Origin of the sequence: Pseudogracilibacillus sp. ICA-222130, from assembly GCF_037892545.1 — a bacterium.
Taxonomy (GTDB): Bacteria; Bacillota; Bacilli; order Bacillales; family Amphibacillaceae; genus Pseudogracilibacillus.
Map to the genome: position 1 here is coordinate 1 of NZ_JBBKBG010000002.1, position 57,671 is coordinate 57,671.

General features: G+C 35.4%; 45 protein-coding genes, 13 tRNA genes, 1 other RNA gene, 2 pseudogenes and 1 other annotated feature (1 of these 62 running past the window's edge). Of the genes and pseudogenes, 46 read left to right on the forward strand and 15 right to left on the reverse strand.

The genetic code is table 11. The features are described from left to right. Positions 1-32: 32 nt before the first annotated feature. The 6 genes from WKT09_RS01375 to WKT09_RS01400 all read right to left on the reverse strand — a co-directional run bounded on the left by WKT09_RS01375 (position 33) and on the right by WKT09_RS01400 (position 5,861). A complete protein-coding gene (locus tag WKT09_RS01375) occupies positions 33-173 on the reverse strand; it encodes a hypothetical protein (RefSeq protein ID WP_340414316.1) in 141 nt (46 codons plus the stop codon). Positions 174-491: 318 nt separating this feature from the next. Beyond that, positions 492-1,175 (reverse strand): HAD family hydrolase, encoded by a 684-nt coding sequence (locus WKT09_RS01380; RefSeq protein ID WP_340414317.1) that lies wholly within the window; start codon positions 1,173-1,175, stop codon positions 492-494. Between the two features lie 298 nt (positions 1,176-1,473). Beyond that, positions 1,474-1,668: a twin-arginine translocase TatA/TatE family subunit gene (tatA, locus tag WKT09_RS01385; RefSeq protein ID WP_340414318.1), complete on the reverse strand. Its 195-nt coding sequence runs from the start codon at positions 1,666-1,668 to the stop codon at positions 1,474-1,476. Between the two features lie 24 nt (positions 1,669-1,692). Then, positions 1,693-3,414 carry a GMC family oxidoreductase gene (locus WKT09_RS01390; RefSeq protein ID WP_340414319.1) on the reverse strand — a complete coding sequence of 574 codons (1,722 nt, stop codon included), beginning with the start codon at positions 3,412-3,414 and terminating at the stop codon, positions 1,693-1,695. Between the two features lie 17 nt (positions 3,415-3,431). After that, positions 3,432-4,244, reverse strand: coding sequence for a gluconate 2-dehydrogenase subunit 3 family protein (locus WKT09_RS01395; RefSeq protein ID WP_340414320.1), 813 nt, complete (start codon positions 4,242-4,244; stop codon positions 3,432-3,434). A gap of 132 nt (positions 4,245-4,376) precedes the next feature. After that, positions 4,377-5,861 carry an MDR family MFS transporter gene (locus tag WKT09_RS01400; RefSeq protein ID WP_340414321.1) on the reverse strand — a complete coding sequence of 495 codons (1,485 nt, stop codon included), beginning with the start codon at positions 5,859-5,861 and terminating at the stop codon, positions 4,377-4,379. A 538-nt stretch (positions 5,862-6,399) separates the two neighbouring features. Here WKT09_RS01400 and WKT09_RS13745 point away from each other — a divergent pair. Then, a pseudogene (locus WKT09_RS13745) lies at positions 6,400-6,564 on the forward strand (iron chaperone); the annotation flags it as partial. Positions 6,565-6,747: 183 nt separating this feature from the next. Beyond that, a complete protein-coding gene (locus tag WKT09_RS01405; RefSeq protein ID WP_340414322.1) occupies positions 6,748-8,895 on the forward strand; it encodes a DNA topoisomerase III in 2,148 nt (715 codons plus the stop codon). Between the two features lie 45 nt (positions 8,896-8,940). On the opposite strand, the gene WKT09_RS01410 is transcribed toward WKT09_RS01405, so the two are convergent. Then, positions 8,941-9,300 carry a Lin0512 family protein gene (locus WKT09_RS01410; RefSeq protein ID WP_340414323.1) on the reverse strand — a complete coding sequence of 120 codons (360 nt, stop codon included), beginning with the start codon at positions 9,298-9,300 and terminating at the stop codon, positions 8,941-8,943. A 115-nt stretch (positions 9,301-9,415) separates the two neighbouring features. On the opposite strand from WKT09_RS01410, the gene WKT09_RS01415 reads away from it, so the two are divergent. Continuing rightward, positions 9,416-10,198 carry an ABC transporter ATP-binding protein gene (locus WKT09_RS01415; RefSeq protein ID WP_340414539.1) on the forward strand — a complete coding sequence of 261 codons (783 nt, stop codon included), beginning with the start codon at positions 9,416-9,418 and terminating at the stop codon, positions 10,196-10,198. 69 nt (positions 10,199-10,267) lie between these two features. Then, positions 10,268-10,777: a hypothetical protein gene (locus tag WKT09_RS01420; RefSeq protein WP_340414324.1), complete on the forward strand. Its 510-nt coding sequence runs from the start codon at positions 10,268-10,270 to the stop codon at positions 10,775-10,777. Positions 10,778-10,857: 80 nt separating this feature from the next. Here the strand turns inward: WKT09_RS01420 and WKT09_RS01425 are convergent, their stop codons facing one another. Continuing rightward, positions 10,858-11,829, reverse strand: a complete 972-nt coding sequence (locus WKT09_RS01425; RefSeq protein ID WP_340414325.1) for a nuclease-related domain-containing protein — start codon at positions 11,827-11,829, stop codon at positions 10,858-10,860. A gap of 276 nt (positions 11,830-12,105) precedes the next feature. Between WKT09_RS01425 and WKT09_RS01430 the strand changes: the two genes are divergently transcribed. Beyond that, positions 12,106-12,939 (forward strand): hypothetical protein, encoded by an 834-nt coding sequence (locus WKT09_RS01430; RefSeq protein WP_340414326.1) that lies wholly within the window; start codon positions 12,106-12,108, stop codon positions 12,937-12,939. 18 nt (positions 12,940-12,957) lie between these two features. On the opposite strand, the gene WKT09_RS01435 is transcribed toward WKT09_RS01430, so the two are convergent. Then, complete coding sequence (locus WKT09_RS01435) at positions 12,958-15,312, reverse strand: YheC/YheD family protein (protein ID WP_340414327.1); 2,355 nt, start codon at positions 15,310-15,312, stop codon at positions 12,958-12,960. A 216-nt stretch (positions 15,313-15,528) separates the two neighbouring features. On the opposite strand from WKT09_RS01435, the gene WKT09_RS01440 reads away from it, so the two are divergent. The 6 genes and pseudogenes from WKT09_RS01440 to WKT09_RS01465 all read left to right on the forward strand — a co-directional run bounded on the left by WKT09_RS01440 (position 15,529) and on the right by WKT09_RS01465 (position 25,070). After that, positions 15,529-16,302, forward strand: coding sequence for a flagellin N-terminal helical domain-containing protein (locus tag WKT09_RS01440; RefSeq protein WP_340414328.1), 774 nt, complete (start codon positions 15,529-15,531; stop codon positions 16,300-16,302). 344 nt (positions 16,303-16,646) lie between these two features. Then, positions 16,647-16,760, forward strand: a pseudogene (locus WKT09_RS01445) (flagellin); the annotation flags it as partial. Positions 16,761-17,037: 277 nt separating this feature from the next. Beyond that, a complete protein-coding gene (locus WKT09_RS01450; RefSeq protein WP_340414329.1) occupies positions 17,038-17,655 on the forward strand; it encodes an NEAT domain-containing protein in 618 nt (205 codons plus the stop codon). Positions 17,656-17,678: 23 nt separating this feature from the next. Then, a complete protein-coding gene (locus WKT09_RS01455; protein ID WP_340414330.1) occupies positions 17,679-22,472 on the forward strand; it encodes an NEAT domain-containing protein in 4,794 nt (1,597 codons plus the stop codon). A 73-nt stretch (positions 22,473-22,545) separates the two neighbouring features. Continuing rightward, on the forward strand, positions 22,546-23,463 hold the full coding sequence (isdE, locus tag WKT09_RS01460) for a heme ABC transporter substrate-binding protein IsdE (protein ID WP_340414331.1): 918 nt from the start codon (positions 22,546-22,548) through the stop codon (positions 23,461-23,463). A gap of 152 nt (positions 23,464-23,615) precedes the next feature. Beyond that, positions 23,616-25,070 carry a protein adenylyltransferase SelO gene (locus WKT09_RS01465; RefSeq protein WP_340414332.1) on the forward strand — a complete coding sequence of 485 codons (1,455 nt, stop codon included), beginning with the start codon at positions 23,616-23,618 and terminating at the stop codon, positions 25,068-25,070. 45 nt (positions 25,071-25,115) lie between these two features. Here WKT09_RS01465 and WKT09_RS01470 read toward each other — a convergent pair whose 3' ends face one another. After that, complete coding sequence (locus WKT09_RS01470; protein ID WP_340414540.1) at positions 25,116-26,315, reverse strand: multidrug effflux MFS transporter; 1,200 nt, start codon at positions 26,313-26,315, stop codon at positions 25,116-25,118. 171 nt (positions 26,316-26,486) lie between these two features. Between WKT09_RS01470 and WKT09_RS01475 the strand changes: the two genes are divergently transcribed. The 20 genes from WKT09_RS01475 to solA all read left to right on the forward strand — a co-directional run bounded on the left by WKT09_RS01475 (position 26,487) and on the right by solA (position 35,004). Further along, positions 26,487-26,783, forward strand: a complete 297-nt coding sequence (locus tag WKT09_RS01475; RefSeq protein WP_340414333.1) for a hypothetical protein — start codon at positions 26,487-26,489, stop codon at positions 26,781-26,783. 670 nt (positions 26,784-27,453) lie between these two features. Beyond that, positions 27,454-28,797 (forward strand): cyclic 2,3-diphosphoglycerate synthase, encoded by a 1,344-nt coding sequence (locus tag WKT09_RS01480; RefSeq protein ID WP_340414334.1) that lies wholly within the window; start codon positions 27,454-27,456, stop codon positions 28,795-28,797. A 409-nt stretch (positions 28,798-29,206) separates the two neighbouring features. Further along, positions 29,207-30,118 carry a chemotaxis protein gene (locus WKT09_RS01485; protein ID WP_340414335.1) on the forward strand — a complete coding sequence of 304 codons (912 nt, stop codon included), beginning with the start codon at positions 29,207-29,209 and terminating at the stop codon, positions 30,116-30,118. 400 nt (positions 30,119-30,518) lie between these two features. After that, positions 30,519-30,593 (forward strand) — tRNA-Asn (locus tag WKT09_RS01490). Positions 30,594-30,596: 3 nt separating this feature from the next. Then, positions 30,597-30,687, forward strand: a tRNA-Ser gene (locus WKT09_RS01495). Positions 30,688-30,706: 19 nt separating this feature from the next. Then, positions 30,707-30,781, forward strand: a tRNA-Glu gene (locus WKT09_RS01500). A 26-nt stretch (positions 30,782-30,807) separates the two neighbouring features. Continuing rightward, positions 30,808-30,883: transfer RNA gene (locus WKT09_RS01505), tRNA-Val, on the forward strand. 94 nt (positions 30,884-30,977) lie between these two features. Beyond that, positions 30,978-31,054 (forward strand) — tRNA-Met (locus WKT09_RS01510). 88 nt (positions 31,055-31,142) lie between these two features. Beyond that, positions 31,143-31,219: transfer RNA gene (locus WKT09_RS01515), tRNA-Asp, on the forward strand. A gap of 11 nt (positions 31,220-31,230) precedes the next feature. Further along, positions 31,231-31,306, forward strand: a tRNA-Phe gene (locus WKT09_RS01520). Positions 31,307-31,328: 22 nt separating this feature from the next. Next, a tRNA-Tyr gene (locus tag WKT09_RS01525) sits at positions 31,329-31,413 on the forward strand. A 12-nt stretch (positions 31,414-31,425) separates the two neighbouring features. After that, positions 31,426-31,499: transfer RNA gene (locus WKT09_RS01530), tRNA-Trp, on the forward strand. A 26-nt stretch (positions 31,500-31,525) separates the two neighbouring features. Then, a tRNA-His gene (locus tag WKT09_RS01535) sits at positions 31,526-31,598 on the forward strand. A gap of 14 nt (positions 31,599-31,612) precedes the next feature. Beyond that, positions 31,613-31,684: transfer RNA gene (locus WKT09_RS01540), tRNA-Gln, on the forward strand. 7 nt (positions 31,685-31,691) lie between these two features. Beyond that, positions 31,692-31,763 (forward strand) — tRNA-Gly (locus WKT09_RS01545). Positions 31,764-31,774: 11 nt separating this feature from the next. Continuing rightward, a tRNA-Cys gene (locus WKT09_RS01550) sits at positions 31,775-31,848 on the forward strand. A gap of 562 nt (positions 31,849-32,410) precedes the next feature. Next, a complete protein-coding gene (locus WKT09_RS01555; protein WP_340414336.1) occupies positions 32,411-32,737 on the forward strand; it encodes a hypothetical protein in 327 nt (108 codons plus the stop codon). Between the two features lie 10 nt (positions 32,738-32,747). Continuing rightward, complete coding sequence (locus tag WKT09_RS01560; protein ID WP_340414337.1) at positions 32,748-33,068, forward strand: ComEA family DNA-binding protein; 321 nt, start codon at positions 32,748-32,750, stop codon at positions 33,066-33,068. Between the two features lie 129 nt (positions 33,069-33,197). Continuing rightward, positions 33,198-33,842 (forward strand): YczE/YyaS/YitT family protein, encoded by a 645-nt coding sequence (locus tag WKT09_RS01565; RefSeq protein WP_340414338.1) that lies wholly within the window; start codon positions 33,198-33,200, stop codon positions 33,840-33,842. Between the two features lie 10 nt (positions 33,843-33,852). After that, positions 33,853-35,004: an N-methyl-L-tryptophan oxidase gene (gene solA, locus WKT09_RS01570; RefSeq protein WP_340414339.1), complete on the forward strand. Its 1,152-nt coding sequence runs from the start codon at positions 33,853-33,855 to the stop codon at positions 35,002-35,004. Positions 35,005-35,088: 84 nt separating this feature from the next. Here the strand turns inward: solA and WKT09_RS01575 are convergent, their stop codons facing one another. Then, entirely contained in the window at positions 35,089-36,210 is a 1,122-nt protein-coding gene (locus WKT09_RS01575) for an NAD(P)/FAD-dependent oxidoreductase (protein ID WP_340414340.1), read from the reverse strand. Positions 36,211-36,360: 150 nt separating this feature from the next. Here WKT09_RS01575 and WKT09_RS01580 point away from each other — a divergent pair, with 150 nt between their 5' ends. The 7 genes from WKT09_RS01580 to WKT09_RS01610 all read left to right on the forward strand — a co-directional run bounded on the left by WKT09_RS01580 (position 36,361) and on the right by WKT09_RS01610 (position 43,808). Beyond that, positions 36,361-37,284, forward strand: coding sequence for a manganese-dependent inorganic pyrophosphatase (locus tag WKT09_RS01580; RefSeq protein WP_340414341.1), 924 nt, complete (start codon positions 36,361-36,363; stop codon positions 37,282-37,284). A gap of 153 nt (positions 37,285-37,437) precedes the next feature. Next, positions 37,438-37,707: a DUF485 domain-containing protein gene (locus WKT09_RS01585; RefSeq protein ID WP_340414342.1), complete on the forward strand. Its 270-nt coding sequence runs from the start codon at positions 37,438-37,440 to the stop codon at positions 37,705-37,707. Next, positions 37,704-39,242 carry a solute symporter family protein gene (locus WKT09_RS01590; protein WP_340414343.1) on the forward strand — a complete coding sequence of 513 codons (1,539 nt, stop codon included), beginning with the start codon at positions 37,704-37,706 and terminating at the stop codon, positions 39,240-39,242. The genes WKT09_RS01585 and WKT09_RS01590 overlap by 4 nt, the downstream gene beginning before the upstream one ends. After that, on the forward strand, positions 39,239-41,041 hold the full coding sequence (locus WKT09_RS01595; RefSeq protein ID WP_340414344.1) for a LytS/YhcK type 5TM receptor domain-containing protein: 1,803 nt from the start codon (positions 39,239-39,241) through the stop codon (positions 41,039-41,041). Before WKT09_RS01590 ends, WKT09_RS01595 begins: the two co-directional genes overlap by 4 nt. Continuing rightward, complete coding sequence (locus WKT09_RS01600; RefSeq protein WP_340414345.1) at positions 41,010-41,759, forward strand: LytR/AlgR family response regulator transcription factor; 750 nt, start codon at positions 41,010-41,012, stop codon at positions 41,757-41,759. The genes WKT09_RS01595 and WKT09_RS01600 overlap by 32 nt, the downstream gene beginning before the upstream one ends. 147 nt (positions 41,760-41,906) lie before the next feature. Next, entirely contained in the window at positions 41,907-42,239 is a 333-nt protein-coding gene (locus WKT09_RS01605; protein WP_340414346.1) for a DUF485 domain-containing protein, read from the forward strand. A 3-nt stretch (positions 42,240-42,242) separates the two neighbouring features. Next, entirely contained in the window at positions 42,243-43,808 is a 1,566-nt protein-coding gene (locus WKT09_RS01610) for a solute symporter family protein (protein ID WP_340414347.1), read from the forward strand. Positions 43,809-44,248: 440 nt separating this feature from the next. Here the strand turns inward: WKT09_RS01610 and WKT09_RS01615 are convergent, their stop codons facing one another. Beyond that, entirely contained in the window at positions 44,249-45,943 is a 1,695-nt protein-coding gene (locus tag WKT09_RS01615; protein ID WP_340414348.1) for a SulP family inorganic anion transporter, read from the reverse strand. 193 nt (positions 45,944-46,136) lie between these two features. Between WKT09_RS01615 and WKT09_RS01620 the strand changes: the two genes are divergently transcribed. From WKT09_RS01620 to WKT09_RS01630, 3 genes are all read left to right on the forward strand, one after another. Further along, positions 46,137-46,676, forward strand: a complete 540-nt coding sequence (locus WKT09_RS01620; RefSeq protein ID WP_340414349.1) for a hydrolase — start codon at positions 46,137-46,139, stop codon at positions 46,674-46,676. Between the two features lie 78 nt (positions 46,677-46,754). Then, the gene (gene rpoN, locus WKT09_RS01625; protein WP_340414350.1) at positions 46,755-48,044 is read left to right on the forward strand and encodes an RNA polymerase factor sigma-54; all 1,290 of its coding nucleotides are present in this window, start codon (positions 46,755-46,757) and stop codon (positions 48,042-48,044) included. A 28-nt stretch (positions 48,045-48,072) separates the two neighbouring features. Continuing rightward, positions 48,073-48,981 carry a DMT family transporter gene (locus WKT09_RS01630; protein WP_340414351.1) on the forward strand — a complete coding sequence of 303 codons (909 nt, stop codon included), beginning with the start codon at positions 48,073-48,075 and terminating at the stop codon, positions 48,979-48,981. Positions 48,982-49,021: 40 nt separating this feature from the next. On the opposite strand, the gene purU is transcribed toward WKT09_RS01630, so the two are convergent. Then, the gene (gene purU, locus WKT09_RS01635) at positions 49,022-49,909 is read right to left on the reverse strand and encodes a formyltetrahydrofolate deformylase (protein ID WP_340414352.1); all 888 of its coding nucleotides are present in this window, start codon (positions 49,907-49,909) and stop codon (positions 49,022-49,024) included. A 64-nt stretch (positions 49,910-49,973) separates the two neighbouring features. Continuing rightward, complete coding sequence (locus tag WKT09_RS01640) at positions 49,974-51,158, reverse strand: RtcB family protein (protein WP_340414353.1); 1,185 nt, start codon at positions 51,156-51,158, stop codon at positions 49,974-49,976. Positions 51,159-51,293: 135 nt separating this feature from the next. Here WKT09_RS01640 and WKT09_RS01645 point away from each other — a divergent pair, with 135 nt between their 5' ends. The 3 genes from WKT09_RS01645 (at position 51,294) to WKT09_RS01655 (ending at position 53,319) form a co-directional block, all read left to right on the forward strand. Next, positions 51,294-51,590, forward strand: a complete 297-nt coding sequence (locus tag WKT09_RS01645) for a DUF1294 domain-containing protein (protein ID WP_340414354.1) — start codon at positions 51,294-51,296, stop codon at positions 51,588-51,590. 76 nt (positions 51,591-51,666) lie between these two features. Continuing rightward, a non-coding RNA gene (gene ssrS / locus WKT09_RS01650) (6S RNA) lies at positions 51,667-51,848 on the forward strand. A gap of 67 nt (positions 51,849-51,915) precedes the next feature. Further along, a complete protein-coding gene (locus tag WKT09_RS01655) occupies positions 51,916-53,319 on the forward strand; it encodes an MDR family MFS transporter (RefSeq protein WP_340414355.1) in 1,404 nt (467 codons plus the stop codon). Positions 53,320-53,495: 176 nt separating this feature from the next. Here WKT09_RS01655 and WKT09_RS01660 read toward each other — a convergent pair whose 3' ends face one another. Then, on the reverse strand, positions 53,496-54,440 hold the full coding sequence (locus WKT09_RS01660) for a DMT family transporter (RefSeq protein WP_340414356.1): 945 nt from the start codon (positions 54,438-54,440) through the stop codon (positions 53,496-53,498). 251 nt (positions 54,441-54,691) lie between these two features. Then, positions 54,692-54,960 (forward strand) — a binding site (T-box leader). Positions 54,961-55,013: 53 nt separating this feature from the next. Here WKT09_RS01660 and WKT09_RS01665 point away from each other — a divergent pair. Next, positions 55,014-55,859 (forward strand): SAM hydrolase/SAM-dependent halogenase family protein, encoded by an 846-nt coding sequence (locus WKT09_RS01665; RefSeq protein WP_340414357.1) that lies wholly within the window; start codon positions 55,014-55,016, stop codon positions 55,857-55,859. Positions 55,860-56,408: 549 nt separating this feature from the next. Then, on the forward strand, positions 56,409-57,671 hold the 5' portion of the coding sequence (locus WKT09_RS01670) for a YhgE/Pip domain-containing protein (RefSeq protein ID WP_340414358.1). Its footprint extends 876 nt past the window's final position; 1,263 of the gene's 2,139 nt are visible here — the first part of the coding sequence; the start codon lies at positions 56,409-56,411; its stop codon lies beyond the right edge, outside the window.

A 57,671-nucleotide genomic window follows, 5' to 3' on the forward strand; every position in this document is an offset into this window, starting at 1 on the left:
TTTATCTATAGCATTTTAGTTTCGTAAATATTTTATACTTCCTCATCAAATTTTACTGCGATCCCACTAATGATCCAACGTTCGGCGGTTTCACTAGTTACTTCATACACTTTTCCCGCACGAAATAAATCACCTTTGTACATCGTTTGGACATTCATTTTTACTTTCATCATATAATTTCCACGCTCCCAATTTTTCCAATTAATACTATTATACATGATGAGAGAATTCGAAGGAAGTATCACTATGAATAGAAAAAAACTTCGATCATTTGTGAAGATTTGACCGAATTAGTTTTGTACCTTTATATCTAAATTAACGCAAGCCTTAAAAATTATATAAATGGCAAGCGGAGCATATGAATTTTGGAAGTGAGCTACTATAAAGTGGGATTCATTTTATTATAGGGGGTAAGCGTTGCAGATATGTAAATGAGGCATACGAGAGTGGGCTTCATACGGGGAAGAAAAGCAGGGGATGTCCCCAAGTCATTAGCTAATTTTTCGTTTATGTTTTGCTGTTTGGAACAAATTTGTTAATTGTTTTACATCTGTATTAGCTAATGATGGAAGTTGTAAATGTGTATGAGCGAAATTTTCTTGTTTCATTAGTGTACTCGGAATAGCAACTGTGTGAAGTCCAGCAGCTACGGCAGCTTTTGAACCAATCATTGAATCTTCAAAGGCAATTGCTTCAATTGGTGCAACACCTAACGAATGTACTGCTTTCACATAAATTTCTGGATGTGGTTTCGGACGTAATACTTGGTCTACCGTAAGTAGTTCATCAAAATAATCAAGTAAGTGTAAATTCGTCAAATGCGTCGTCGCCCATTTTTTATTTGAGTTTGTTGCAAGAGCAATTTTAATTCCTTCACATTTGGCTTCTTCCAACAATTCGATGACACCTGGAAGCGGTTGTTCTTTTTTTATTAATTCTCGTAAAACCGTCTCACCATATGCGATCGTTTTTTCTAAGTCAACTTTTTTACCTGTGACATTTTCGACATGCTCACAGACGAATGTTGGTGTACCAACACCACCTACATATTGTGCCCATACATCCTGTGTCAACTCAAAGTCATACAACTTCAATGCTTCTTTGTACGCTTGGAAAATTGCCTTTTCCGTATCGACAATCGTACCATCTAAGTCAAAAACAAATGCTTTTACCATATACATCCTCCTTATTTGAATGTACCTTTACCATAAACCTTATAGAAAGATAGTACAAGGGAATTTTCAATAATTTACATTTAATTAATGAAAAGAGAAGGAAATCAATGATTCTTTTTTGGAGATACTTACACATTTTGCAATGTATCGTGCTAGTTTTTCCTTGAGATTAGGAGATGATCTTACTTAAAACGGTCATGTTATTTTTTTAATAAGCATGACCGTTTCATATTGTTTGTAAAATATTAAGGGACGTCATATATATCGTCTTTATTTTAGAGTGCTATCGTAATGCCTTTTACAAAGAAGAATCATCTTTATGTTCTTTTTCTTCCTCGTTCATCGTCATTAAATCATTCGTCGTCTTTTTAAATTCCGCCAATGTTTGTCCGGTAGCTTTACCAATTTCAGGTAACTTTTTCGGGCCAAAAATTAATAAAGCGATGAGTAAGATTAAAATTAAACTTGGAAAGCCGATATTTGCAAACCCCATGTTTATCCTCCTCTCAAGCATTTATTAGGCAAGCATGCCGCCACCATTATTTAAATATTTTTCAATTCCTTCTGCAGCACGATACCCTAATGCTCCAACTGTCGCTGTCGGGTGGTGGCCACCGAATTGTGGAAATGCAGAAGCCCCAACGACGAACACATTTTCCATATCCCATAGTTGTAAATAATTGTTTACCGCAGATGTTGTCGGATCAGCTCCCATAATGACTCCCCCAGCATAGTGTCCACCTTGATAAATATGATCAAATTCCTCTGGGACATCATCAGGGTCTACGATATCTGCGCCCATTTCTTCCATAATTTCTGTACATTTTTCAACACCGAATTTCGCGATTTCTCTATCTTGGTCTGTATATTTATTGGTGATACGTAGGAGAGGGTCACCGAAATCATCCTTATAAGTCGGATCAAGATCCATATAATTATGCCACCAAGCCATATTGGCAGATGTGTACCATACTTGTAATGTTCGATTTGCGTAATGGATCGAATTTTTCTTAAATTCCTTTCCCCAATGAGGCGTTCCTTTTGGGACATGGTTACTAGCGATTGCTCCATCTCCATATTGCCTTAATTCAATTGCACCCCCATGGAGAAACGGAAGATCTTTATGATCAAAATTATCCCCAGCAAAATCACTCATCGTGCCTCCAAGTGCACCTGCTCCCATATACAAATTAAATTTTTCCTTTTCGAAAAATCCACGGGCACCTAAAAAGGTAATATTAAATTGACCATTGAAATTGCGACCAATGACTCCTTTTCTTGTTTTTGGGTCATACGGTTCTCCAATTTCAGACAATAAAAGAAGTCGATTATTGGTGAATGTAAAAGCGCCTAATGCCACGACATCAGCAGGTTGTTCATGTTCCTCGCCCGTTTTCGTATCGACATATAAAATGCCTGTTGCTTTGTCATTTTTATGTAAAATTCGTCTTGCATAGGCGTCGTAACGAAAATCAACATTTCCTGTTTTGCTCGCTGTCGGAAGCACTGTTACAATTGGATCGGATTTTGCACCGAAATCACAACCATATTGTGTACAAAATGCGCAATATTGGCATTCGTTCAATGTTTCTCCATCAGGATTTTCATACACTTGAGAAACATTACATGAAGCAACTTGATAAGGGTGATAACCTAGTTTCTTCGTCGCTTTATTAAAAAGTTTAATCGGTGCAGACGCTTTTAATGGCGGATTTGGATAATCATTTGTTCGAGGAGGACCTAATGGATCTTTTTCTCCTGATGTTCCTGCCGTTTTTTCCCATTTATCATAATATTGTTCCATCTCATCATACGTAATGCCCCAATCTTGAATCGTCATTCCATCCGGTATTTTATTTTTCCCATATCGTTCCACCGTTTTACTGTAAATTTCAAAATCGTATGGAAGCCAGCGATAGGTCGCACCAGCCCAGTGAACACTACCACCACCGGCATCTGTTCCAACCATCATTTCATCTTGCGTGCGAACTGGTAATGCATCTTCATCTAATGTATTACGGGATGTAATCGTTTCGTGAGATAAATTTTGCATCATATCAAACCGGTTCGTAAATCGTAATTCATCTTTTACACCGACATAATCTTGTGTTTCACGAAATTCTCCTCGCTCAATAATGACAACCTTTTTGCCAGCCTTTCCTAATTCTGCGGCCATCACGCCACCAGCCCAACCTGTTCCGACGATGACGACATCAACTTTATCATGTTTTATTACCATATTATTTCCACCAATCCTTATCCTTGATAATCACGTAAACTTTTTTGTTCCATGACGATAAACTCTTCTGCTTCAATATCGTCAATATACGCCATACGTGGGCCAGGATATTCTTTCATTTTCCAGCCCATCATGTCTTTATTTCCACCATAAGCAGGGTCAGCATAAGCACCTTCTATTGTTAGTTGTACGAGTAAGTTGAAAAAGGTGACAGCGGCTACTCCTTGCATGTCAATTTCGCCATTTTCAAACATCGTTAAGACAGCATTTTGATCTTCTTCTTCTAATTTTGTAAAAGAATCTGAGAATTTTTCCATACTAACCTTATCAATTGTTCGCACACCTTCTAACATCATCTCGCCACGAGTCATGCGTGTTTGATATCGTGGAGTCTTCGTCGGTGCTTTTGTCGATGTGTTCGGGCCACTTTTATTTTGTGGAGTATCTTTATGTTCGTAATCTCTTGCACGATTATCTTGCCAAAATGGGTCACGCATATATTCTTTCGCATTCGTTCCCCAAGCACTAGCAAGTTGGCGGTCAATAAAGTAGGGAACACCGAGGGTTATGGCACCAGGCCCTAATTCATCTTCCGGAAATATTCGTTCTGTAGCGGCAGATAAAACATCAAAATCTTTTTTTCTGCTAAAAAAGACTCGTGCCTCATCAATTGGCAGTTTTGCATCTTTTGTTGGGGTTTCTTTTTTATCGATCCATTGATTCGTTAAAAGCCCACCAAGTACCGTACCACCAACAATTCCACCGGCAACCATACTACTATTTTTTATAAACGTCCGTCTGTTTACAGTTTTTCCATCTTCTTCGGTCATATTGAAGCCACTCCTATCAAATGTGTTATGATACACCTCATTATGTCCAAATAAAGTAGATTTTATGAGTATTCGAGAAAATTTTGCAATAAAAAAGAGGGAAGGACGAATAATTTCGTCTTCCCTCATCACTTATTCTGTTTCAGTAGCATGACTTTCTTCCTCTTCCATTGGTGTTGCTCGATATACTCTAAACGCTAAAATTACTGCAATAACAGCGATAATAAATGCAATAAAATAAACGAGTTCCACTCCGGCAACCATCGCATCACTTATCGTAGTAGGATCTTCTGGATTACTTGCATTATTTAGAAAATGTAATTGTCTTGCGTTCATAATACTAATAAAAATAGAAACCCCAATTGCCCCAGCAACAGGTTGCAACGTAGTCATAACTGCTGTTCCGTGTGGATACAATTTTTTCGGTAATTGGTTTAAACCGTTCGTTTCTGCAGGCATCATAATGGCAGATACACTTAACATAAGTAAAATATAGCCGATGACGATGAACCAAACAGGAGTCGTTGCTGTAAGGCGACTCATCATAAATATCGTAGTAGCTAGCACGATTGTCGCTGGAATCATGAGGACACGTGGTCCGAATTTATCAAACATATGTCCCATCACAGGTGACATCGCACCATTTAAAATACTTCCAGGTAATAAAACTAATCCAGCAGTTGCAGCCGATAAAGCTAAAGGCCCTTGCATGAAAATAGGTAAAATAAGCTCTGATGCAAACATTGCCATAATGATAATTAAAAACATCAGTACGCCATGTGTGTACATTGGATATTTAAAAACACGTAAATCCATCATCGGTGCATCCAATTTAAATTGTCTTAAAGAAAATAAAACAAGACTTATAATCCCGACTAAGATTGTTAATAAAACAATCGGCGTTAAAAATCCATTTTCGCTTTCTCCAGCAGAACTAAATCCGTAAATGACGGCACCAAATCCGATAGAAGAAAAGAGGACAGACGGGAAATCTATTTTTGGTTTTGTTACTTCTCCAACATTAATTAAATATTTATAGGCAAAAGCAATAGAGAATAGAGCGAATGGAATGACAGTGATAAATAAATATCTCCATCCTAAATATTCCACAATGACACCAGATAAAGATGGTCCAATTGCAGGTGCAAACATGATGACTAACCCAACAATCCCCATAATTTTCCCACGTTTATGTGGGGGATAAATAAGTAAAAATACGTTGAAAATAATCGGCATAAGAAGACCTGTTCCAACCGCTTGTGTTAATCGTCCTACTAGTAAAATGGTGAAATTCGGTGCCATTGCACTTATCGTCGTACCGATAGTAAAAATTAACATGACACTTAAAAATAATTGTCTTGTAGTAAACCATTGTACAAATAAAGCAGAAATAGGGATGACAATTCCCATTACAAGCATGAACCCAGTTGCCATCCATTGGACAGTTGGCAATGTAATGTCAAATTCTTTCATCAATGTCGTTAAAGCAATATTTAATAATGTTTCATTTAATACAGCAAAAAATGCCCCAATAATGAGTGAAAGCATTATTGGCAATGTTTTTACATTTGGATCTTCTGCTAAATATTCATATTTTTTTGTAGATGTTTCATCCATGAAAAAACCTCTTTCTATATATAATGATTGTCGTTTTCATACATAAAAAAACTCCTATCCAATTCTGAATAGGAGGCAAGTCATATCGATAAGAGCACACAAAGATACTTTAAGTCGTTTATCGGAAATGAATGAGATGCAAATCCTATTTAGAAAAGGCACGTTATAAAAGCATGAACAAAAGGATTGCATACAAAAGCAATCATTTTACCTGTAGTTTGTTCTATTACATCTTTTTATAACGGAAGTTTTCAAAAAATAGGATTATAAAATCATCTAAATTCAATCACCTTTCTACTGTATGATGATTGTCATTTTACACGTGATAACGAGGGATGTCAATAACAAAGTATTGGGATAAAAAGAAGTGAACAATAAAAGAGAAGGAGAGAAAAGTTTGGTAAAATAGGAGTGAGTAGGAGGGACTTATATGACGAAGGAAAAGCCCGAAGATGTAGAAGCATATATTGCACAATTTCCGAATGAGATGCAACAAAAACTGCACGAAATAGTAGCTTGTTGAAAAGAAGTTGTACCAGCAGCGGAAATAAGTTTAAAATGGGGCACCCCTGCATTTACGTATCGCAGAGTGTTATTTACGATTGCTGCATTTAAACAGCCTATTAATTTTTATCCCACTCCTGCAGCGCTTCGTGCGTTCGAGGAAGAGTTAGCATCGTACTCGACAACAAAAAGTGCATGACAGTTACCGTATAAGGACCCTTTACCGTTACCATTCATCCGACAAATAGCGACATATCGTTTACAAGATGTGATCGAAAATGATGCGAGATGGAGGTAAACATATCATAACGCAATTTCTGTTTCGTACATTGTGAAAAATGTATGCTAAACTAAATGTAATACGAATGAGAGGAATACTGAAATGAGTAAAAAAGTAGTGTTAGCAGAAAAACCGTCCGTTGCCCGTGATATTGCGCGAGTGTTAGGTTGCAATAAAAAAGGGGACGGATGTTTAGAAGGAAATAATTATATTGTGACATGGGCGCTCGGTCATTTAGTAACATTGGCGACTCCAGATCAATATGATGCAAAATATAAAACATGGCGTATGGAAGATTTACCGATGTTGCCGAAAGATTTAAAAACAGTCGTCATTAAAAAAACTGGCAAACAATTTAACGCCGTAAAAAGACAGTTAACGAGAAGTGACGTGGATGAAATTATTATTGCGACAGACGCAGGACGGGAAGGAGAGCTCGTTGCTCGCTGGATTTTAAAGCAAGCACGTGTGAAAAAGCGTGTTAGCCGTCTTTGGATTTCTTCTGTTACTGATAAAGCTATTCGAGACGGTTTCAAAAAATTACAACCAGGAAAGAAATACGAAACCTTATATGAAGCAGCTGTTGCACGCTCAGAAGCGGACTGGTATGTCGGCTTGAACGCAACGAGAGCATTAACGACAAAATATGATGCTCAATTATCGAGTGGTCGTGTACAAACACCGACACTTGGTATTGTACATGCACGGGAAGAAGAAATTCGTCATTTTAAACCGGCGACTTTTTATGAAATGCAAGCAAATATTGGTGGAAAAAATTTTACATGGCGTGATGCGAAAAACAATAGTCGTATATTTGATGAAGCTAATGCCAAACAGCTACAGGAGAAATTAACTGGGGCAGAGGCGATTGTTGAGCATGTCGAAAGAAAAGAGAAAAAACAATTTGCACCACAGTTATATGATTTAACAGAATTACAACGTGATGCGAATAAAATTTTTCATTTATCAGGAAAACAAACCTTACAAGCGATGCAAAATCTATATGAACGTCATAAAGTATTAACATATCCACGTACAGATTCACGTGTAATTACGACGGATATCATTCCGACATTAAAAGATCGTCTAGATGCTTGTGGGGTTGATGAATATGCGAATATTGCGAGTACATTGAAACGTAAAAAATTTAACTTACCTAAATCAATTGTAAATAATGCACAAGTGTCAGACCACCATGCAATCATTCCAACAGAAGAACCTGTAGATCTCACTGCATTAGGAAGTAATGAACGTAAAATTTATGACCTCGTCGTGAAACGATTTTTAGCGGTATTATCTGATCCATATCTCTATGAAGAAACGATGATAACAGTTCGTATACTTGGCGAAAATTTTGTTCGAAAAGAGACGAAAGTATTATCCCCAGGTTGGAAAACAGTGTACGGAGAAAAAATCGTAGAGACTGAGGCCACCACCTTTACGAAAGGACGGACCTTTTCAAATGTGGTTGTTACGACGAAAACAGGGGAAACTTCCCCACCTGAAAGGCTAACTGAGGGAGCACTTTTAAAAGCGATGGAAAACCCGGTGAAATTTATGGATGTTCGCGAAAAAGATCTCGTCCAAACATTACATGAAGCCGGTGGAATCGGAACGGTTGCAACACGCGCTGATATTATTGAAAAGCTTATTGATGGACAGTATATGGAATTGCGCGGAAAATATTTACACGTTACACCGACGGGAAAACAATTACTCGATCTTGCCCCAGAAGCACTTCGTTCCCCTAAATTGACAGCAGAGTGGGAACAAAAATTGATGGCAATCGAACGTGGAACATTAAAAAAAGATGCCTTCATGAAAGATATTAAGGCGTATACGAAAGAAATTGTGCATGAAATTAAAACAGCCGATGCAACTTTTAAACATGACAATATTACAGGAACAAAATGTCCACAATGTGATAGTTTTATGTTAGAAATCGAAAACCGTCACGGAAAAATGCTTCGTTGTAAAGACCGTTCTTGTAACTATAAAAAGAATGTGTACAAAAACACGAATGCACGCTGTCCAGAATGTAAGAAAAAAATGAAGCTATACGGGGAAGGCGACGGACAGATGTTTACATGTGTTTGTGGACATCGCGAAAAAATGAGCACATTTGAAAAACGTCGCAAACAAAATAAAAATCAACGCGTATCCAAAAAAGATGTGCAAAAGTACATGAAAAAACAGGATGATTTTACAAATAATCCGTTCGCAGATGCGTTGAAAAATTTCAAAAAATAAAAGAAAGTCGAGTGTGGAGTTGCAATTGCTTCACACTCGACTATGTTAAAAACCGACTTCCACGACAGCATTGACGATATACATGAGATCATTTTTATCTTGTTGATCTTCTAAGAAAATACCACTCGTCGTCGCCATACCTCCATCCATCACTTCAATAGTAACTTCTCCATATGGTAGAAGGCTTTTTATATAAGCTTCGTCTAATTTTTCCTTGTCTGTTGGAACTGCTAGCTTTACGTTCACACGCATTTTTTTTAAATCATTTTCTGGTAGTACCATCCGAATCCCAGGCATGGAATTATAATGAATAGCATTTTTCACCGCTCGACTAGCTGCTTCATTTATGTCTTGCCCGTGCAAATCAATCCCATAACCTGTTTCAATAAATATTATTTTTTCCAAGAAAATCTTCCTTTCAGTGGATCGTTTTATTTAAACGTATCATAATTATTTTTGCTTGTCTTTTAATAGACACAACAATTGTATCCGATTACACTATAAAGAAGAGGTGATAGAGATGGAACATGTAATCGACATGAAAAATGTATCGTGGAAAAGAGAAGGAAAAACAATCATTCAAGATATCGATTGGGAAGTGAACCGCGGAGAGCACTGGGCTGTACTAGGGTTAAATGGTGCTGGTAAAACGACTTTGCTTAATATGGTAAATGGTTATATTTGGCCAACGACTGGAACGGTTTCAGTACTAGGTGAGACTTTTGGAAAAACTGATATACATAAACTTCGCCGCTCCATCGGGTGGGTTAGTTCTTCCTTAGGCGAACGTATCAATGGAAGACATATGGCAGAAGACATCGTCGTTAGCGGAAAATTTGCTTCGGTCGGCTTAGTATTCGCAGAACCTAATCCAGCAGATTTTGAAGCTGCCCAGAAATGGATGGAACTTCTTGGCGTCTCCCATACATATGGCAAACATTATGAAAAATGTTCCCAAGGCGAAAAGCAAAAAATCTTAATCGCCCGAGGATTAATGGCTTCACCACAATTGCTCATCCTAGATGAACCAACAAACGGCCTCGATTTTGTTGCACGTGAAGAACTACTGCAAACAATCGAACGCCTTGCTGTCGCCGATGACGCACCAACTATCGTGTTCGTCTCCCACCATATCGAAGAGGTACTCCCAGTATTTTCACACGTCCTCTTGTTAAAGGACGGCACTGTTTTTGCAAACGGCACTCGAGAAGAGGTGCTCACAAGCGAGCGCATGTCCGCCATGTATGGCGCAAACATTGATGTAGCTTGGAAATCCGATCGCGCATGGTTAGCATTGGTTTAGTGGAGTGAGCTTGTATGCTTGAAACCTTAAATCTTAGGAACGCTGGGTCACTCTATCGTCCTCGAAATCGTGAAAATTGGAATCTCGGGGACGCTGGGCGATTCTATCGTCCTTGAAATCGCGAAAATTGGAATCTCGGGGACGCTGGGCGATTCTATCGTCCTTGAAATCGCGAAAATTGGAATCTCGGGGACGCTAGGCGGTTCTATCGTCCTTGAAATCGTGAAAATTGGAATCTCAGGGACGCTGGGCCGCTCTACCGTCCTTGAAATCGTGAAAATTGGAATCTCAGGGACGCTGGAGCACTCTACCGTCCTTGAAATCGTGAAAATTGGAATCTCAGGGACGCTGGGCCGCTCTACCGTCCTTGAAATCGTGAAAATTGGAATCTCAGGGACGCTGGGTCGTTCTACCGTCCTTGAAATCGTAAAAATCTCAATCTCAGGGAGGCTGGGTGGCTCTACCGTCCTCGAAATCGCAAAAATCCCAAACTCAGGGACGCTGGGCCACTCTACCGTCCTTGAAATCGTAAAAATCTCAAACATAAGGACGCAAGACTTCCCTATCTACTATGCTTAAAATCCCCAACACCCCAACACCAAATGATCAAGCTTCTCCCAAGCACCCCCAATAAATATCCAATATCCGTAGACTAGCATTTATTCATTAAAGCAATGACGATAAAGTATTTTAATATGCTCTTTCGGGTCGTGAAACGAATAGTGGGTGTGCCGCCCGTTTGGCTTTTTTCTTAAATGATCATTTAATATTCTTCTAATAAAGTTTTTAGAAAAACTTTCGCCACACCAATCAAACATACTTTTTACTGTTATCTTTTCCTCTGGAAACAAGAAATGAAATTCGGCGATAACATGAAGGAGCACATCCTTCATATGGAATTGGGCTCGACAATTCTCGCAACAAAATGAAAAACGATTCGACTTCACAAATTCACCGCCACATTTCCAACAAAATACACCACGACGTAATGCATCCAACTCGTAACTAGGCACTCGTTCATAAAATGACTTTTCTTTATGAAGAGAAACTAACTGTTGTGCAAGCTTTTCATGTCGTTCATCCAGTCTTCCGGCATTTGCATTAATTTTTCGCAAAAATCGCTTTACTTGTGTTGGCATAACCATTGGCAAGTGAAGTGGGGCTTCATAAAGCATGAATTCATCATTTGGAAAGACTACATAACTACGCACTTCTATTTCGACCCCCATACTTTTCAGTAATGATTTACATAAAAAAGTGGCACGTTCAAGTTGTGCGAAGGGATCTCTAATTTCATTTTTTGTTTGTAAGGAGTAAATTTTATCGTTTTGGACATAATAATCCCCGCTCATGTTTTTAATTTCTATTAAAAAAATCATGTCATTTGTTAGGAGGACTGAATCGATTTGGCATTCTGTCTCACCAACTTCGAATAAAAGGCCGAATAATGGGAGGACATTTGTTAATTGCTTCTCATCTAAAATTTTTCCGAAAGTTCTTTCACTAATATAGCCTTTCATCAAACGTTCATAACGATTTTTCTCTTTAGGGGATAACTCGATGCGGTGCTTCAATAGTTCATATAATAAGAGTGAGGAGGGAGCAACAGGTTCGATAAATGTATGATTCATCACATCCACCCTTTCAAAAACTTTTACTATTATGCTAGTAAAAGAAAGTAGTCAAATCAAGCTAATATTAACTATTAATTCAAATTTGTATTTCTTCCACAAAATAATCCACAAATCTGCATTACTTCATAAAAATAGACATAGAAAAGCCACTTGGAAAACATGGAACTTAGAAGACATATTTTTCGTGTGGTTTTCAATATAAATGACGGAATATATGTTCTTGTGTAGTCATTTTTATGGTATAATTAGTAAAAGAATGAAAGGAGTTCAGCGATGGAAGAAAAGCTTGATCAAATGTTTGAAATGCTCAAAGAGATGAAGCAAGATGTCGGAACTTTAACAGAAAAAGTTGTCGGTGTGAAAGCAGACTTAGCGGAGTTTCAATTAGAAGTAAATAAGCGTTTTGAATCAGTAGATGCCCGTTTCGATGAAGTGGATAAGCGTTTTGAATCAGTAGATGCCCGTTTCGATGAAGTGGATAAACGTTTTGAAATAGTAGATGCCCGTTTTGATGAAGTGGATAAGCGCTTTGAATCAGTAGATGCCCGTTTTGATGAAGTGGATAAACGTTTTGAATCAGTAGATGCCCGTTTTGATGAAGTGGATAAGCGTTTTGAAATAGTAGACGCACGTTTTGATGAAGTGGATAAACGTTTTGAAATAGTAGACGCACGTTTTGATGAAGTGGATAAACGTTTTGAAATAGTAGACGCACGTTTTGATAAAGTGGATAAGCGCTTTGAATCAGTTGATACTAGTTTCAATGAAATGGATAAGCGTTTTGAAACAGTCGATGTTCGTTTAGAGCATATGGATAGTCGTTTTGAATCGATAGATCACCAATTAAAATCTATGGATGAACGTTTTGACAAGCAAGATAGTCGTTTTGATACTCTAGAGGAAAAATTAGACAATGTGACGACAGAAATGCGGAGTTATTTTAAACGTGTCGAAAAAAGAGCGGATACACATGAGTATGTGCTACAAAGATTAACATTCAAAGATGTCGTGCATGATGGAGAAATTGAAGAGATTAAAGAAAAATTGGGTATGTACAAATATGACCACTATTTTAACTATCATGAGAAAACATCCAATCCACAATAGGACTGGATGTTTCTTTTATTATATGTTATTTGCATATGTTAGCATAAGTTCCGCATATTTTATTTCATCATCAATTATTGCAGGTCCAGAAGGGTTAACCTCATGAATGATGACATCGCCATTTTTTAAGATAGTATATTCAATTTTTAATTCAGAAAGGTTTGTTTGAAAAGCTGTTTCTATAGCGGAAGCAATGGAAGAAACCTTCCTCTCACAACCTTGTAGTGCATTATCGTTTGATAATAATTTCCAATTGATTTTGTCAACTCTGACTGCCGTAATAAAACTAGAATGTAAGATATCCTCGCTGTTTGCATTTTCTTGAATTATATAAGTTTCTTTTTCTATTAAATATTTTAAATAATGACGTAATGCATTTTCCGTATAGGTTTTTACAGTTCCTTTTTCATTTGTTATCGTGTAACGACGACTTGCATGTTCATAAGTAATATCAAAATGTTCATAGTTCGAGTGTAATTTATTCGGTTTTAACAAGACACTATCCGTCTGTTCCAAACATTTAAACACGTGTAAAGGTTTTTTGACCAAGTGAAATGGTAAAATATTTGAGCTGAATTGTTCTTTAAGTTGTATTAACATTTGCGAACGAGTTGTAGCATGTTTATCCCATTCATTCGTAAAGACTATCTCACTTAATTCTTCATACACAATTGGCTGTTTTTTCTTATTTCTTCCTTTTACTAAATCAATAATAATTGAAGGATATGGGGTGATTTTTTGCACCCATGTATTATTTATATAGAACGAACCACGAATAAGTTCAAAGTCTCCATCGACATCTAATGGTGTAAATGTAAATATATGTATATTCCTCTTTATTGCAGTTCGGGCAAAGGCTTCTAAAAGAGAAAGTTTCGTATACTTTGTAATTAAAACGCCAATCCATTTTTCGTTATTGTTTATTTCTACAATTGGTAAGGCACTTTGTTTGGCAACAAATGCTCCTTTTGCGATACGCTTTTTATCATCGCTCGTTTGATGCATCATACCATTTTTCGCAATGTAAGTTGCATAGCCAATATATTCAATAGCCCGTTTCTCTTCATGATAAGCAGTTTGTGGTCCGTTATTCGCCTCATGCAGCCAAATTCTACCTGTATCATCGATAGCGAAATCTAAACCGAGCTCATTTAATGATAAACCATATAACTTATCTAAATGTTGTGTTACATCCAAACTTAAACGTAAAATTTCTTCCTCATATCTACTTCCTTCCTTTTCGCCAAATTGCTTACGTAAAAAGGTTGAAAAATCTTCGACACGACCTTCCGTGCTAATATTACTTAAATTGCTTCGTTTATTTCCGATACGTGGATATATGTGTGTAATTTGCCATTTACCTTCATGGTTTTTCTGTACGTGAGAACGAAAATGATACGGTTCATCTTCTTTCGTTCTTGTATGGACATATCGTTGTATAATGTAACTTCCTTTTTCAGCTAAAATAACGTTGTTTAGGAATGACTGAAATTCTTCTTCAGATAAAATACGTTCTTTAATTTGATCTAAAATAATATATCGAGCCCTTTTTTTACGAACGAAATATATATTTTCGCCACGATTACTATCTAATGCTTTAAACACGACATGTTCATTTTGGTGCAAAAAGGAGGTAATTTTATCTTTTGAAACGCACACAGTAAATGGAACAAGAAGTTCTGCGTATTTTCGATTGTGTAATATTTTTTTAGGTAAGGAAAATTTATTCCCAACATAGGATGTATTTGTAAAAGGAATGATTCTTTGTAATTGACGTTCTTCCTTATTAAATTGTCCAACGCCAATATTACTTATTACATCAGGGTAAGGAATCGTAATAGGTACCCATGTTTTGTTTTCGAATACAATAGCATTAATCGTTTGTTTGGAAAAATCTACATTATCTAGTGTGAAAAAATATACGTTAACCCCTTGTTTCGCTGCTTCATTAAGTGTTGCCTTTAACCTTTCTTTAGGAATAATTTCTTGTGGTTGATGTGTACGATGATAAATACCGATGGAAATTTTTTCTTTATGCTTCGGTAATACTTCGTTTAATTGCTCTTGCATTTGAACATATGACGGCCGTAATGAAAATTGGATCACTTCCAGTACCTTTGTATAGTTATTCTTTTCTAATTGTTCGGCAATCATCGTTAAATATTGTACAACTTGATTTGATTGATCCGAAAAAATGGGATCATGTTGTTCCAAAGTGTTAAAAATAGCCTGTGTTCCTTCCACGATAGAAGAGAACATATAAAAACTATGTGTCGAGTTACTTTCTTTTATTAAAAGCATTAAATGATCTGTTGCTTCTAGTAATGTATTTAAAATATGGTTTACTTGTTGTAGTTGTTTTACCTCTGTCATATTTACACCCCAATATAATCTTCGCTTATTTATATATCGGGCAAATTTTCAAAGATTGAATCATAAAAAGGTAAAGATATATTTATGAAAATACAAATTCATCAATTTTTCACAAATTATTTTCGATAAAACATTAAATATTTTCAAAACATGTCGATATATGTAGTAGGCCACAAGGATGTGACCTAAAATATATTACATGGAGGTAGATTGGTTATGATTATCAATCACAATATTTCAGCACTTAACACACATCGTCAATTAGGTGCTAACAACAATGCAGTACAAAGTTCATTAGAAAAATTATCTTCAGGAATGAAGATTAACCGTGCTGGAGACGATGCAGCAGGATTAGCAATTTCAGAAAAAATGCGTGCTCAAATCCGTGGATTAGATATGGCTACGAAAAACGCACAAGACGGAATCAGCTTAATTCAAACAGCAGAAGGTGCTTTACAAGAAACACATGCAATTTTACAACGTTCTCGTGAGTTAGCGGTACAATCAGCGAACGATACGAACATTACTGAGACTGACCGTCAAGCAATGCAAGAAGAATTAAATGCATTAATGGAAGAAATTAATGAAATTGCAGATCGTACAGAGTTTAATAAACAAAAACTAATTGATGGTAGTTTTTCAGGAAAGAACTTCCATATTGGTGCAAATACTGGACAAAACATTGAAGTTTCTATTGATGCAATGAATTTAGAAAGTCTTGGGCTTGAAGATTTAGTAGTTGAAGATTTAGAACATGCCGCTGGGGAAGATGCAGGTACTGAGACGGGTGGAATCTTAACTCAAGAATCAGCAGATGAAGCTATTAAAACGTTTGATGACGCTATTAACAAAGTTTCAACTCAGCGTGCTAAACTTGGAGCAATCCAAAACCGCTTAGAGCACACTATTAACAACTTAGGTGCTTCAGCTGAGAACTTAACAGCTGCAGAATCACGTATCCGTGACACTGATCATGCTCAAGTAGCTTAATGCGAAAAAAGAGCATAGTCGTCCTAACTGGTAATGGTTAGTGAGTACGACTGGGTGAATTGCTGGAAAACCCTGAGAGCTTATCTTACTACAACGTAATCGGAAACGATCAGCGTGAATGTTTGAAAAAAGATGAGATTGGGCAATCAGCAGCCAAGCGCCTGTGACGAAAGTCTGGCGAAGGTTCAACGACTAGGATAGACCATCTAAAGCTTAACGCAATGATGATGAAATCCATAGGAAACACAAGCATGAGTACCTTGTGAATCCGAAGTGCCCAGCCCCTACTAAAATTAGAGGGTGAAGATATAGTCTAGTCATGTATGAGAGTACATGTTCGCACGATGGCGAAAGAAATGATGTCGTTCACTAAGAACAACATCTTAACTCAAGCAGCACAAGCAATGTTAGCTCAAGCCAACCAAGTACCACAAGGTGTACTACAGTTATTAAGATAATGACTTACATGAAAAGGACCCCGGCCAAGAGGTTGGGGTTCTTTTTTAATTAAATTAGATTAATAAATTCATTCGTTATAAAATGAATTTATTTATTTCATCATAAAAAAGATACACTCTATTATAATTTATACGATGTTTTAAAGTTGCCTCATAAATTCGGTTATTTGTCATAATAAAAGAAGAAATAAATTATGCATGCTGGTATAATTTAGGCAAGTGAGTATAATTAATGTTGAACTAATATTTTAAGTTCTAAATTATGAGGGGGATTTTTATGTTAAAAAGAAATGTAATTACTTTGGTTATGGCGTTTGTAGCAATTTTTTTAGTATTCGCTCCTACAAATACATTGCAAGTAAGTGCAAATTCACAAGAAGTATCATACCAAATTTTAGAAGCTGGAAGTGATAGTTCATCAGTTGCTGATGGTTACTTTTTAAAACCAGCTAAGTTGACAATTGAAGATGGAAAAACATACTTAGAATTTTCATTGAAAGATGCCGACTACGTTAAATCTTTAAGTGGTCCATATGGGGCTGTAAAAGTAATTAGTGATGAAGGGAACAAACGTGTTGTTAAAATGCAAGTTGGAGATATTACGAAGCCTATAGAATTGCAAATGCATGTTGTTGTACCAGAAGAAGTAGCAGGTCAACCATATGATCATGAACACAAAGCGCGTATGATTGTTGATGCAGAAGGTATTGATCTTGCAGGCTTAACTACAAATGACCAAGGAGAAGAAACAACAACTACATCTGATGATGGAGATAAAAAGGATGAGAATCCGAAAACGGGTGATACAACTCCTCTTATGATGTATACAGTATTATTAATTGCTTCGTTTGGGATTATAGTTATATTATGGACAAGACGTTCGGTAAGTGAATAAAATATAAAGGGGTTTAAGAAACAATGAAAAATAAATGGTTAACGAAACTAATTATTTTTGTGTTTTTATTGTCTACCTTTAGTAATTCAGCACTTATCGCAACTCCGGCATATGCCGAAACGGACGATAATAACACGGTATTAACACCAGATAAAGTACAGACAATTGAAATGCGAACGGACTCTCCAATAATGGATAGGTATTTTGAGAAGGACGCGATTATACTAGAAAAAGATAATAATAAGTATATTCAGATTCAAGGTAATAATGGACATTGGATAAAAGACATTCGTATTGATGGTCAAAAGACATTAAGAACTGACTTAGATAAGGATAATAATTATTGGTTTCAATTTGAACTAAACGATGATGAATTGTCGAAAAAACGATCATTTGAAGTAGATGTGGATGATGATGGGGCTCATAAAGATAACTATGAAGTGAATCTATGGTTTGATGAGAGCACTATAGAAGATTTAGAGGCAACACATTATTCAACTTTAACGAAAACAAATGAAGAAACGAATGATGAAACAACAGATCCAGTAGAAAATGAATCAGACGATGGTGAAATCGAGGATGATTCAACAGAGGATGGTGTTGATAACGAAGATCTAATAGAAGACTCAACAGAAGATTCAACAGAAGATTCAACAGAAGACTCAACAGAAGATTCAACAGAAGATTCAACAGAAGACTCAACAGATGAAAAGCCTGAAAATGAGAATTCTGTCAATGAGGATGAAACAGATAACCAAGAAGATAATGAAGTAGGAAATAATGAAGATGAATCTGGGGAATCGAATGAATCAGAAGAGATTAATCCAGAAGAAGAAGCATCATTAGAAGATGGTACGTATGAACTTTCGTATAATAGTGAAGGAGTAAACTTAGGAAGTTATTACCAAGATAAAGCGATTGTAATTGTAAAAGACGGGAAGCAATATTTACAATTACAAGGTAAACATTCACAGCAATATATTGAATATTTATACCTTGATGGTAAACGTATGGACCTTAGTCCTGCCTTGGACCAAAAAGGTTCCTATATAACGCAAATTGAATTAGAAGAAAGTATAGAAGAGAAAAATAAATTTACTTTTACTATGATCATTAATGCAATGGGAAGAATTATGAATCATCAGGCAACTATCACTCTAGATCTTGTGACATTACAAAAACTAGATGATGATGCTTATGAAATAATTGATGGTATCCCTACTGAAGAAAATAATAATTTCGAAAAACATAATGATGTTTATTCATTTGGATATGACAGTGGAGATATGGATTTATCACGTTATTTTGAAGATACAATTGATATATTATATAAAAATGGAAAAAAATATTTAGAATTTAAAGGTACAGGCATGTCTACATTTGTTGAAGCATTATATGTAGACGGCAAAAAAATGGCTATAAAAGAAAATGATGATGGTTCTTATATTGCACAAGTAGAATATGATAAAGATTTAGATGAATCATTTAAATTTAATATGATTATTAATGCAATGGGAAATATTATGTCACATGGAACAGATGTTACATTGCAAGTACCTGATTCTACTAAAACAGTTACATATACTACAGAAGGTGCTGATATTTCACGATCATATGAGCCCAAGGCAATATTATTAGAAAAAGATGGTAAAGAGTATATACAGTTACAAGGAAAAAATATGCGTCAGTACGTCGAGTATCTGTATATTAATGGTAAAAAGATGGATATTAGCAGTTCATTAGATAAAGATGGGGCATATTTAGCTCAATTTGAATTACCAAAACCATTAGAAGAATTATCGAATGAAGAAAATAAATTTACTTTTGATATGGTTATTAATGCACGTGGAACGTTAATGAGTCACAAAACTGTTCTTACATTTGATCAGCAGTCTGTAAAAGATATAGAGAACTTAGAGCACAGTTTAATTAAAGATACTTCAACAAAAAATAATACTAAAATAGTTGAATCAAGTAATACTGAAAAAGTGACTTACGAATCAATCGGAGCAAATATTAGTAACAATTATGAGGATTATATTACGATTGTTGAAAAGGAAGGCAAACAATATCTACAATTACATGGTAAATCTCAACATGAATTTGTCGATGCATTATTTATTAATGGCGAAAGAATGAATATTGGAGATGCACAAGAAGATGGAGCGTATTTAGCACAATACGAATTGCCGAGTACTCTAGAGGAAGAAAACACATATAACTTAACAATGTTAATCAATGCTAAGGGAAATATTATGATTCATAATACAAAGATTGTTATGTTACCCGATGGAGAGTACTTAATTGATTATGAAGCACTACAGCAAGATACAGATAAAGAATCGACAGCAGGTCCGTATTTACAAAATCCGACCAAGCTAACTGTAGAAGATGGGAAATATAAAGTATCATTAAAAGTAAAAGATCACGAAACAATTAAAGATATATTTATTAAAGATGGAAAAAAGTTCTATCAGACAGACGTTGAATCAGTAAATAAAAATTCAAATACTAGAATTGTTTCCTTTGATATTGATTCGTTAAAAGATGTTGTTAATGCGAAGGTAAAAGTTCATGTGAAAAAAATTGATTATTCATCAGAACAACCATTTAGAATGATTTTTGATTTAGAATCCCTTAGAGATTATGATGGTTCTTTGGAAATCGATGAAGAAAAACCAGTAAATGTAGTTGATGGTAAATATACAATCAATTTCCGTACATTAGATAAAGAAGAATTTGAAAAAGTAGAAGTAGGTAAACATTTAAATCCTCCTGCAAATATTGAATTAAAAGACGGGAAAAATATTGTTACTTTAACAATTGATGATGATGTGAAAAGTTTTGAAATCAAACAAGATGATAAATTCATTGAACCAAAAGTTGTAAGTACAGATAAAGAAAATAAAACTCGAGATGTTCAATTTGAAATTTCTGACTTAGATGAGGTTGTTTTTGCAAAACTAGCTGTTGTGTCTGAAAAACAACGTTCAGAAACGACAGAGCATAACGTACGTTTATTTTTCGAAGGAAATAGTATCACACCTGTAGAAGAAGATAATGAGAAGGAAGAACCACAAGATATAGTAGCTGATGCTGCATCAAAAATAAAATATCAAATTTTACAGGATGATAATGATGACCCATCTTCAGCAAATGGTTTTTTCTCAGGAGAAGCAATTATTTTAGAGTATGATGACAATAAATATGCTCAAATAACAACGACAAATAAAGGTGCACAATATATTGAGTGGTTGAAAAATAAAGTCGATGGTTCTTTTGAGGATATGGTGATTGTTGATGAAAAAGATGGCGAAAGAACTTATCAGTTTAAATTAGATGGTGAAATTACGGAAGAAGTAGCATTAAAAATGTTTATTGATGCGGGAATTTATAAACAAGAACATGATGCTCGACTAATTTTTGATGCATCGACTGAAAAAGAAGCGGATCCAAAAGAGTATAGCTTGATTGCATCAACGAACGCTAATGGACCAGATGGTGATAATGCTCAAACACCAGGGGAAGAACCAACCGATAATGGAGACGAAGAACCAGCCGATAATGAAGACGAAGACATAATTGATAACGAAAATGATGAAACAGGAGATAACGAACCAAATCCTAATCCTGAGTTTGAAGTAGAAGATACGTATACAATTGATTATCAAATTTTAAATGAAACTAAAGATAAAACATCTATTGCTAATGATTATTTTACCGGTAAAGCAACTTTAATAAAGTATAAAAATGATACGTACGTACAAATTTCCACAAAAGATAAAAGTGGTAAATATATCAAGTCTTTACAAAGTAAACTAGACAAGAAATATAAGGAAATGCTTGTTGTACAAAATAAAAATGGAGATAAAACATTCCAATTTAAATTAAATCAACCTTTGGCTAAATTAGTTTCATTGAAAATGTTAATTTCTGTTCCGAATCTTTATACGAAAGAACATGATGCATTTTTACAGTTTGATACAAAAACATTGCAAGAAGCAAAGAAAGATGGAATTTTGTATCAAGACCCAAGTGGTATTCAAGGACCGAAAAGTTTTGGGGAACCTGTTGAAAAAGGTGATCCTGATGGAAAAGACCCAGGAAAGAAACCTGAGCCAACAGAAAAAGAAGAAAACAATGATAATGAACTTGAAGTAAAAAGTGACATCGATCCAGATAAAGCTTTTTCAATTAATTATGTCATTAAAAAAGAAACATCAGATGAAATTTCTGTTGCCAATGACTTTTTTACTGGTAAAGCTATTTTATTAGAAAAAGGCAAAGACACGTACGTACAAATAACGACACAAAATCAAAGTGCTCATTTCATTGATGCGTTACGTAGTCAGTTAAATGGTAAATATGTTGATATGAAAGTCGTGGAAAATAAAAATGACGATAGAACATATCAATTTAAATTAGATGGCACAGAAATGGACCCAGTTTTATTAGACATGGTAATTACGGTTCCTGGAGTATATGAAAACCAGGCACATAAAGCTCGTTTATTTTTTGATCCGTCTACGAAAAAAGAAATTGATCCTGCAGATTACAAAATTGTAGGAGAAGGAAAAGATTTAGGTAAATCAACATTTGGTAAAGACAATACGGGTGAGGGATCGGATAATAATTTATCAACTGTAAATAAACCCGGATTTGGCAATAATGCGGAAAATAATGTTGATACTAATGAAGGTAAAGAATCAAACCCAAAAACAAGCGATATGACTGCAATTGTATTTTATACAATTTTATTAATTATTGCTGGTGGGGTACTTGTTTTCCAAATTAGGAGAAACATGGCAAAAGAATAAATTACTTGATAAGTCTTACTACTTCTATGTGTAGTAAGACTTATCCTCATTATACAAAAGGAAGGAAAGAATCATGAGAAAATTTTCAACCGTTTTGTTACTATTATTGCTTTCGATTGTACTTGTCGCATGTGGCAGTTCAAATGCGGAAAATGACAATGAGAAACAGAATGAAACAGAAAGTAATAATGAAGCGAATCATGAACAGTTAGAAACAGATGCGAACATTGTTTCCACAACTGTTGCGATTACGGAAATTATGGAAAAATTAGAATTAGATTTAGTTGGTGTACCAACTAGTTATAAAGATTTACCTGAGCGTTATAAAGATGCAACGGAAGTTGGGAACCCGATGGATCCTGATTTAGAAGTTATTTTATCTTTACAACCAGACGATGTAATATCTGTGACGAATTTAGAAAGTGATCTAGGAGAAAAGTGGGAAGAAGCGAATGTTCCTGGGACATTTTTAGATTTAGATAGTGTTGGAGCAATGTTTGAAGAAATCGAAGCACTTGGTGAAAAATATGATCGTACAGAACAAGCGACTGCGTTAGTACAAGAGTTTGAAGATAAAATGGAAGAAATCGAAAAGTCTGTTGAAGGAAAAGATGCCCCGAAAGTATTAATTTTAATGGGGATTCCAGGAAGTTATATTGTTGGAACAGAGCATTCCTATATTGGTGACTTAGTCGTCCGTTTAGGTGGAGAAATGGCGGTTACTGGATATGAGGAAGATTTCATTTCTGCAAACACAGAATATTTACAGCAAACAGATGCAGATATTATTTTACGTGCTGCACATGGAGCTCCGGAAGAAGTGGTGAAAATGTTTGACCGCGAGTTTGCGGAAAATGATATATGGAAACATTTCAAAGCAGTACAAGATGATCGTGTTTACGATTTAGAAGAAACTCGTTTCGGTACGACAGCGAACTTAGCTGTGCTCGATGCGATGGAAGAATTGAAGACAATTTTATATGAAGAATAAGAAAATAAAACTCGTTCACCGTTAGGGAGCGAGTTTTTGTATATAGATTCACGCTATACATATGAACTTTGCTGGAAGCAAGTGTATCGTTGGCACGTATAACCCATTCATGATACAGTGGGGACAAATTATAAAAGGATGAAGGTGTGAAAATGGAAAAAAGTCCATTTCAGTTTCAATATAGTTATCATGAGTTAGATGAGATGTTTTATACGGAGCAAGTTCCTGAAAAAGTATCTAAGCCACAATTGATTGTATTCAATCAAGGTTTAGCAGAAGAACTAGATATACAAGTAAATCAAATGGACCAACAAAGTTTGGCAGAAATATTTTCTGGAAATACCATTTTAGATGATACAAAGCCGATTGCACAGGCGTATGCTGGACACCAATTTGGTTCTTTTACAATGTTAGGGGATGGACGCGCGATTTTACTTGGGGAACATGTGACGGAAGATGGTAAGGTCGTGGATATTCAATTGAAAGGCGCTGGACGAACACCTTATTCGCGTGCAGGGGATGGACGTGCAGCATTAGGACCGATGTTACGTGAATTTATTATTAGTGAAGCGATGTATGCATTAAATATTCCTACATCACGTTCTCTAGCTGTTGTTGTCACTGGTGATCCAGTGTACCGGGAGCGTCCTTTACCTGGTGCTATTTTAACACGCGTGGCAAGTAGTCATTTACGTGTTGGTACATTCCAATATGCCCAGGCATTCGGAGAAGAAAATGCGATAAAAGAGCTAGCAGATTATGCTATTAGAAGACATTATCCAGAAATAAAAGAGGCATCAAATCAATATAGAAAGTTTTTAGAGGCGGTCATTCAAAATCAGGCAAAAACCATTGCGAAGTGGCAGCTTGTCGGGTTTATTCATGGTGTCATGAATACGGATAATATGACGATTTCAGGAGAGTCAATTGATTATGGACCATGTGCCTTTATGGATACGTACGATCCGAACACAGTGTTTAGTTCAATCGATAAGCAAGGACGATATGCATATCGTAATCAGCCACCAATCGGAATGTGGAATGTGACGCGATTTGCGGAAACACTTTTACCATTACTACATGAAGAGGAAGAAGAAGCGATAAAAGTCGCAAAAGAAACGCTTGCTACTTTTGGGGATGTGTATAGGAAAGAATGGTTAAATGGCATGCGAAACAAATTAGGGTTAGAAAAATCGGCCGATCGTGATCTAGAACTAATCGAACAATTATTAAAATTGATGGATGAACAGAAAATGGATTATACGAATACATTTGTCAACTTAACATTCGGTACATTAGATAAAAAAGAATATGAAACAGAAGCTTTCCAAACGTGGTTCAAACAATATGAAACACGTTTATCAGAAGAAGGGACTATAGCAGAAGAGCGTGAGGAAATGATGAAACAGTATAATCCTGCAGTTATTCCACGTAATTTTTATGTGGAAGAAGCATTAAATGCTGTTGTAGATGAAGGGGATTTTTCGAAGTTTCATTCGCTCATGCAAGCTTTAAAAAATCCATTTGCACATACAGAACAACAGCGTGCATTTCAAATATTGCCTCCAGAAGCAGATGGGCCGTTTCAAACATATTGTGGTACGTAAATGAAAAAACGATTACGTTCTTTTCGAGAACGTAATCGTTTTTCGTTATTTAGCTGATGCTACTTTGTTTTTCACGAACAACAAAAATATGATTAGTGCACATAAACTACAGCAAAATATGATGAGTCCCATTGGAATCATATTGTTTTCACCAAGTATTCCAGTAAGTGGGGAAACAAGTGCTCCTCCTGCAAATGGTAAAATACCTAAAAATGCTGAAGCACTTCCAGCAATATGACCTTGACGGTTCATTGCGAGTGAAAAACTCGTCGTATTAATAAGTCCGACGACAGATACGACTGTAAATAATGCTATAATCATAACGCTTATATGTAATTCAAAAAATACGACAAATAAAAGTAATATACCACCAAAAAATGCAATGAGAATAGCAGTAAACATAATCGTTTCTTCTTTTACTTTCATTACAATTCGTCCAGCAATTTGGGCGAATATAATAATACCGAAGCCATTTAAAGCGAATATAAAGGAATATTGTTGCGGTGATACACCATAAATTTCTTGTAAAACGAATGGAGATGCTGCGATATAAGCGAACATTCCCATGGAAATAAATGCTTGGGAGAACGCAATTCCAACAAATTTACGGTCACGAAATAATTGTCCGAATGATTTAATTGCTATAAATGCATCACCTTGAAGTCGATCTTCCTCTTCCAATGTTTCTGGTAATAGAAATAAGATAGATAAGAATAATAACACACCAATACCTGCTAAAACATAGAAAACTGCTTGCCAACTTATCCACTTTAATATAATTCCACCAAATACTGGTGATAATATTGGTGCTACACCCATTACTATGGCAAGTAGGGACATAAATTTTGTTAATTCTTTCCCACTATATAAATCTCTCGCAGCAGCTCGGGCAATCACAATTCCTGCCGCACCTGTAAATCCTTGTAAAAATCGTCCAATAATGAAAAGAAATATATGATTACTTAATGCACATAAAATAGAAAATATGATATAAAAAAGAATCGTAATGATTAAAGGTTTTCTACGACCTTTCATATCACTTAATGGTCCGAAAAAAATTTGTCCAAGCGCTAAGCCTAATAAACATGTTGTAATACTAAGTTGCGTCAAAGAAGCTGTCGTTTCTAAATTATTTGCTACTGTTGGTAATGCAGGTAAATACATATCCATCGATAAAGGACCTAAAGCTGTTAACGAACCTAAAATAAATACGAAAACAATAGTCGGTGTTCGTTGTAGGTTCATTTTATTTGTTTGGGCTAATGGAGCCAAATAATCCCTCCTCTCATACAGATGCAGTATATTATATCATATATTATTACCTAATTAAGAAAATTGAATTGCTATTTGCATTATCTTGCATAGTAAAGCTACAATTATATAAAGATACTATTTAATGTAGAAAGGAGATTTATTATGAAAATAGTAGAAACGAAGCATCATATAGGTGATGAGAAAAAACATGCACTTCGAATTTTGAATGAAGACAAATTTGATACGATTCATCTTCATTTGAAAAAAGGGGAAACATTAACAAAACACCACGCGAAATGTGATGTTCTTATTATCGTACGAACTGGAAAAGTCGTTTTCTATTTTGATCAAGAGAAAGTAACATTAACAAATGAGGAAGTACTTCATATGGACCCTTATGAAGACCATAGTGTAGAAGCAATAGAAGAAACAGATTTTTTAATCGTAAAAGTAAAGTAAAAAATGGAGCAAGTATGGATCGAAAATACGTTTTGATACAAGTACATTATGGTTCGATTTAAATATATAATGTATGCATTACATATCCCCTTGCCTTAATAAGGAAGTAATTTGCTTCCTTCATAGGTTTTGGGGACTGTTATGAATGTTTCGTAACCGCTTTTTTGCTATCTTTCCTTCACTTGAAAATTTTTAAAATCCATTGTGAAAATCGAACGTTTTGGCTTTCTTTCCAATCAAAAGCATGTTTTCCATTTCCTATTCAACAAGGGGAGCTAGAAGCATTTCGTGTGCATTGCCATTTAAGTTATAAGGGAAAGTTTTTTCGTTATTCATTTTATGACGATAAGTTTTTAAATATTTAAATTCATTATTTCTTCTTACTCGACAGGAACAATTCCATGTTGTTTTTACATTAACTCAAGCCTACCTAAAGATGATCCTTGCATATTTTATCCAACATAATGTACGTTTTTATGGTCCAAATGTATAAAAATAAGTAAATCTTTCATTGTCATTCTATTTTGGAAATACAGACTTTTTATTGAAAGTACAAGAATGTAAGGGGTTTAAGAAATTAATTTAAAAATTTAAAAGAAAATAGTAGTATTTTTATGCAATATTATGTATAATAATATATAGAATTTCAAAAGAGATAGGGGACCTTAACGTGAATAAAAAAAATATTATCATTATTGGAGCTGCGGGAAGAGATTTCCATAACTTTAATACATATTATCGTAATAAAGAAGAATACAATGTAGTAGCATTTACAGCTGCACAAATTCCAGATATAGATGGAAGGAAATATCCTACAGAATTAGCAGGAGAATTATATCCTGAAGGAATTCCGATTTTTCCTCAAGAAGATTTGCCAAAATTAATTGAAGAATTAGACGTTGATGAATGTGTCTTTTCATATAGTGATTTAAATTATCAAGACGTCATGTCTATCGGTGCGATTGTAAACTCAGCTGGGGCGAGTTTTACATTATTAGGGCCAAAACATACGATGATTGATAGTAAGAAACCAGTTATTTCTGTAGCGGCAGTACGTACTGGAACTGGAAAAAGTCAAACATCTCGTAAGGTGATTGAAATTTTATTGGAAAAAGGTTTAAAAGTCGTAGCAATTCGCCACCCGATGCCATATGGGGATTTAGCAAAACAAAAAGTACAACGTTTTGCAACGGTTGAAGACTTAAAGAAACATAAATGTACGATTGAAGAAATGGAAGAATATGAGCCACATGTTATTCGTGGGAACATTATTTATGCTGGTGTTGACTATGAGGCAATTTTACGTGCAGCAGAAGAAGATCCAGATGGATGTGACGTTATTTTATGGGATGGTGGAAATAATGATTATTCATTCTATACGCCGGACCTTGCGATTAATGTTTTAGATCCACACCGTGCTGGACATGAATTATCTTACTATCCTGGAGAGGTATGTTTTAGAACGGCGGATGTAAGTATTATTAACAAAATTGATAGTGCGGATCAGCAATCTATTGATATTGTAGAAAATAATATTAAAACGCATGTACCGAACAGCCAAATTATTAAAGCTGAATCAACGATTTCCATCGACAATCCAGAGTTAATCAAAGGAAAAAGAGTATTGATCGTTGAAGATGGTCCAACATTAACACATGGAGAAATGAAAATTGGAGCTGGATCTGTTGCGGCTGAAAGATATGGCGCCACTGAAATTGTAGATCCAAGACCATATGGTGTCGGTTCATTAATTGATACATTTAAAAAGTATCCTCATATCGATACAGTTTTACCTGCAATGGGATATGGAGAACAACAATTAAAAGATTTAGAAGCGACAATTAATAATGCTGATTGTGATGCGGTCATTATCGGTACACCGATGGATTTAAATAGAGTTATTGATATTAAAAAGCCAACAACAAGAGTGTACTATGATTTAGACGAAGTAACGACACCGAACTTACAAAATATTTTAGATGAGTTCGTTGAAAAACATAATTTAGTAAAATAACTATATACAAAAGGACGAATGTGAAAAGCGCATTCGTCCTTTTACTTGCATGAAAATATCATTCCAGTATACAATGAGTTCCTCGTTCCAAAAATTGAAACGTTAAAAAGTATCCACGTTATTCACAAAATGATCCCCATTTCACGCTCATCCACAAGGGGATTTTACTTTAAAGAAGATCATCCACAAGCATTTTTTGATAACATACAAAAAAACATCTATTTATGCACAAAACTTTACACAGTTGGTGAAAAATTGTGGACGAACAGTTTTTATCCACATAACAGATAAAAATTACTTTCATATTTAAAAATATCTTTAATACCCCATCTTTATATTGAGTTATTACTTCTTTCTGTTATAATTGTAATAGTACTTTAGTAGTGTTAAAAGGTAGGAGGGCGTAACGATGAGCTCATCACAAACGAATATTTTATTAGAAAGTGGTACAAATGAACTTGAAGTAGTAATGTTTGAAGTTGGTGTGAATGTCTTTGGAATCAATGTATTGAAAGTAAGAGAGATTATAAATGCTGTACAAGTAACACCAATACCTAATTCACATCCGGATGTAGAAGGAATTATACGATTACGTGAAGAAGTGTTGCCAGTCGTTGATTTAGCAAAAGTATTGGGAATCCAACAATCAGAGGATCCGAAAATGGATAAATTTATTATTGCTGAATTAAACCAGGTGAAGATTGCTTTTCGTGTACACCATGTTTCAAGAATTTACCGCATTTCTTGGGAACAAATTGAAAAGCCAACAGATTTATCTGCTGGTAACCAAGCATACGCCATTGGGATTATTAAATTAGAAGAACAAATGTCTATTTTATTGGATTTTGAAAAAATTGTTGTCGAAATCGATCCTAACTCTGGAGTGAATATTGAACAAATAAAAGAATTAGGACCACGTGAACGTTCTACAAAGAAAATTATGATTGCGGAAGACTCAGCGATTTTACGTCAATTATTAAAAGATACTTTGACAGAAGCGGGGTATGGAAATTTAAAATTTTTTGAAAATGGTAAGGAAGCCTGGGAGTATTTAGAGGCAGCAACTAAAAATGAATCATTTACATTAGAGGATGAAGTGAATTTATTGATTTCAGATATTGAAATGCCGCAAATGGATGGACATCATTTAACAGATAAAGTGAAAAAAAACGAACATTTAAATACGTTACCTATTATCATTTTCTCTTCTTTAATTACACGTGATCTCTTTCATAAGGGAGAGTCTGTAGGTGCGGATGCACAAGTAAGTAAACCAGAAATAATCACTTTAGTTGAAAAAATAGATCAGTTGATATTATAATAAATAGGCATCTGCTGGAGAGGATTCTAGTTGGTGCCTCAACAATATTGTATAAAGCGTGTAAATATACAGTTTTTAAAAAACATTTTACATTTTGCTTGCATTATTTTTATAAAGAGATATAATATAAGTTGTCGCTAAAATAAGTGGCAAACGAAGTGAAAGTGAAAAAAGTTGCAATTTGTAAAAAACATAGTATAATAAAAAAGGTGTAAGCGAATAAAGATTCACTTCCACTTATAAATATACTGAAAAGTTATTGATACATATTCCACAGTAGCTCAGTGGTAGAGCATTAAATGTTTGAAAAACATTTAAACTGCGCCGAGGACCGATAGGACCGGAGGCGACCACATGAAGATTACATAGGAACAAACGGGTATCAATATAACAATCATATTCCACAGTAGCTCAGTGGTAGAGCAATCGGCTGTTAACCGATCGGTCGTAGGTTCGAACCCTACCTGTGGAGCCATTCGGAGAGCTGTCCGAGTTGGTCGAAGGAGCATGATTGGAAATCATGTAAACCGGTCACGGTTTCAAGGGTTCAAATCCCTTGCTCTCCGCCAGAATACCTTTTTATATCATGGCCCCTTGGTCAAGTGGTTAAGACATCGCCCTTTCACGGCGGTAACACGGGTTCGAATCCCGTAGGGGTCACCATTTATTTTAAAAGACTTTACATACATGGAGGATTAGCTCAGCTGGGAGAGCACTTGCCTTACAAGCAAGGGGTCGCAGGTTCGAGCCCTGCATCCTCCACCATTTCCCTAAAGTTTTGCTTTATTATTGGATGGAGTACGATAGTACGACGATACCACCAAACACATAACGAGCAAAAAAACATATTTTATTATATCGCGGGGTGGAGCAGTCTGGCAGCTCGTTGGGCTCATAACCCAAAGGTCGCAAGTTCAAATCTTGCCCCCGCAACCAAAATATTTCTAAAATGAATGATGATTCATTTGACTAAATACATAATAAATGATAAATTATTACATGGTATTTCGATTAGATACATTGTGGTCCGGTAGTTCAGTTGGTTAGAATGCCAGCCTGTCACGCTGGAGGTCGCGGGTTCGAGTCCCGTCCGGATCGCCATATAAAAAAACGGCTCAGTAGCTCAGTCGGTAGAGCAAAGGACTGAAAATCCTTGTGTCGGCGGTTCGATTCCGTCCTGAGCCACCATTTATATTTCATGTAATCATTCGGAGGGGTAGCGAAGTGGCTAAACGCGGCGGACTGTAAATCCGCTCCCATCGGGTTCGGCAGTTCGAATCTGCCCCCCTCCACCATTTCTCTAATATAGGGGTATAGTTTAATGGTAAAACGAAGGTCTCCAAAACCTTTGATGTGGGTTCGATTCCTACTACCCCTGCCAATAGCAATACCTAATGATATATGATGGCGGTCGTGGCGAAGTGGTTAACGCACCGGATTGTGGCTCCGGCACGCGTGGGTTCAAATCCCACCGGTCGCCCCTTTTTTATACATTGGGCTATAGCCAAGCGGTAAGGCAACGGATTTTGGTTCCGTCATTCCTAGGTTCGAATCCTAGTAGCCCAGCTTGCTTGCGGAAGTAGTTCAGTGGTAGAATATCTCCTTGCCAAGGAGAGGGTCGCGGGTTCGAATCCCGTCTTCCGCTTATAATTTTATGGCGGCATAGCCAAGTGGTAAGGCCGAGGTCTGCAAAACCTCTATCATCGGTTCAAATCCGGTTGCCGCCTCCAAACATTTTATTTAGGCGGACTTTATAACTTATACATATACTACGTCTTAACGAGAATGACTCGTTAAGGCGTTTTTTTATATCTAAATTTCGGCTCTACAATATTGGATGTTGATGAAGAAATTAACTGGCACTTTATACACAAGAATAGAAAACAAGTGAATTTACCTTTAGAATGAAAGGCCTCCGAAATCAAATCCAGGAGGATAACGGCATAACGTAATTATGCTATTAGTAGGTAGCCTACGGTAAGGTGGTAGGGATTATAATAGGAGGAGAGGGCAGACAAACAGATTATCAAGTCGTTCGAAAAATAAGGGATTTAGTAAATACAATATATGCAGTCATAATTGATAATTTTATATGTAATTTTTATCGTCTCTACTAGCAAAAAAAGTAACACATAAAATGACAATTTAAAAAAGAAGATGCAGCGGAATTTGTTGAAAGTGTGGTAGATGAGTATACAAGTATCGTGCAACAACAAGTGTATGAGAAATTAATGGCGAGAGCTGGACAGGAAGGGTTAGTTTGCTTTTTTTACATAGAGGAGGAAAATATTTTTGCTAAAAGACAGAGATTTTATTACAAGACTATCAAATTATTTACGAGCGAGATTTGCTTTTTTATCCATCTCTACTTGGGAGGAATCAAGAGTAATATCAGATATTAGACGAATATGTGAAGATGAAAACATCATAAAGACGAAACGTAATTTATATACATGGAGTGTAACAGATGGGTTAGTATCTGAAACTGGAAAAAGTAATGCTCGTTTAAGAAAATCGAATGATAGAGAAGCGAGAAAAAAATACTCAAATGGCGCATCAAGGGCAATATGTGACAAACATAGGCTCATATTCAGATGGAAATGTAAGCCTGGAAAATGAACTGAACAAGATGGAGCCAAGTAGTAAACGGGCAAATGAGCCGAAAGAGATAAAGAAAATCAATATAAATAAAGCAAATGAAGAAGAAATTGCGCAATTACCTTCTATTCCACTATTTTTAGCGAAGAAGATTATTAAGAAACGTGAGGAAGAGGGACCGTTTACATCTATTAAACATTTAGCGACGACCACAAACATAAAACCCCATATTTTAATGCGTTCTAAATCTTATATCGTATTTGCTGATGAGGATTTGATAGATTTAGAGGATGATGGAAAAGAAGTGGTGAATAAAAAATCGAATAGCAAAGGTAGAATAGTAGACTTTTAATATAGATTTTCACATCTGAACAGTATTTGCATGTAATAACATGAAATACTGTTCTTTTTTTGTTGTGCTATAATGAAAGTGATAAAATCTATATGAATAGTTAGTAAAAATAAGAGAGAAGTGGTCAGTTTGATTTATATTCGTATTTGTACGTATGTAATCGGGCTATTCATTTTTAGTTTTGGGATTACATTATCGATTCAAATGCAATATTTAGGGATTCATCCATGGGATGTCTTATCTGTTGGTCTATTTGAAAAACTAGGGTTAACGATTGGTTCTTGGAATATTATTATTGGTTTTTTTCTAATATTCGTTGCATTTATTTTAGATAAATCATATATAAAATTTGGGACGTTTACAAATGCCATATTAGTTGGAGTATTCGTCGACTTTTATATGTGGACAGGATTATTACCTGTTCCAACAAATACTATGTTTGATATTTGTGTGATGTTGATAGGGATTGTTTTAATGGGCTTTGGTGGTGGCCTTTATAATGCAGCACAAATTGGGGCAGGTCCACGTGATGGCTTTATGTTATCTATTGCTGATAAGGTTGGTATGTCGATAGGGAAGGTTCGAATTATGACAGAATGTTCGGTTTTAGTTATTGGATTTTTAATTGGTGGACCAATTTTTATTTTCACATTTATTTTTACCTTCATTCAAAGCCCTATTTTTCAATATTCATACGAATACTTTAATCAATTTTTAGGAAAAGTGGAAGTGCGTGTTTCAGGGGAAAAAGCGCACGTATATAAAAACTTGTAGGGGGAACATGATGGAACAAACGAATGTATTTGATATTGCAATTATCGGAGCAGGTTCTGTAGGAATGGCTGCAGGTGCATATGCAGCAAAGGAAAATGTAAAGACGTTACTTATTGATGCATATGATCCACCACATATGAAAGGAAGTCACCATGGGGATACTAGAATGATTCGCCAAGCATATGGGGAAGGGCGAGACTATGTGCGGCTTGCTAAACGGGCTCAATTTTTATGGGAACAATTAGCGAAAGAGTCTGGAGAAACGATATTGGAAAAGGTCGGTGTGGTTGGAGTAGGTCCAAAGCAATCTGCTTTTGTTCGAGAAAGTATCGCATCTGCAAAAGAAAATGATTTACTTGTTGAAGTGTTAACAGGAGAGGAAATTAATAAGCGTTGGAAAGGATTTACAGTGCCAGACGATTATATTGGATATTATGAACCGGATACAGGGTTTATATATTGTGAGAAGGCGATGAAAGCATATAAGAACATGGCGATACATCATGGTGCAACATATCGACCGAATACAAAAGTAGAGAAGTTTTATCCAAATGAAGAAGGTTTCATTTATATAGAAACGAACTCAGAAACGTATATAGCGAAAAAGGTTATTGTAACAGCAGGGGCGTATGCAAAGCAATTACTCCAACATATTGATTTACCAATTGTACCAACACGAAAATGTTTTGCATTTTTTGAAGCGGAGGAGGAAATATATAGTAAAGAACATTTTCCATGTTTTTATATAGAAGATGAAACGGAAACATATGGGGCTTATGGATTCCCGAACATAAACGAAACAGGTTTAAAAATTGGGCGGGATGATGGTGGAATGCCGATGGATCCTGAGAAATTAACACAAGATTTTGGTACATATCCATCAGATGAAGCAGATTTACGTTATTTTTTAGAACGATTTATCCCTGGAGCAAACAATGCATTAAAAGAAGGAAAGACTTGTTTATATACGAATTCTGCTGATGAACATTTTATTATTGATGTCGATCCACAAAGTGAACATATATTTTATGCTTGTGGTTTTTCCGGACATGGCTTTAAATTTGCAAGTAGTATTGGGGAAGCATTAGTGAAAAGTGCGTTAGAAGGGAAATTACATGCAACATTAGACATGTTTCGCTTAGAACGTTTTACTGCACGATGATAAATAGAATGATATGAAACACGAATGGTAAAAATGTTTAAGTGATCATAGACATGTGTTCGACTTTTTACCATTCGTATTTTTTTATATTTTATCACATATGATGTCATCCACTTTGTAATTTGCTGGGTTCAAATCTAGTGGTTCACCTAGGGCCATTTTTGCCAATTGCGTGCCCATAAATGGTCCTGTATTTAAACCTGAAGCACCTAAACCCGTACCGATATAAATATTTTCATAATTAGGAATCGGTCCATACATTGGTGCGTGATTGAATGTCGTCGGACGGAAACCAACACGAATTTCATTGACATGACTAGTTGCTAATTGTGGTGCATAGGTTAATGCTTGGTCTAAAATATAGTGGACCCCAAAAGCAGTGCTTGTCGGTTGTAAATCATCTGTATTTTCTTGGGTTGCCCCGATGACGATTTTCCCGTCATCAAATGTAAGTAAATATTGATTATTAGGTGGTTTTACGACAGGGAAATGATTTGTATTACCTTCAGTGTATAAGTCGATAATTTGTCCTTTTTGTGGTCGAACATCGACACCTATCCCTGATTCTGCAAAAATTTCTTTCATCCATGCCCCGTTTACAACGATGATTTTATCAGCCGAAATTTCTTTCGTACCAACTTGTACCCCGATAAATTTCCTTCCATGTCGCATCAACGTTGCATGTCCTTTGATAAAAGTCGCACCATGTTTTATGCTTGCTGAAATAAGCGCATCACGTAATAGACGTCCATCTACTCTTGCTGCATGTTCTACATATAAAGCATAAAAATCTTTCTCTATATATGGGAAAAGCTCTTTCGTTTTTTCAGGTGAAAGGATATTCATTTCCCCGATTTGTGGCGTTTGTTTTCGGCGTTCTGTTCCAATTTGTACGAATGGTTCTAATGCTTCTTTTTGCTCGGCAAGACGAATAAGACCGACCTTTTTATAACCAGTATTTGTTTCTCCGTCTTTTGCGAGTTCAGGAATTAATGTATCGTAATATAAAGCTCCTTCTCTCGCTAAATGAAACCATGCTTTATTTCGGCGTTGCGTTAACCATGGACAAATGACACCAGCCGCGGCAGATGTTGCCCGTCCTTTTTTATGTGCATCGATAATTGTTACATCGACATTTTTACGGATAAGTTCATAAGCACAAGCGGCGCCTACGATTCCTCCACCGACGATAATTACTTTATTCATATAAACCCTCTTTTACTTTGATCTCATTTTATTTTATCATAAGTCATTCCATTACATCGAATAACTGTAAAAATAACGCTATATATTCATTATTTTGTAAAAATATGATAATCTAGAAGAGTAAATAATATAAAAATTAGGGGTATGAACATGGGAAAAATATTAGTGTTTGGTCATAAAAATCCGGATACAGATACAATTTGTTCAGCACTTGTATATGCGGATGTAAAAAGAGCATTAGGTGTAGATGCAGAAGCCGTTCGTTTAGGAAATGTAAACAAAGAAACGGAATATGTATTAAACTATGCAAAAGTAGAGGCACCACGCTTGATTGAGAAAGTAGAAGATGCAGAAGCGGTTATTTTAGTGGATCATAATGAATTCCAACAATCAGTCGATAATATTCGTGACGTGAAAATTGCAGAAGTAGTTGATCATCACCGCATCGCGAACTTTGAAACGCAAGATCCATTATATTTCCGTGCGGAGCCTGTTGGATGTACGGCGACGATTTTGTATAAAATTTTTAAAGAAAATAATGTAGAAATTTCTAAAACGAATGCATTATTGATGTTGTCGGCGATTGTATCTGATACGTTATTATTTAAATCACCAACATGTACGGAGGAAGATGTAAAAGTTGCAAAAGCATTAGAAGCAATTGCAGAGGTAGATGTAAATGTATATGGGTTAGACATGCTAAAAGCAGGAACAGATTTAAGTGATAAAACGGTAGAAGAATTACTTGAAATGGATGCAAAAGAGTTCACAATGGGATCAGCTAAAGTGGAGATAGCACAAGTAAACGCTGTGGACGTAGAAGCTGTTTACACGAAACAAGCGGAATTTGAAGCGGCAATTGAAAAGATTATCGAGGAGAAAGAGCTTGATTTATTTTTATTAGTCGTAACGGATATTTTAAATAGTAATTCTGAAGCATTAGCATTAGGGAATGCAAGCAAAAACGTGGAAGAAGCTTTCCAAGTACAACTTGCTGCAAATCGTGCATTATTAGAAGGTGTCGTGTCACGTAAGAAACAAATTGTGACAAAATTAGGAGCAACATTCCAATAAGGAATACGGTTTACATAAATGGACGATTATGTGGAGCATGGAATAAAATATAGATAAAAATATGATAAATAGGAAATCCGAACGATGGAAATATATATTCCCGTTCGGATTTTTAACAAAATTTCCAACCAACCATTTTGAGGAGGGAACTGTATGGAAAACTATGAAAAATGGCGTCATGCCCGAAAAAGTTTTCTCATTAAAGTAACGATTTTTGCGATTGTTTTTTATATGTTTTTACCAATTGCGTTAGGGTTCTTTCCAAACTTTATGAAACAAGCACCATTTGGAGTTATTACATATGCATGGATTTTCGCGTTTTTACAAATAGGAATGACATGGATCATTGGCACGTTGTACTGGTTTAAATGTCGAAAATTAGATGCGATGGTTCAGGAGATAAGACGGGAGGCAATAGAATGAACTTTACATATTTTTTGTTTTTCGTCTGTATCGTTATTTGTACGTTAATCATTACATATTGGGCTGCAAGAAGAAGTAAAACGACGATGCAATTTTATACTGCTGCTGGAAGTTTAACAGGTGTACAAAATGGTATGGCAATTGCAGGGGATTATATTAGTGCAGCATCATTTCTTGGCATTATCGGAGCAATTGCTCTGAATGGTTATGATGGGTTTTTATATTCTTTAGGATTTTTAGTTTCTTATTTAGTCGTTTTATTTTTTGTTGCGGAACCTGTTCATCATCTAGGGAAATATTCTTTAGGTGATGTTATTTGTGAGCGTTTTCCGAGTAAAAACATTCGAATTTTAATGGCTATAGGGTCATTTATTATTTCTATTTTTTACATGATTCCACAATTAGTTGCATCCGGTTTACTTTTACGTCTTTTGCTCGATTTAAACTATAGTACGTCTGTTTTAATTATTGGTAGTTTAATGACGGTGTATGTCGTTTTTGGTGGAATGATTGCGACCTCATGGGTACAAATTGTCAAAACGATATTATTAATGACGTCGACATTTTTACTATCGTTAATTGTGTTTTCTTATTACCGTTGGGATTTAATGACTTTAATAGAAGAAGTAAAATTAGGGACTCCACTTGGGGATCAATTTTTTATGCCAGGACATTTATTAGGAAGTCCATTAGAAATGATTTCCTTATATATCGCACTCGTTTTAGGAACAGCAGGGTTGCCACATATTTTAATTCGTTTTTATACGGTACAAAATGTACAAGAAGTTCGTAAATCTGTTTTAACGGCGAGCGGAATTATTGGTGTGTTTTATTTAATGACACTTGTTTTAGGTTTAGGAACTGCTGCTGTTGTTGGGTATGATACGTTAATTCAACAAGATTCTACAGGAAATTTAGCAGGACCATTATTAGCGAAAGCACTAGGCGGGGACTTTTTGTTAGCATTTGTTGCCGCTATTGCGTTTACGACAGTTGTAGCAGTTGTAGCAGGACTTGTAATTTCAGCAACGACAGCTTTTTCACATGATATATATCATCATATTATAAAAAAAGGAAAAACAACGGAAAAAGAGCAATTACGTGCGGCTCAATTATCTGCACTTGCTATTGGATTCGTTTCAACAATTTTTGCATTAGGCTTAAAAAATGTAAATGTAACATTTTTAGTGTCATTAACGTTTATTATTGCGGCATCGAGCAATTTGCCAGTTATTTTATTGACGATTTATTGGAAAAAGTTTAGTGAAGCTGGTGCAATTATTGGGATGATACTAGGGTTAGTTGCATCTATTACCTTATTAATCGTTGGCCCACATGCAATGAATGTAAATGACGGGTTATTTTTACGTGATCCTATCATTAATTTATATAATCCAGGTATTATTGCTATACCAATTGGATTTTTAGGAGCAATAGTCGGATCATACTTATTCCCTTCGAAGGAATTAGTAGATTATGAGGCTTTTTATATTAAGGCACAAACGGGGATAGATGTGAGGAGTGTAGATGAATGAAGGAATTGACGATTATTCTATTAGAACGAATTGGATTATTGTTAGTTATTGCATTCGTCTTAACACGAATTCCTAGTTTTAAAACGATGTTATATCGTGAATTCGACGCAAAAACAGTCATGCTTCATTCGTTTATATTTGGTGTTTTTGGGATTGTTAGTTCTCATTTTGGGTTAATTTTTAAAGATGGTGCGATTATTAATCGCGGAATAGTGACAGTCGTACAACCTGATGAAATGCTTATTAGTTTAAGTATTATTGCCATTGTTATCGCTGGTTTGTTAGGTGGACCACTTGTTGGATTAGGAGCAGGAATTATTGTTGGAATTCATTTAGGTTTTTTAGGTGGAATTGGTTGGGTAGCAAATGTGCTCATTAATCCATTAACAGGTTTATTAGCAGGGTTAACTGGTCGTTTTTTTTCTAAAGCTCGTGTTATTTCGCCGATTCAAGCGTTGTTTATTGGAGTCTTCCCACCTATTTTACAAATGCAATTATTATTAGTATTATATCCTCAAAATGAACAGATGATTCAGTTTGTGAATGTCATCGGATTACCACTTGTTTTGGCTAGTAGTATTGCGATTGCCGTCTTTACAGCGATGATTGGAATAGTTTTAGCGGAACAAGAAAATGAAGCAGCTCAAGCAACACGACAAGCATTGACCATTGCAGAAGAGGCTCTACCTTTTTTGCGGATGACATCAGCAAAAGAACGTGCGGAAGGACTTGCATCATTATTATATGACCGTTTAGATATTGCAGCGATATCTGTCATTGTAAAAGATGAACTATTAGCGTTTAAAGGAATTGGGGCAGACCACCATACATTAGGACCAGTTCAAAAAAAAGGACTATTATTAGAAGCGGTTGAATCAGATGAAGTAAAGGTCGCCTATCGTAAAGCTGACATCGACTGTCCAGAGCCATCTTGTCAGTTAGAAGCATGTATTATTATTCCAATTACCTCCACGAATGGTTCGAAAAGTATTATTCAATTTTATTTTACAAAATCGCAACATATTCGACCAGTTGAAATTGTATTGGCACAAGGATTAGGAAAATTAATTTCGAATCAATTGAAAGTGATTGCAAATGAAAACTTACGAAAAAATATTGTAGATGCAGAGTTACGTAATTTACAAGCACAAATAAATCCACATTTTTTATTTAATACGCTACATTTAATTGCGACATTATTTCGAATTGATCCACAAAAAGCACGAAATATTACTTTACAATTAGCTAGTTTTATGCGATTTAATTTAGGTATTACATCCGAATCGCTCATATCACTAGAAAGAGAGTGTGAACATGTTCGAGCATATATCGAGATTATTCAGACGCGATTTTCCAAGCAGTTACATATAAATTTCGAAGTAGATCCAACTGTCATGAATATTCAAATACCACCATCTACCATCCAACCACTTGTTGAAAATAGTATTCAACATGGGTTGAAAAACAAAGCATCTGGTGGGAAGATTGATGTAACAATTGAACGAGAAAAACATTATGTAAAAATTAGTGTGAAAGATAATGGGATTGGGTTCGATCCGAAAAAGTTAGACACTTTATATCAAAAAGGGAGAACGACAAGTCAAACAGATCAGATTGATCATGGTGGTGTAGGATTGTTTAATGTGAATCAAAGGCTAATAAGTTTATTGGGAGATGAGAGTAGTTTGCAATTTAAAAATTTACGTGAAGGTGGAAGTATTGTCTATTTTTATATTCCGAATAGTATTTCTGTAAGGAGGAACAACGATGAAATTGAACGTGATGATAGCAGAAGATGAGTATTTAGCAAGAGAAGAATTAATTTATTTATTAGAAAGAGAAGCAGATATTCATATTTTGCCAAGTGCAGCTACTGGAGAGGAATTACTAGATTTATATTTTGAACATCGACCAGATGTCCTTTTTTTAGATATTGAAATGCCTGGTCTATCTGGAGTAGAGGCGGCAAAACAAATATTAGATTCGACGAACGATGCTCCATATATTATTTTTACAACAGCATATGACGCATATGCGATAGATGCATTTTCGATGGAAGCGGTCGACTATTTATTGAAGCCATTTGATCAAGTGCGTTTGCAACAAGCATTAGAACGTGTTCGAAAACGTGTTGCAGAAAAATCCGCATCGACAAGATCAAGTTTCAAACAGGAACGTGTTACAACGACAAAATTATTAATTGATGATGGTGAAAAAATGATCGTTTTATCCCCAGAATCGATTTATTATGCTGTACCTTCGCAAAGAATGTTAGAAATTCATACAGAAAATGGTGTCATTGAAAGTAAAATGACCTTACAAGAATTAGAAAAAAAATTAGAAGGTTTTTCATTTTTTCGAACGCATCGTAGTTATTTAGTGAATTTAGATCATATATTAGAAATAACTCCTTGGTTTAATGGGGCTTATAACATTACATTGAAAGATAAACAAAAAACAACTGTGCCTGTCAGTCGCTCAGCAAGGAAGGCATTATTCGAAAAATTCAGTAATTAAATACATTTGACAATAAAATGTTACCATTTAGTCACAAATTTGTACCATTCACCCAAAACTACTGCAAATAACCTCCTTATTTGGTATCATGCTTTTAAAGCGTTTACATTAAAGCGTTTTCATAAAATATTAAAAGGAGGTAATACAATGGTTGCAAGGGATTATATTGAGTTTGAAAAGATTGAGAAAACGGAAGAGTTCCAGGAATTAAAACGTAAGAAGTACGCATTTATTTTCCCGGTACCAATTTTGTTCTTGATTTACTATTTAATTTTCCCTGTATTGTCAGCATATGCAAAGCCACTGATGACAAAAATTGTTTTTGCTAATTTTACATTCGGGTATTTATTCGGTATATCATATTATTTAGTAATTTGGGGGCTTGCATTTTTATATGTATTTGTTGCTCGTTCATACGACCGACGAGTAGAAGAAATTATTGAAAAATATGGACCAGAAACGGTAGAAAAGGAGGCGTAAATCATGGGTTCAGCTGAAATATTTGGTATTGTATTATTTGGTCTTATTATTGCACTGACGATGTATGTTACATATCTAGCATCAAAAAGAACGTCTGGTACTGGTGATTTCTACGCTGCTGGTCGTTCCTTAACAGGGTTCCAAAATGGGTTAGCGATTGCAGGGGATTACTTAAGTGCTGCGTCATTCCTAGGGATTGCAGGACTAGTTGCATTACACGGATATGATGGTTTCATGTATTCAATCGGATGGTTAATGGGTTATGTAATCGTACTTTACATTATTGCAGAGCCTTTCAGAAACTCAGGTAACTTTACCGTTTCAGACGTTATTTCTTACCGTCTAGAGCAGCGTCCAGTACGAACAGCAGGTGCGATTGTAACGATGGCTATTACAGCTTTCTATATGATTTCACAGTTAGTTGGTGCGGGAGCAATCATTAACTTATTAGTAGGTATTCCATATGAAATTTCATTAGTTATCGTTGGGGTACTAATGATGATTTATGTTACATTAGGTGGAATGTTAGCTACTAGTTGGGTACAAATCATTAAAGCAGTTATTTTAATGGCTGCGATGTTATTAATGCTAATTTTCATTGCAATTATCTTTAAGTTTAACTTATCTTCCTTATTTGGAACGATTATTGATGGTGCAAACATTGGGCGCTTCGGTGAAGTTGGTGGACAGGGAATGCAGTTCTTAACACCAGGTCACTTATATACGAACCCAATTGATTTATTATCATTAGGTTTAACATTAATTTTAGGTACAGCAGGTTTATCTCACTTATTAGTTCGTTTCTTTACAGTACCGACAGCACAAGCTGCTAGATCATCCGTTGTTTGGGGTATGGTCATTATCGGTTCATTCTACTTCATCATTGCAATCATCGGTTTCGCTGCTGCTGCGTTAGTAGGAGAAGATGCAATCAATGAAGCTGGTGGTGGAGGAAACATGGCAGCTCCATTATTAGCACAAGCTTTAGGTGGAGGAGCAGGAACACTAGGTGGAGAACTTTTCATGGCTGGTATTTCAGCAGTAGCATTCGCGACAATTGTTGCGGTTGTAGCTGGGTTAGTAATTACAGGTGCAGGAGTATTCGCACATGATATTTATACGAACGTTATTAAACGTGGAGAAGTTGATCAACGTAAACAATTCAAAGTTGCTCGTATTACAGCTTTCGTAATCGGGGTTGTATCGATCATCTTAGGAATTTTAGCGAAAAATTTCAACGTTGCTCAGTTAGTTACGTACGCATTCGCAGTTGGTGCGAGTTCAAACTTACCAGTTATTATCTTCTCGATTTACTGGAGACGATTCAACACAAAAGGTGCGGTTGCATCAATGTTAACAGGTACTTTTACAACTGTTATATTAATTTTAATAAGTCCACCAATTATGGGGGATGCAGCTATCTTCCCATTAACGAACCCAGGATTAGTTAGTATTCCATTAGGATTCTTAGCTGGTGTGATTGTTTCGTTAATGACGAAGCCAGAAGATAACGATAAAATCTTTGCAGAAATGTCTGTTCGTTCTCACACTGGATTAGGTGCAGAATAATAATTATTGTTTTCCATTTCAATCTAACTATATAAAAAGAAAGAGCGGTGGTTAAACCACTGCTCTTTCTTTTTGAGCTCTTTATCAAATGGTGCCGGTGGCTAAGCCAAGTTTAGGATTTGCCTTCCCTTGTCTTATTTAGGCCTTTTCTTACGCAGGAGTCTACGTACATTTCCTACGTTTCATATATCAAGCTATGCTTGATATTACGGTATATGTTTTTTAATTGTCTTAATGCTTTTCTTTATGTAATGAAAGTATAACGATTGGTCAACAGCGTTTAGTGTATACGACAGCGCTGTAAAATTCTTTTCTTTCACACATTCCAATAATGGAATAATAACCGTTGGAGTCAGCATTGGCTAACTCCAACATATTATATCATCCTCTACTTTATACGAAAATGTCCTCGTGAATCATTTTAAGCAATACATATTAGTTTATGAACGAATTTGTTTATATACACTACAGCTTTTTACGCCATTTTTTTGACAGTAAGGACAATTCGATACATCAATTAAATTCAATGCTTGATTGATTGCATCTGTTGTGTCAGAGAAGAAATGTTGTGCCCCGATAGTTTCATATAATCCACTTCGTTTTAATATTTCTAAAGGTGCTTCATCTAGTTCCGCAATAAGCACGGTACCACCATGTTTCAAATAATGTTGAATAAATGATGCTAAGTTCGCTTCCCCTGTTGCATCAATCATGGATACGTGACGCATTTTTAATATTAATACTTTTGGACGACGGTGAATAGCTCGGGATAAGATGGATTCGAAACGATCTGCAGCACCGAAAAATAATGGACCACGAATCGTAAAGCTAGCAATTTTTGGGCAATTCGCTTGGACTTTTTTCTCCTGCACATATTTTTCTGGTTTAATCGATTCCACCTCTAATAAAGAACTAATACGACGAACGAATGAAACCATCGCAAGTAATAATCCGACCGGAACAGCAACTGTTAAGTTAACGAATACTGTTAATAGAAAAGTCGTAATCAATACGAGTGAATCAGATGTTCGCATTTTGAGCATATTCGTGAACGTTTTATATTCACTCATATTATAAGCAACGACCATTAAAATTGGTGCCATGCTCGCTAATGGAATATGTGAAGCGAACGGTGCGAACAATAATAAAGTTGCAAGCACGAATACACTTTGGAAAATACCTGAAAATGGACTCACAGCTCCACTTTTTATATTTGTTGCAGTACGTGCAATGGCCCCTGTTGCAGGAATTCCCCCAAAAAATGGTGTGACGATATTTGCGACTCCTTGACCGAATAATTCTTTATTTGAATGATGCTGTTTACCAGTCATTCCATCTGCAACGACCGCAGATAATAGGGATTCAATTCCTCCAAGCATTGCAATCGCAAAAGCCGGTCCCCATAAGTAATATAATTTATCAAGCGTTATTTCTGGCATGATAAAGGAGGGAAGTGCTTGGGGGATTCCTCCAAATTGTGACCCGATTGTTGCTGTTTTATCTGGAAAAAATATGACAGAAATAATCGTCGGAATTAATAAGGCAATTAATAAAACAGGTGCCCTAGGAAAAAATTTTGGAATAAAAATAATAAGAAGTAAACCAATGATTCCAATGAAAATACTATAAAAATTAACGGTGTGGAAGTTGTTTATAATTTCCAACATGTTTTCATGAAAATATTGCTTCTTTTCAATGTTTTGTAATCCAAAAAAGTTTTCTAACTGTCCAGAAAAAATAATGACGGCAATTCCAGATGTAAATCCAATTGTTACAGATCGTGGAATATACGTAATTAAGCTACCAAATTTAAATATACTCATAATGATTAACATGACTCCGGCCATCATTCCGGCGATGAGTAAGTCCTCGTATCCATATTGCAGAACTATCGCAAGCAAAATGGGAATGAAAGCACCGGTGGGCCCAGCGATTTGAAAGTGGGACCCTCCCAAAACGGCAACGATTAGTCCGGCGATAATCGTCGTGTAAATACCATACTCCGGACTAACACCAGAGGCGATCGCGAAAGCCATACCGAGTGGGATAGCAACAACCCCAACGGTGATACCAGCAACGATATCTTTGCGAATATCAGCGCTCGTGATTCCTTTAAAACGATCATCTTTTAACAATGACAACACTCCTACTATGATTATAAAAACTTATCTATATGTATTATATCATAAACTTTTATTATGTTATAGAACAGAGGGTTGTTTTATTTGAAACAGATTTTGTATAACTTATCTAAAAATTCTAACTTCTATTCTGTACAGTTTTTTGGAATATGATAAAATAGAGGAAAGGGAAATGGAGGTATGTAGGATGATACATGTAGATGAAACTGTGTTAGTGATTGTAGACGTACAAGGAAAATTAGCAAAAATTATGCACCAGAGTAAAGAAATGCTTACGAATTTAGAAAGAATGATTCAAGGAGCGAGTATTCTCGAAATCCCAATTATTTGGTTGGAACAGTATCCGAAAGGGCTAGGACCGACATCGGATGAAGTGAAACAACATTTAACTAATTTATCGCCGATTGAAAAAATGACCTTTAGTGCATGCAAGAATGAAGAGTTTAAAGAGACATTAGAACAATTAAACTGTCAATCCATTTTATTAACAGGAATTGAATCACATATTTGTGTATATCAAACGGCTCGCGATTTACTGAAGGAAGATTATTATGTGGAAGCTGTCGTTGATTGCATTTCATCCAGAACTCTTATCAATAAAGAAATAGGGCTTGAAAAAATGAAACAATTGGGAGCATATGTGACATCTGTTGAGATGGCATTATTTGATTTAATGGGTTCTGCAGAGCATCCTCACTTTAAAGAAATAAGTAAAATTATTAAGTGAATATGTAAATAGTAAGTATAACTATCATGCCAACATATATATATATAGAAGGAACCATTTGCAAAGGAGGCTCATTGGATGCATATTCGCTTAGAACAAAAACAAACTTTACAGCTAGCGATGACGAAGGATTTACGCCAAGCAATTGAACTGTTACAGTTCTCTACAGTTGAATTACAGGAATTTGTACGTGCAAAAGTGGAGGAAAATCCGTTCATTGAATGGAATGAGCCTCCTAGTACCTATCGTTCCACAGAATTATCCACACATGACGTCATTACAGCAACCGCTTACGAAGAAAAAGATTTATATGACGTGTTAATCGAACAATTAGCAATTTTTTCGTTATCAGATGAAGATAGAAAAGTGGTTGAATACATTATCTATTCTTTAGAAGAAGATGGCTATTTACGAACAGAAAGAAAGGATATCATCCGTCATTTGCACATTTTACCAGAACAGTTTGATCGGGCATTACATATTGTCCATCAATTAGAACCTATCGGTGTTGGTGCAACTAGTTTAGTAGATTGTTTACTCATTCAAGCGAAGCATTTAGCTCCTCATGATGAGTTGCTACATCAGTTAATTGAAAATCACTTAGTTGAAATTGGTTACGGAGAGACTGAACAAATTGCCAAGCAATTGCAAACATCGATAGAAGCAGTAGAGGAAAAAATGGAATGGATTAAACATAATTTACATCCGAAGCCAGCAAATCATCTCGCAAAAAAAGAAACAGTCTATATAGAACCAGATATTATTGTAGAACATGATGAAGCACTAGGGGAATGGGTTGTTCATTTAAACGATGATTATGTGTCAAAATTAACGTTCAATGATGATGCAATTTTAATGCAGACGAATGAAAAAGAAGTACAAACATATGTGCAAAGATACCGTTCTAAATTCAATTGGTTGATGGCTAGTCTGGAAAAAAGACGTGTAACATTATTAAATATTATGTACGTCATCATCCAAAAGCAGCAACACGTATTTCATAAAGGATTAACCTATGTGGAGCCATTAACATTACGGACAGTAGCAGATAAAATTGCGATGCATGAATCAACAGTAAGTCGTGCTACCGCAAATAAATTTATTCAAACACCAATTGGTACGTTTGCTTTACGAGATTTATTTTCAACAGCATTACCTACTGTAACGGGAAAAACATTATCTCAAAAACATATTAAAGAAAAAGTTCGTACGTGGATTCAAGAAGAAGATAAAAAACATCCACTATCTGATCAAGATATCACGGAAATGTTGCAAGAAGAAGGGGTTATGATATCTAGAAGGACGATTGCAAAATATCGGAAACAATTACAAATTGCGCCGTCAACGAAAAGAAAGCAGAAAGAATAGAACGCACGGGGAGTAGAAAGGTGATTATTTGACTAGAATATACATATTGTTAGCACTCATCATGTTAATTTGGGGGTTTAATTTATCGGCTTTAGCAGTATTAGTAAAAAATGTTGAACCGATAACATTAACATCATTTCGAATTTTTATTGCTGGTATTTCCGTGCTAATTATTACGAAAATAATGGGGTTATTTCGTTTACCTACAAAAAATGAATGGAAAACGATTGCTATCATTACAATATTTAATGTTGCAATGCATCATACATTTTTAGCGATTGGTTTAACGAAAACTTCTGGAGCAAATGCATCGATTATTTTAGGTGGAGCCCCACTTGTTACGATGTTATTTGCCATTGTATTATTGCGACAGCATATATCGAAATTACGAATGGGAGGATTTTTTATAGGATTTATCGGCATCGTGACAACATCGCTTGCTAGTGGAGAGGGATTATCGTCCTTTTCAAGCGGTGATATTTTTATTTTTTTATCGATGGCGATGCAGGCGTTCAGTTTTATTTTAATAAGTAAATTAAATCCAACATTCGACCCAAGACTTCTAACGGGATATATGCTCGTAGTTGGATCTGTTTTTATTTTTATAGTAAGTCTCTTCATTGAAAAGGATATTGGACAAATAACGAAACTATTTGAGCCGAAGTTAGGAAGTATCTTTTTATTTAGTGCCATTATTGCAACGGCTTTTGGCCATATGGTATATAATTACGCCGTAAAATATGTTGGTCCAACAGAAACGGCTATTTTTGTAAATTTAAATACATTTTTTGCTTTATTTGGAACGGTTTTATTTCTTGGAGAAACATTATATAAAGGGCATTATATCGGGTTAGCTTTAATTGTTATTGGTGTTTTTGTTGGATCTGGTACGGTTGATTATGTTTGGAAGCGACGAAGAGAAAAAAGGGCATATTAAAAGATCAGGCAGATTCATTTTCATGCCTGATCTTTTTTTATTAATGGAATACAATTGTTTTATTATCTTTTACGATAACACGATCTTCTAAATGCCATTTAACAGCACGTGTTAATACGCGTCGTTCTACTTGTTGTCCAATTTTCTTTAAAGTTGGTACATTATTACGATGGTCGACACGTGCTGTATCTTGTTCAATAATTGGCCCTTCGTCTAAATCATTTGTAACATAGTGAGAGGTAGCACCAATTAATTTTACACCGCGATTATATGCTCGTTCATACGGTTTAGCTCCAATAAATGCAGGTAAGAATGAATGGTGAATATTAATGATTTTATTCGGGAAATGTTCCACGAAATTAGGTGTTAAAATTTGCATATAACGGGCTAAAATTAAAACATCAATTTCATATTCACGCATTAATGACACTTGTTTTTGTTCTACTTCTTCACGAATATCTTTATTCGCAGGAATATAATAATAAGGGATGCCTAATGATTCAACTAAGGCGCGGCCATTCTCATGGTTACTAATAACGACAGCGATATCTGTATCTAAGTCACCACTTTGCCATTCCCATAACAATTCTTGTAAACAGTGGATTTCCTTTGAAACGAAAATAGCGCTACGTTTCTTTTTAATTGCATACGTAAATGTATATTCCATCTCAAACTTTTCTGCGATTTTAGAAAAGGCATTTTCTAATTGTTCCCTTTTCATTAAAAGATCATCTAAATAATATTCAAAACGAATGTAGAACATACCATCTTCCTCTTCACTTGAGAACTGGTTAGATTCTAAAATATTCGCCTCATTTTCAAATAAAAATGTGGAAAGTGCTGCAACGATTCCTGGCTTATCCTGGCATTTTACGAGCAGTCTTCCGATATTTTCTTTGTTACGGTTATATTGTGTATGTACTGACATAATTTCATTGCTCCTATAAACTTTATTTTATTTGATTATACAAAGATTTAGTTCATTCTACAAACTAATCAGTCGCCATTAATACACCAATTGGTTTTAATACGTGTAAAATATGGATTGTTTCTTTATGTGCATCAAGTACTTCTTGTAATTTTCGGTACACAAATGGACTTTCATCTGTACCTGCACCACGTAATTCTACGCCATATTCACGTACAGCCATAAGCATATCTTTTTCGGAAATGATACCACCACGACGTTTTTTCGTTTTCCAGTTCATTTTTCCGGCTGCTTGTGTACGACTCATAATTCTTCCTGAACCGTGCACCGTACTATAAAAAGCTTCCTCGCTTTTAGAACTGTGTACCCCTTCTAAAATAACAGAAATATCTCCCATGCTTCCGCCGACAAAACCACGTTGACCAGGAAAAGCAGGTGTTGCCCCTTTACGAACGACGACATATTCGTTTCCGAAATGGGTTTCTTTCCATGCAAAATTATGGTGATTATGTACTTCATCGATACGGTTTGCTTGTAATATATGTAAAACGACATCGATGACATAATCCCTTCCAGCATAAGCATATTTACCGGCTAAATTCATTGCATCAAAATACATGGAACCAAGCTCTGAATCTAAATTAAAAATGATTGGTGGGGTTTCCATTGACTCTCTCTTAGGGCGATCTGAAAAGTCTCGTCCATTCGCCAAATTGAGAAATCCAGTTGCTGTTCGATGACCTAATCCACGGCTACCAAAATGGTTGGCCACCCATACTTCATCGGTTTTTTGATCAATTAAAATATCGACATAATGATTACCTGATCCAGTAGTACCTAGTTGAGCACGGGCTAATGCTTTTAATGTATCATGTTCATGTTTTCCAATTTCTTTATATACATTCCATGCATCATCATCGAACAATGCATGGTCAGGAGGATTCGGATGTTTCTTTCCGAATCCGAATATAATATTTTTCTGTATTTCATCCATGATTTTTGGCATAGCATCTTTTATATCTGTATATAATAAATCTGTTTTTACAGCTTTATTACCACAAGCAATATCATATCCGACACCCGATGGAGAAATCTGATTGTCATATACGACCACACCACCAACTGGTTGGGAATAGCCATAATGTCCATCCGCACATAAAGCTCCACCAACTACTTGACCAACTTGTAAACATTGATGAAATTGACGTATCGTATCTTTTTCATGTTCTCCAAAAATGATTGTCTTCATTGAATTGCCTCCTTTATATGTTTATTATACATGAATCATTCCATTTCCGAAAAATAACTTGTACGTATATCCTTTTTTATAAAAGAGATTGAATGGGACATGATGTTGTTCGTTCTAAATATGAAGGATGGTATGATGGAGAAAGAGGTGATGGAGATGGTTGATTGGTTTGTACTGTATGTATGTGCTTTGAATGTATTCGGATATATTTTAATGGGGATAGATAAAAAACGGGCAATAAAAGGGTCCTATCGAATAAGTGAACAAAATTTATGGCTTGTAGCATTATTAGGTGGAACAGTAGGGTTAATAATAGGAATGTACATATTCCGTCATAAAACGAAGAAATGGTATTTTACGTTTGGTCTACCTTTTTTTATGATGCTCCAAATTAGTTGTATTTTATATCTTTATGACTGGAGATATGGATAGCAAAATAAGTTCGTCAAGAATAAGTTAGTAAATTCTTTCCATTGCTTTTTTCGTTTGTTATGTTTATCATATATATAGAGAGCTGCGATGTTCGTAATTTACTAAAGTTTAACCTCTAAATAGAAATTAGGGAGTTTTAATCGTAGGTCGGATGTTATGCCTCGATTGAGTGGAAAACAGAAAACCTACTGCAAACACCCACTTTGTGTAAAGTGGTGGTTAAAACTTTTTAATTTATTACGGCATTGTGGCTTACATATGAATATTGATGATGTAAATTCCGTATATAGATACGGAATTTTTTGTGTATTGAGGGGGAAGAGATATGGGAGAATACATAGAAAGAAATGAATCACCGCATAAAAATGGCCCGATTGTAGCAGTATTATTAATTGGCTCTTTTTTAGCTATTTTAAATCAGACATTATTAATAACCGCTACACCTTATATTATGAAAGAGTTTGATTTAACGGAAAATATGGGGCAATGGGTTACGACGATTTTTATGCTAGTAAATGGAATTATGATTCCAATTACAGCGTTTTTAATGGAAACCTTTTCGACGAGAAGGCTTTTTCTCTTCTCCATGGGAACATTTATTGTAGGGACGTTCATCTGTTTTATTACCCCTAATTTTTCATTCTTAATGGTTGGACGAATTATCCAAGCGATTGGTGCTGGTGTGTTAATGCCGTTAATGATGACAATATTTATGTTGATCTTTCCTATAGAAAAACGAGGGTTTGCTATGGGAATGGCTGGCTTAGTTATTTCGTTTGCACCTGCCATTGGACCAAGCTTAGCTGGTTGGTTTATTGAAATATTCCCTTGGCGTTATTTATTTTTAATTATTATGCCGCTAGCGATTTTGGATTTAATCTTTGGATATGTTTTTATGAAAAACATTATTACGCGTACGTTCCCGAAAGTGGATTATCCGTCGATTATTTTATCGGTTTTCGGATTTGGCGGTTTATTGTACGGATTTAGTAGTGTCGGAAATTTCGGTTGGTTAAATTGGAATGTTATGTTGTCGTTAGTGATTGGTGCCATTACATTAACAATGTTCATTACGCGACAATATCGTTTAAAAGAGCCGATTTTAGAATTTCGTGTTTTATCGAATCGAACATTTACGATCACGATGATTATAGGGATGGTTGTTTTTACGATGTTAATTGCAGCGGAGACCATTTTACCGATCTATATGCAATTAATGGCTGGATTTACAGCATTAGAATCAGGCATTATGATTTTACCGGGCGCATTAGTAATGGGTTTTCTCTCTCCGTTTATAGGAAAAGTATTCGACCGAATAGGTGCAAGATGGTTGTTAATTACCGGATTAACGATTATGACGGTGACGACCGCTTTCTTTACGAGATTAACGTCTGAAACAACCTTAACGTATATTACAGTTGTATTTGCTGTACGAATGGTCGGTATTGCGATGGTTATGATGCCATCGACAACAGCGGGTTTAAATGCTTTACCGAACAAATTAATTCCACATGGAACAGCGATGACAAATACGATGCGTCAAGTAGCGGCTTCGATTGGAACAGCATTATTTGTAACGATTATGTCTGTGACAGCCTTGGTTCCGAAGCATGAAGATGATTTTGATGCGCTCGTCCATGGAGTAAATATTGCGTTTTATGTTGCAACGGCAATTACGTTTATCGCTCTTATTTTATCGTTGTTCGTAAAAGACAAAAAGGTGCAATAAACTAGGTAAAAAGGTTACAAGGTTTGAAACAATAGAAATGCTTCAAATAAAACACGAAAGAATGGTGCATAGGTAATAAGTGCGGAAATCAAATCACACTTGATACGATCATCTTTCGTGTTTTATTATTTCTATTAGTTTGTGGCTCCATTTTTAGCGAATATATAAAGCGTTCATTAAGATACTGCTCTGTTTGACTTTAATGTTCGCTTATCTTGTATGCGGGATAAAATGCTGTGCAAAATAATCCCGAATATGACGAGGATTAATCCAATTATCGTCATAAAACTTGGCACGAAAAATCCAAGTAATAACATTTCACCTAGTAAGGAAAAAACTACTTCTCCAGTAGAGGTTGATTCTACCCCAGCAAGTTTATGGTTGTCATGTCGTACGAGGTCCGTCGCATAGAAAAATAAAATAGTTGCAATTACCCCAGAAAAAACCGCAACGATAAATACTTGTACGAGTTGATTTGGTGTCGGTGCTCCATGTGATAGTGCACCAAAAATGGATAATAAAATCCAAAATGGCATGGAAGCAATGGTCATTCCTAAAACACGTTGGATGGAATTTAATTCTCCATCGACAAGTTGCATCATTTTTCTATTTCCTAAAGGATAGGAAATAGCAGCGACAATCATCGGGATGACAGATAAAAGAATCGCTTTGATTGGAACGTTTTCTGCATGTTCCAATTGCATCATGAAAATCCCGATAATAATGATGATGGAAATAAATACACTTTGGATCGGAATGGATCGATTTGATTTATTAATAAAAGGGACGAGCAATGACCCTGCGACAATGTTTAATTGAAATGTTGCTGCTACAAGCCATCCAGGTGCATGGATGGTCGCAAAAGTTAACGGCGCATAAAAAAAGCTAAAACCGACCGTACTCCAAATGATCCATTCCTTTGGATATTTTTTAATATGTTGTAAAACAGGCAGTACTTGTTTTCTTACATGTACAAATATAAGTAACATTGGTAACATAAAAAAGAACCGGATAGAAGCACTCCATATCCAACTTCCTCCAGCTAATTCCATATTTCGGTTAAAAATAAATGCAAACGAAAAAAACAATGCTGCTAATAATCCAATGAAGATTGGCCGCATAGTCACACCCCTTTTTCCGATTAGATTGTTCAAAGCAGGCATATTAGAAATGTGTGTTACTCCAATAACATCGTTAGAGAAAAAACATTTCTAATATGCATCCATAGCATATAAAAAAGATGAAATTACTCTATCTTACCGCAATTTTAACATGGATGATAAAAAAAGAAAATACTGATAATTAACAATATTCCTTGACTTAAAAAAAATATGGAATTATAATCATTAGTAATTCAAATAAGTATACATTTTTAAAGACGTTGAAAAGGGAAAGTATGGTTGCCCTCGTTTTTTACAGAGAGCTTCGGGAGCTGAAAAGAAGCAAAAATGATCAATCAGAAAATGGCCTTCGAGTTTCGGACTGAACACGATTGTTAGTAAGTTTCGACGGATTTGCATCCGTTAGCTATGCAAAAGTATTGATAATGTTCTTTTGGACATTTGCGTACTTATAAAGTTTATATGTGTGAACATATAAAAAAATAAGGTGGTACCACGTATATCCAACCACGTCCTTATAGATAAATAAGGACGTGGTTTTTTAATTTTACGAATATTTTTGGAGGGATGAACATGACAAAACATTTAGTAATTCAAACAGACTTTGGTTTATGTGACGGGGCGGTTAGTGCGATGTATGGTGTTGCATTAAGTGTTAACCCAACTTTAAATATATATGATTTAACACATGAAATTCCACAATATAATATATGGGAAGGATCATACCGGTTATATCAAACGATTTCTTATTGGCCAGAAGAGACTGTTTTTGTCTCTGTTGTGGACCCTGGTGTCGGAACCAACCGTTTAAGTGTAGTTGCAAAAACAGCAACAAATCAATATATCGTTACACCAAATAATGGAACATTAACACATGTATTAGAAAACTTTGATATTGTAGCTTTACGTGAAATTGATGAAACGAAAAACCGATTACCGAATTCTGGAGAGTCCTATACATTCCACGGTCGGGATATTTATGCATATACTGGAGCACGACTGGCGGCAGAAGAAATAAGTTTTGAAGGAGTAGGGAGAGAATTAGCGGTTGCTGATGTTATTTCATTGCCAAATCCAGTTGCAACAGGTGGAGACGGGATCGTAAAAGGGAATATTGACATACTAGATGTTCGGTTTGGGAATTTATGGACGAATATTAGTCGTACTTTATTTGTTGAAGCGAACGTTCAATATGGAGACTTATTAGATGTGACAATTGAAAATAATGGTCGCACTATTTATAAAAATGCGATGACGTACGGGAAGTCTTTTGCAGACAGTCGTTTGGGAGAGCCGTTACTATATGTGAACTCAGTTGATAAATTAGGTGTAGCGATTAACCAAGGGTCTTTTGCACAAGCATATGATATTGGTACAGGTGTAAGTTGGACCATTACAATTCAAAAAAGAGAGGCATAAAATACTAGATAAACATATAGATATGTTATAATTTTTTCTTACTTATAGAAAAAAATATGACAAATCATTATGTTTTTCTTTTTTTTTATAATTTTCCCTTATATAGTATGTTATGATAGTCTAAACTAAAAAATATAGAATGAATTTGAAAACTTAGGTAACGTCAAAACTTCTATGAAAACGAATGCGAAATCAGGGTTTGGAATGTAAATGGCATTAAAATGAATGTTATCGCTTTTGACAAACATACGATTCTTTTCTTCGTCAGTTATGATTCAGCTTTTGTTGATGGTAAGCATAATTGTTCATCTAACACTTTAAAATGAAATGTCTTTTCGTTCTTCCATGCGTTCCAATGTCTTTAAACAATGAGGATATTTTTAAATTGATTTCCTTTAAAAAGCGATTTTTGAGTGCTTGGTACCCTTAATTTTGCCCTAAAATAAAGGGTGGCAAGATTTTTTGAATGAAGGGGCTTGAAATTAACGAAAACGAAAGTTTTAATTAAGAAACTTTTGACAAAACGAAAACTTACAAGGAAGGGAAAATATGAAAAAAATTTTTACTTTATATAAACGAGATCTACATAGCATTGTAACAAATATAGTGTCCATTGTTTTAATTGGTGGACTTATCTTTTTACCTTCTTTATATGCATGGTTAAATATTAAAGCATCTTGGGATCCATATGCCCAAACAGATCAAATCCCACTTGGTTTTGTCAACGAAGATGTCGGTGCAACTGTACGTGGTGAAGAAATCGATGTCGGAAAAAAATTAGTTGATAATTTAAAAAAAGATACGAATTTTAATTGGCATTTTGTCGATCGGAAAGAAGCGATGGAAGAACTTGAATATGGAAATTATTATGCAGTGATTGTCGTGCCAGAAGATTTTTCTGAAACATTAGGTTCCGTTGTAAAAGCGGAACCGGAAAAGGCAACAATGGAATATTATGTAAATGAAAAGATTAATGCGATTGCTCCAAAAATCACGGATAAAGGTGCCTCAGTCATTGTAGAGGAAATAAGTAGTGAATTTATTAGTACAGTAAATGGAATTATCTTTGAAATATTTAACGATATTGGACTGGAATTAGAAGAGTCGATTCCAGAAATTGAATTATTTGAAGAGTACGTATTTACATTAGAGGAAGAGTTACCGAACATCCACGATAAGCTTGTAGAAATGGATGAACAATTAACACATGCGAGCAATATGTTAGATGTGGCGAACGAAAAAATTCCTCAAGCAAAAGAAGTGACAAAAAAAGGATTAGATGCGATTCAAAAAACGAGTACTTTTTTAAATGAGGTAGAGGAGAAATTAAAAGCTATTTCTCCAGCGTTGAAAGAAGAAGTGAAAGAAATTGAGGCTGTTTTTAAAGATGTAAATGAAAAACGGGCTGAAATTGAGGAGGCAATTAAGGAAGAGTTAGAAGAAATAGATGTGGAAAGTATCGAATCTGAATTACCTAAGATAACAGAGGATATCGACGGTATTATTGCATCTTTACAAGAAATGCAAAATAATTTAGAGGAAGAAAATGAAGAGATTGAAACGTTAATTACTACATTGGAATCGATGAAAGAGGATATTGCAACTGTACAAGGAAAAACAGATGATATTAAAGCATTCATCGGAAATAACGAACAATTTTTCAAAGACTTACAGGAAAGCATTGGCTCTGTAACAGATATTGATTTACAGGCTTTTGTAGAGAAATACGAAGATGAAATAGAACCGAAAATGTTAGCTGAAATTCATGCTGGCCAAGAAACAGTAAATGAAGCAAAAGGCATGATAAATGAT

Bases quoted from the DNA above. Each gene is read 5' to 3' on its own strand.
- WKT09_RS01390 (WP_340414319.1), bottom strand. From the start codon at position 3,414: ATGGTAATAAAACATGATAAAGTTGATGTCGTCATCGTCGGAACAGGT.
- WKT09_RS01655 (WP_340414355.1), top strand. From the start codon at position 51,916: ATGGGAGAATACATAGAAAGAAATGAATCACCGCATAAAAATGGCCCG.
- WKT09_RS01645 (WP_340414354.1), top strand. From the start codon at position 51,294: ATGGAGAAAGAGGTGATGGAGATGGTTGATTGGTTTGTACTGTATGTA.
- WKT09_RS01470 (WP_340414540.1), bottom strand. From the start codon at position 26,315: ATGAACCTACAACGAACACCGACTATTGTTTTCGTATTTATTTTAGGT.
- WKT09_RS01560 (WP_340414337.1), top strand. From the start codon at position 32,748: ATGGAGCCAAGTAGTAAACGGGCAAATGAGCCGAAAGAGATAAAGAAA.
- rpoN (WP_340414350.1), top strand. From the start codon at position 46,755: ATGCATATTCGCTTAGAACAAAAACAAACTTTACAGCTAGCGATGACG.
- WKT09_RS01575 (WP_340414340.1), bottom strand. From the start codon at position 36,210: ATGAATAAAGTAATTATCGTCGGTGGAGGAATCGTAGGCGCCGCTTGT.
- tatA (WP_340414318.1), bottom strand. From the start codon at position 1,668: ATGGGGTTTGCAAATATCGGCTTTCCAAGTTTAATTTTAATCTTACTC.
- purU (WP_340414352.1), bottom strand. From the start codon at position 49,909: ATGTCAGTACATACACAATATAACCGTAACAAAGAAAATATCGGAAGA.
- WKT09_RS01395 (WP_340414320.1), bottom strand. From the start codon at position 4,244: ATGACCGAAGAAGATGGAAAAACTGTAAACAGACGGACGTTTATAAAA.
- WKT09_RS01660 (WP_340414356.1), bottom strand. From the start codon at position 54,440: ATGCGGCCAATCTTCATTGGATTATTAGCAGCATTGTTTTTTTCGTTT.
- WKT09_RS01610 (WP_340414347.1), top strand. From the start codon at position 42,243: ATGGGTTCAGCTGAAATATTTGGTATTGTATTATTTGGTCTTATTATT.
- WKT09_RS01375 (WP_340414316.1), bottom strand. From the start codon at position 173: ATGATGAAAGTAAAAATGAATGTCCAAACGATGTACAAAGGTGATTTA.
- solA (WP_340414339.1), top strand. From the start codon at position 33,853: ATGGAACAAACGAATGTATTTGATATTGCAATTATCGGAGCAGGTTCT.
- WKT09_RS01620 (WP_340414349.1), top strand. From the start codon at position 46,137: ATGATACATGTAGATGAAACTGTGTTAGTGATTGTAGACGTACAAGGA.
- WKT09_RS01405 (WP_340414322.1), top strand. From the start codon at position 6,748: ATGAGTAAAAAAGTAGTGTTAGCAGAAAAACCGTCCGTTGCCCGTGAT.
- WKT09_RS01475 (WP_340414333.1), top strand. From the start codon at position 26,487: ATGAAAATAGTAGAAACGAAGCATCATATAGGTGATGAGAAAAAACAT.
- isdE (WP_340414331.1), top strand. From the start codon at position 22,546: ATGAGAAAATTTTCAACCGTTTTGTTACTATTATTGCTTTCGATTGTA.
- WKT09_RS01605 (WP_340414346.1), top strand. From the start codon at position 41,907: ATGGTTGCAAGGGATTATATTGAGTTTGAAAAGATTGAGAAAACGGAA.
- WKT09_RS01590 (WP_340414343.1), top strand. From the start codon at position 37,704: ATGAACTTTACATATTTTTTGTTTTTCGTCTGTATCGTTATTTGTACG.
- WKT09_RS01665 (WP_340414357.1), top strand. From the start codon at position 55,014: ATGACAAAACATTTAGTAATTCAAACAGACTTTGGTTTATGTGACGGG.
- WKT09_RS01455 (WP_340414330.1), top strand. From the start codon at position 17,679: ATGAAAAATAAATGGTTAACGAAACTAATTATTTTTGTGTTTTTATTG.
- WKT09_RS01380 (WP_340414317.1), bottom strand. From the start codon at position 1,175: ATGGTAAAAGCATTTGTTTTTGACTTAGATGGTACGATTGTCGATACG.
- WKT09_RS01640 (WP_340414353.1), bottom strand. From the start codon at position 51,158: ATGAAGACAATCATTTTTGGAGAACATGAAAAAGATACGATACGTCAA.
- WKT09_RS01595 (WP_340414344.1), top strand. From the start codon at position 39,239: ATGAAGGAATTGACGATTATTCTATTAGAACGAATTGGATTATTGTTA.
- WKT09_RS01465 (WP_340414332.1), top strand. From the start codon at position 23,616: ATGGAAAAAAGTCCATTTCAGTTTCAATATAGTTATCATGAGTTAGAT.
- WKT09_RS01450 (WP_340414329.1), top strand. From the start codon at position 17,038: ATGTTAAAAAGAAATGTAATTACTTTGGTTATGGCGTTTGTAGCAATT.
- WKT09_RS01600 (WP_340414345.1), top strand. From the start codon at position 41,010: ATGAAATTGAACGTGATGATAGCAGAAGATGAGTATTTAGCAAGAGAA.
- WKT09_RS01585 (WP_340414342.1), top strand. From the start codon at position 37,438: ATGGAAAACTATGAAAAATGGCGTCATGCCCGAAAAAGTTTTCTCATT.
- WKT09_RS01580 (WP_340414341.1), top strand. From the start codon at position 36,361: ATGGGAAAAATATTAGTGTTTGGTCATAAAAATCCGGATACAGATACA.
- WKT09_RS01400 (WP_340414321.1), bottom strand. From the start codon at position 5,861: ATGGATGAAACATCTACAAAAAAATATGAATATTTAGCAGAAGATCCA.
- WKT09_RS01425 (WP_340414325.1), bottom strand. From the start codon at position 11,829: ATGAATCATACATTTATCGAACCTGTTGCTCCCTCCTCACTCTTATTA.
- WKT09_RS01415 (WP_340414539.1), top strand. From the start codon at position 9,416: ATGGAACATGTAATCGACATGAAAAATGTATCGTGGAAAAGAGAAGGA.
- WKT09_RS01485 (WP_340414335.1), top strand. From the start codon at position 29,207: ATGAGCTCATCACAAACGAATATTTTATTAGAAAGTGGTACAAATGAA.
- WKT09_RS01430 (WP_340414326.1), top strand. From the start codon at position 12,106: ATGGAAGAAAAGCTTGATCAAATGTTTGAAATGCTCAAAGAGATGAAG.
- WKT09_RS01440 (WP_340414328.1), top strand. From the start codon at position 15,529: ATGATTATCAATCACAATATTTCAGCACTTAACACACATCGTCAATTA.
- WKT09_RS01435 (WP_340414327.1), bottom strand. From the start codon at position 15,312: ATGACAGAGGTAAAACAACTACAACAAGTAAACCATATTTTAAATACA.